Below are 57,671 nucleotides of genomic sequence, written 5' to 3' on the forward strand. Positions count from 1 at the left end.
CATTTTCGGATGGTACGAGCTTCGACCGCCACCTGAATAATAGGCAAATAATTGCTCATCGGGGATCGCCTCGATCATTTCATCAATCACCCGTGCGATATGATGTTCAGGAATCCAAGTTTCAATGTCTAGGATTGCTTGGCTTTGAGAGGGATCATACGGTTTAAATGTGGGAGAAAACGTTCGCTTAGAAACGGAAGTTTCTTCTTTTACCTCTAGAGGAAGGCTCATTTGCGTGCTATAATGGGCAGTAGTAATCTTTGGATTGCTCATAAAAAATCGCTCCTTTTTGAGATGTTGTGTGGTAACTTCATTTTACTATAAAGGGCGATTTTTTTGTGCGATTTTTTCCATAAATGAAGAAGGGCTGTCACAGAAAGTCAGTTTTCACTGACTTTCTGGACAGCCCCAGCCCCTTCTATCATAATTTTCAAAATCACACTGTTAAAGCGGATAATAGATCGTCATACTTAATCGAGCTAATGTCTCTCCAGAATTATAGTATGCGTGAGGTCGATCCGCCTTAAATCTGATGGAATCACCGCTTTTCAGTTTATATTTGCAGTCATTCACATCAATCGTTACTTCTCCATCAAAAACTGTGATAAATTCCTCGGTTCCTTCTCTATGAGAATCAGAGTTTACTATTCCTTCTTTTTCAATCTCAATCGAGTAAATCTCAAAGCGTCTATCTTCTTGGAAGGGAAAGTAGGGATATACTCGATATCTTCCATTGTCCTCGGATAATACTTGAATTTCATTTTTTAAAATGACGGTCGTATCTGGTTGCGGGTTATTGATTAAAGACGTAAAAGAAACCTTTAACCCATTAGCTATTTTCCAAATGGTTGTAAGAGTTGGACTAGATTCTCCTCTTTCAATTTGCCCGATCATCGTTTTGCTGACCCCGCTTAATTGAGAGACCTTTTCCAAACTTAATTTCTCTTTCTCTCGAATCGCTTTTAAATTTTTTGCTAGAATCAGATGAATTTCCTCCATCCAATCACCTCTCCATTGTTTACAATATAACGACCATGTTATACAATAAAAAGAACAAACGTTATATCGTTCATTTCGGACATTATAACACACGAACCATAAAGGGGGTCAAAAAATGCCTTTCTCTTCATTTTTGTTGTTTGTTTTTATTACTAGCTTTACCCCAGGTCCTAATAACATCATGGCCATGGCATTGGCGAATAAACATGGATTGAAAAAAACACTTCCCTTTTCTTTAGGAGTAAGTATCGGATTTTTTGTGATCACATTATTATGCAGCGTTTTTAACGTTTTACTTACAAGTGTCATGCCCATCATTGAACTGCCCTTAACCATCTTCGGTGTAGCTTATATGTTATATTTAGCTTTCAAAATTCTTACTAGTAAAGGTATAGATAATAGCCGTGATGAAGGCAACAAAAACTTTTTCTTCATAGGTATCTTGTTACAGTTCGTTAACCCAAAAGGCATTCTTTTTGGGATTACAGTTGTCGCAACCTTCATTCTTCCTTATTACACCTCTTATTTCAATTATCTGCTCTTCTCATTATTTTTAGGAATAGTCGGTTTCATGAGTACATTTAGCTGGAGTCTATTCGGTTCGATGTTTCAAAAGTTCTTATTACAATACAGAAAGCCGTTTAATCTAATAATGGCCGTTTTATTGGTCTATAGTGCTGTATCCATTTTGGTCAAATAGACAGCAAGACAAGAAAAAAGATGACTCCGTTTGGTCGATTGAGTCACCTTTTTGTTGAACAAGAACTTAATTCACATCCCCTAAATAAACCGGAGACTTTTCATTATTAATATACTTAATAATATGTTTTCTTATCTCTTTCGGATAAATTCTGTATTGAAGCAAATCATGAATAGGTACCCATTCGATTCCTACTTGATGGCTATCTGGATTAGTGGGCTTATTATCATCACCGACATCACCTACTAAGTGACAAACAAAATAATATTCCACTTGATGCGCATGAAAATCGAATGAAGCATGCTCGTGATTTTTTCCTATGTACTCGCGAATATGAAGCAGTTCTCCGATGTCTACTTCTTTCCCCACTTCTTCTATACACTCTCTTACTAATGCTTGATGAATCGTTTCCCCGTGTTCTTGTCCACCGCCCGGAAACAGATAAAAATACCCGTCATCATCTTGATTTTTTGTTAATAAAACCTTATCTCCTTCAATAATAATCGCTTTTGCTGAGTTTCTAATATTCATTCATATCCCTCCTAACAAACCTCCTGCATTTTACCATAAAGTGAAACTTCAATCAGTGGGGGGCTTCATCCCCACTGATTGTTAGTTGAACCAATCGGGCGTTTACGGGCTGTTGATCCCCCCGCCTGCGCTTCTTCTGCCATGTTGAGTTAGGGGTCTTACAGCCCGTTAATGCGGGATAAAAAATAGGGCGATCCCCAAAACGGTTTTCATCCGCTCTTGAGATCGCCCTATATAACCATCGATTAGGATGGGTTCGCCGTTGCAGCAGCTTCTGTCATCCACTCTTCTCCAAGTTCTTCATCCAAGATAATATTATAAATCTTCCACTTGCCATCTGCACCTTTTTTCAAATATGCATTTCCTGAAGCATCCATGTTCACTGTGAAGGACATGTCTGGCGATGTAAATGAAACTTTATAATTTAAGTTATCAATTCTCACTTCCGCCACCCGTTTTCTAACAGTCACGATATCCAGAGAGTGAGTGCCAATTGGTTCGATGGAAATGGTTTCTTCCGCTCCTTCAACATCGCCCAACAATCCCATACTTTCCAATGAGTAAGACAAGTAGTAACCCGTTGCTGTCTCACGATAAAGCGCTTCAAGTGCCGATAAATTTTGTTCCTTCGTCAATTCGTATCCTTCATTGATGTTACGATCGACAACCTCTGTGATAACAGCTGTAGCCGCTGTATCACCGCTTTCCTTATGCAATGCTCGGTCCATGATCGCAATCGCCTGACCACGCGTAGCCTGACTATGCGGCTTAAATGTATCACCATATCCTTGAACAATTCCATTAACCGCTAACTTCCCAACTGCTTCATAAGCAAAGCTAGTGGATGGAACATCTTTGAATCTCTTGGCTGTTGCTGGGAATGTGATTGTATGACTAAACGCACGGTAAATCATAGCCGCCATTTGATCACGTGTAATATTTGCACCGGGATGAAAATTCCCATCAGAGTATCCTGAAATAATCCCTTGACTGCTCGCAATACGAACGTAGTCATAATACCATTTCGATGCTTTCACATCCGAAAACTCTTTTGTCTTTGCACCCGCCTTAAGAGACAAGGCATTCACTAAAATTTTCGTAAACTGCGCTCGCGTAATTTTTTCATCTGGGCGAACGTCTACATATGAGTACTCATAGATCTCACCATCTTCTTCATATGAATCCGATTGCAAATATCCATCAATGATATCCGTATATACAAAGCGTTCAATAGCTCCATAAAAGCGGTGCTCCGGACTGATATCCCCAATATCATAATGGTCAGTCGACTTTACAGCAGCCGAAGCCGGTGTAGCAGAAAGCAAACCGCCTAATAACAATAAAGACATGAAAATTCGAAGTGCTTTCAAACTGTGTTCCTCTCTTCCAGTAGATTAATATAAATTGAACTTCAGTATAGCTTGTTAATAAACTATAAAACAGGTTGTTTATACCTATTTCCAACGATGAAGTGTTAGTAAATATATTAAAATCTACCTCTAATCGGAAAATGTTTTTTTAAACACAACTGCTATACAAACGAACAAGAAAAAACAGAACACGCCTATCTAATGACGGGCGTGTTCTGTTTTCGATACTGTTTCACTTTATAGCTTAACAATCGTTCTTCCGCGAATTTTTCCTTCTAAAATATTAGCCAATACGCTCTGAAGCTCTTGCAATGATACTTCATTGACGATTTCATCAAATAGCGTTGGTTTCAAATCATCCGCAAGGCGATTCCACACTTGTAATCGTTTATCCATTGGGCATTCAACAGAATCAATACCGATCCAATTGACACCTCTTAAAATGTGGGGCATTACGGTTGTAGAAACTTCTAACCCACCAGTAAAGCCACTTGTAGCAACAGATCCTCCATATTTCAAGGAACTCAATATATACTGAAGCGTTTCCCCACCTACAGGATCGATAGCGCCTGCCCATTTTTCTTCACGCATTGGGGTAGGCTCTGTATCCATTACTTCGTGACGATCGATAATTTGTTTCGCTCCTAATTGTTTTAAGTAAGCTGTTTCCTTGGCTTTTCCTGTGCTAGCCACAACCTCATAACCTCTATTTGCTAACATATTAACAGCGATACTTCCCACGCCGCCTGTAGCACCAGCTACTAACACAGGTCCTTGATTAGGCTCTAATCCATTATCTTCAAGGCGTTGAACAGATAATGCCGCAGTAAATCCGGCTGTACCAAGAATCATAGCCTCCTTTAATGATAAGCCTTTCGGAAGAGGGACAACCCAATCGGCAGGCACACGAGCCACTTCACTAAATCCTCCAAAACGCCCCGTACCTAACTCATAGCTAGTCACAATGACCTCATCACCTGTTTTAAAACGATCATCTGTTGAATCCATAATCGTTCCAGCTAAATCTATTCCAGGTACTAAAGGATAAGATTTTACAAGACTGTTTTCAAATGCCACAAAACCGTCCTTAAAATTCACGCTCGAATAAGCCACTCGAATCGTTACTTCCCCTTCTGGAAGATCAGCCATTGTCAATTCCTTCACTTCTAATTCCGTTTGATCATTTACTTTATCTAATACTAGCGCTTGGAAAGTATTCATTTTCTTCATCATATCCTTTCATTCACATAAAAATCATAGCAACTTATTTTATTTGTATATACAAATGATAAGTGAAAAAAAAGAGTGTTTATTCCTCTTTTTTTAAGATTTCACTCGATTCATAAAGTGCTTTTGCTAGATCATGACTTCTTTCTTCTCCCAAAATAGATGTATACTTCTTGTTAAATTCATAAAAGTACTTGTCAATTTCTTCACAAAGACCCACACCATTTTCTGTTAAATGTATGTGCGTCTCTTTCCCTTTGGCACGTCGATGCACTAAACTTTCCTTTTCTAATTTATTGATAAATCTTGTACTTGTCGAGGGAGCAATTGACAATTTTTCACATAATTCTTTTTGAGTAATCCCTGGATACTGATTCACAATAACAAGTATATACATATACGTCGGAGACAGCCCCGTCTTTGCAAACACTTCCTCGGCTATTTTTGTCATAGAACGAGCAAAACGATTCGCTGTGAAATATAAACACATAGATAAAATAGATTCATCCATTTTCATATAGTTCCACCTCTCATTTGCACATACAAATTAACATGTAAATGATGCCGTGTCAAGAAAAGAGTCATATGTTAAACCTAAAAAAGAGTTCACCATCTACTATGTATAGGTAATGAACTCTTTTTTATTAAAAATGTACATTCTTTCTATCGTTTCACACTAGCTATCGCTGTTTGAGCTAATTTGCTAATGGTCATGTCATCCATCGGAGGATTGTGTAAGCCCGCTCGCACATCACGATAATAACGGCTCAGCGGATTGCTGTTTTGCAAGCTTTTTGCTCCTACAATACGCATCGCTAAATCTACAATTTCAATAGCATGATTCACAACGATATACTTGGCAGCTCCTAATTCATTTGTAATCGACGCATGTGTTGCAGGATTCTCAAATTGACTAGCCGCACTGTATAAAAAATGACGGGCATTCATTAACTTTAGTTCGATTTGGCCTAATTTTTCTTGGACGTGAGGAAGTTCTGCAACAGGACCTGGCAGACTATTCGGTGAATAGGTACTAGCAAAATGCAGGGCATAATCGCGAGCCGCCTGGGCGATTCCTAAATATACAGCCGGAATATGGAGAGCCCAGCCATTAATTTTATTACTACGAGGTCCGTCATTCACTTCCACTAAAACATCTTCCGGAACGATAATCTGATCTAAAACAAGGTCATGACTAGCTGTTCCACGCATCGCCATCACATCCCAAGTTTCTTCAATGGACACCCCTTCTGTTTCTTTAGGAATTAAAAAGAAGCCAACTGCTTGCTTTTCTTCAATCCACGCAGAAGTTAAATAATGTGTAAGGGCATATGAAAGTGTCATAAAGCTTTTTCTACCGGAAATATGCCATTTTCCATCGATGAATTCCGCATTGGTTCCCGGGCGCCCACCACGTGTAGGACTACCTGTAATGACCTCACTGACAGCACGGTTAACAAGCGCACCGTTATGCACGATTTCGTCCGCAAACTGTTGTAGTTGATTTTCAGACCACGCTTGTTTTTCATAAATTTCACCAACAACTCCAAGCTGCCAACCAATTGCTAGAGCGGTTGGTCCATCAAAGCTAGCAAGTGTTTCTTGAAACAACAACATGTCATAAATCCCAAAACCTTTTCCACCATATTCTTTAGGTACTGTCAGCTGATTGTAGCCAATCGACAATAAATCTTGAAAACTATTAAAAGGGAAACTATTTTCTTTATCTGCTTGAATACCTCTTTCGATAATGTGTTTTTTCAATCTATGTAATTGATCAATGATTTGTTGCTGATCCGTAGTTCGTACGAAGTCTTGAACGGAATTCATAGGTCATATCCTCCATTTCACAGTTAACTTATAAGGTTTTATTTATTTAATGATACATAAGACTACTTAAAAAATCCAGATATGAAAAAAAATAAAACATACTTTACAGGTAAGAATTGTTGTGATAGATTACCGATATATTCAAAAGATTAAAAAAACTGGACAGTAGGTGAGACCATGATCAAGTTAACAGGCATACATAAACGATTTAAAGACAATGAAGTACTAAAAGGAATCGACCTAGAAGTGAAAAAAGGCGATGTCATGACTATTATAGGTCCTTCAGGTTCTGGAAAAACGACCTTACTTCGCTGTATTAATTACTTAGAAAATCCTGATCAAGGAATGATACAAATTGGCAAAGATTTAACGATCAATGCCGAGAAGCCTTCCAAAAAACAAATTTTACATTTGCGCCGTAAAACAGCGATGGTTTTTCAAAACTATAATCTATTCCAAAATAAAACGGTGATCGAAAATATTACAGAAGGCTTGATCGTTGCTCAAAAGAAATCGAAAGAGGAGGCCAATAAAATGGCCAAATCATTGTTAGAAAAAGTAGGGCTTATTGAAAAGATGAATGATTATCCATCGAGCCTCTCAGGAGGACAGCAACAACGTGTAGGTATTGCTAGAGCTTTAGCATTAAATCCAGAAGTCATTTTATTCGATGAACCAACTTCAGCACTAGACCCGGAAATGGTGGGCGAAGTGCTGCAATTGATGAAAACTATTGCCCGTGAAGGCATTACGATGATTGTTGTTACACATGAAATAGAGTTCGCACGTGAGGTTGCCAATCATGTTGTCTTTATGGATGGTGGACATATTATCGAAGAAGGCACACCCGAAGAAGTCATTGTGCACCCTTCAAAGGAGCGAACGAAACAGTTTTTACGAAGATTAATTAGAGAACCAGAATATATCATTTAAAGGAGCGATCATGATGAAATTAAAGAAAATTGGTGCATTCATATTAGGAATAAGCTTAGTGGGCGGCGCGCTTACTGCATGCAGCTCATCGGAGGAAAGTGAAAAGACAAAGGACGGGAAAGAAATCATTAAAGTCGCCTTAAGTGATGAGGTAAATCCGCCATTTTTGTATACAGATGATAAAAATAATCCGATTGGCTATGATATCGATTATTTAGAGGCAGTAGAGAAAAAATTAGACGATAAATATCAATTTGATTATCAGTTTGGTGAAGAAGAAGGAAACTTAATTGGTGTGAGTACTAAGAAATTTGATTTTGCGATCAATTGGTTTTTTAAAAATCCAGAGCGCGAAGCAAAATTTTTATATGGAAACCCTGAATATGGGTACTCGATGACCGCACTGATTACACGAAATGATACAAATGATATTAAAAGTTTTAAAGATTTAAAAGGGAAAAAGCTCGCACCGATGGCTCCAAGCGGCGGCTTACGTACCATTCTAAATAGCTATAATGAACAAAATCCAAATGATGCGGTGGAAATTGAAACGATAGAACACCCATCGAACGCAGATAACTTAAAGGGATTAGCCAATGGCAAATACGATGCCGTCTTTTTAAATGTTTCTACATTTGATGCGATTCAAAAGGAATTGAATTTAGATCTTAAAGTTGGTGGAGTCGTTTCAAAAGAACCTGTGTTCATTGTATACAACAAGCAAAATGAAGAGCTTCAACAAGCGATTAATACAGCAACAGAAGAGCTTCAAAAAGATGGGACACTATCCGAATTAGCTGAAAAATGGTTCGAAGTCGATTTCTTTGAGGATTTAGATTATATCAATCAAGAACAATATAAATTTGACAATGAAAATAAATAGAGAGCGATCAAAGCTCTCTATTTTTAGGAAGGTGAAATGCGATGGATACTTCCATTCATCAGTGGAGCGACCTTTTTCAACAGGTGTTAGCTAGACTCCCTATTACCATTTGGATGCTCGTTGCATCGCTTATTTTAGGATTAGCTTTCGGGACACTAATGGCTATCATACGAATTCGTAAAGTGCCGATCTTACATCAGCTAGTAACGATTTTCATTTCATTTACACGATGCACCCCATTGCTTGTCCAACTATTTTTAATGTATTTTGGATTGCCGCAATTACTCATGGCTTTCGGTATTTATATTAATGATTTAGCCCCTTTAATATTTGCGATTGCGACATTCTCACTGCATATTTCAGCGTATTTATCAGAAACGATTCGTTCAGCTTATATTGCGGTAGGCGATGATCAATTAGAAGCTTGTTATAGCGTTGGGATGACCTATTCCCAAGCGCTACGCAGAGTGATCTTGCCGCAAGCATTCGTGATCTCGTTGCCAAACATGGGAAATACAATTATCGAATTGTTAAAAGATACGGCCCTCGCCTTCACTATCGGTGTCGTTGACATTATGGGGCAGGTTCGTCTGATCATTGGAAATAATTATGGTTTAGGCATGTTTCAAGTATATGTTGTGATTTCGATCGTTTATTGGGGAACGTGTGCATTCATAGAAATAAGTATTTATCAATTAGAACAACGATTGATAAAAGGACGCACGACCGTAGCGAGATCTTAGGAGGAAGATGTTAATGGAAGTATTCGATATACAGTTTGCGATTGAGCATTTTCCTGAAGTATTAAAAGGTGTACCGATTACCTTGCTTATAGCTCTTGTATCTATTATCATCGGCTCCCTTGCTGGACTAGGATTAGCGCTTCTTCGTGTCTATAAAATTCCCGTACTCAATCAGATAACAGCCATTTATATTTCTTTTATACGAGGAACCCCCTTACTTGTGCAATTATATGTATTCTTTTATGGAATGCCCGAACTAATGAACTGGATCAATCAAACATGGGCTACCACTTGGAATGCAGATGACATTTCACCGTTATGGTATGCATTTATCGTCTATTCGATGAATGCCTCTGCTTATACAGCCGAAATTTTCCGCGCCTCCTTAAACTCAGTTGCGAGGGGTCAAATGGAAGCTTGCTATAGTGTAGGAATGACAACGTGGCAAGGATTATGTCGAGTTGTCTTTCCTCAAATGATTGTGATGGCATTACCAAACATGGGAAATATCTTTATTAACCTGATTAAATCCACCTCACTGGCATTTGCCGTTAAAGTAGTAGAAATTATCGCGATCTCTAAAATTATCGCTAACCAAGGATATAATTTCTTAGAAATGTACTTAGTCGCCTCGATTATTTATTGGGTGATCTGCTTATTACTTGAAATAGCATTCCATTACTCAGAGAAATATGTGAGCACATATAAACGAAAAACAACTGCTGCTGTACAATAAAAGAAAGACGAGGGCTGTCCGCTTAGAGACATGCCCTTCTTATCTATAACTAAACGTTTCATATTGATCTGGTGCAAACCTCAATGCCAGAATACATCTAAAACGGATTACCTAAATTCACTCCTAAGCAAAATTGCTCAACGGTTCTTTTCCTTGATCCACTCTTTGTATTCTGGCTCGGTATATTCGTCTGTTTTTACAACGATCCACTCATTATTTTTACGCTTTAGGGTGATTTCTATTAAAAGCTCCCCTCCTGACTCCTCGAAATCATCTCTCAAATAACCAATGCCGCCATGAACAAGAACAATGACCTCATCATTATTTATTGTCTTTACATTCATTCGATCACGACTTTCAATACTGTAGTTGGCATCAATCAATTGAAAATTTTCATTTAACGATGCAACCTCATCTTTCTCTACATTAATGCCTTTTTTAAAATCAGAATTACTCTTTAAATCTGGATAATGACTCCACAGAAGATGGATATCATTGTTGACTACTGCTTGTGTTCGATAATACATATACTTCGTCACAGCCTTATTATATTTCACCCAATCAGATGATTCTGGCTTAATAAAACCTGCTGCATTCTCTGTGTTCTTCTCATTTTCTATTTTAGTCGCGTTTTGTTGACACCCCAATAATGATAATATGAGCACAACTAGTAAACTTGGAAAAAGGTAGTTCTTCATACTTCATCCCCTTAGTTAATATGAATATATTTACCAATTAACATTACAGGAGAATCCAATTACCTTCAATTCTCTTGCACAGCTAGTCTAAAAAAACCATTGCGTTGGCAGTAAAAATGTCCACGGTATAGTAATAATGGCAATCGTTAATGCCACCTTTCTCCTTGCCTTTTTATCTGTAATAATATTTTTAAATGTATATTTATAATTAAAAAAGAAAATGCAAATAGTTGATATTAACATCGCGATAGAAATAATAAATACAGCTAGAGGATGGCTAAACGGGTCATAGGAAATCGCCGAAGTTAGTTCATAAGATAATCCAAAATTCTCCCCTTCTAGCCCGCATATCATCATTAAAATAACCGCCCCAATGATATCTGCTAAAAATCCAAACAACCAAACTTTCATTATACTTTTTTGATAAAATGCTTTTAGATTAGGTTGACTTTTGGATAATTTGAACAGATAAAAACAAATGATAATGACGAGGGAATCAATTAAGAAATTCCCCAATAATGTAATGAATACGACAGGCGGAAAAAATATTAAAAGCCATATAGGAAAGATAAGATTATATACTTTAACATCTTTCATATTAATTACCCCTTCCAATTAAAGATTTTCCGAATACTAGTTATCTATTTCTCCATAATGAAATTCTGTTCTACTCAACCTCCCCCACTATTTTTATGAATCCTACCTCTGTTACGGCTTCTCTAATCAACCATATATAACCAAAACACTTTAGTGTAATTTTACACTAAAGTGGATAATTTGCAATAAATATTAAAAAAAACACTCCTCTAGACAAATTTATCTAAAGGGGTGTTGCCGTACAGCTTTGCTATTCATTTATTACTTTTCGTTTGTTGATGAGAGAAATAATTTTTTCAATTAGTGCAACAACGACTAATGAAATCCCGAACAGTGGCATAATGATTCCCAATACAATCATTATAGCTATAAAGCCGATCGACACACTGTTTGAAACTTTAGGCGGCGCCGAAAACTCGCCTGATTTTTTACGAGATAACCACGTTTTAAATCCCCAAAAAATAACAAATAGAAAAGCAAGACATACAGCTAAATTAATAAGTTTGTTTGGCCATCCGAATAAATGCCCTTCATGCAATGGGATCCCCCATGTAAACCATTTCGCTAAGATTCCATAATCATCGTAGCTAACTTTTGAAATGAGCTCGCCGCTATATTGATCAAAATACGTAGTCATTTCATCATATGGGCTGACATCTAAACCTGTGACACCTGTATTGCTACTTTTCGCCACCGTATATACGCCATCTTCACTCATTGGATACACGATAGAATATGGCTTGGAAATCTGCTCTTCATCAACCTGTTGCATCAGTTTTTCTACACTTATCATATGGCTGTTAGTCGGCATCTCATGCATATGGGCCATGCCCCCATGATGAGCGTGAGCATCGCTTGATGAAGGTGCTTCATTTTTCCGAGTAGCCCAAGGAATTTCACTCATATCCGAAGTAGGCGGCTGTTGTTGTAGCATAGGAATTCCAATCGAAGGGTGATCCTGAGCGGCAGAATAAATGAAATTACCCATAAATGCGGACCAGGGTAAACCGGTAAAGATAATCACAATCATCGGAATGGTAATAATCACTCCAATTAATGCGTGCCATCTTTTATTTTTTTGTCTTTGCGTTGGATTTTGCTTTTTCTTCAACGCCTTCCCTTTAAATGTCATGTAAACACCCGAGAATAGTAGGAATATAGCCCAACAAGAGGCTAATTCTACTAAATAATTGACGAATGTCCCACCTACAAATAAAGTACTATGAACGCTACGCATAACATTTGAGAACGTATATTTAGCATTTTGATCACCAACAATTTGATAGTTGTCATCTAAAAATACGTATTTCTGATCACCATTTCCATCCGTCATTGTTAAACGCGTATTATACGGATCATCTAATACAATCACTTTCGATACAGAATATCCTTGATACTGATCTTCAGCATTAGAAATCCCTTGGTCGATTGTTAATTGTTCTGTTTTATCACTTTTATCAAAGAAAAGATGATCGTACATATTATTTTCAACATTAGTATAGAACAAATACCCAATACCGCTAAGTGTTAATGTAATTAATAGCGGCGCAATAAACAATGCAGCATAAAAATGCCATCGCCAAAAACGATTATAATTGTTTTTTTTCACTTTTATCTTATCCCCCTATACTGTATTTCAAGATAGCTGTACTATTTTATAGGATAAAAGTGAAATTTGAATGAAGTATGAGAAAAAATATATTCATATTTGAGTTTTTTTGGAAAAAAATATTTAATCATTTTATTTTCGTGCTAATTAAAGGTGGTCGCTTTTCAAAATACTAGAAATGAATGATACTTTTTAATATTCTGCAGCCATTGCGTCTGCTTTCGTTTTATGAACCGTCCCAAACGGATGTTCAGGCGGTGCATAGATTGTATAAAGTTTAAGCGGCTTATTTCCCGTATTGATGACATTATGCCATGTTCCAGCAGGCACCATGATGGCATAATCATCATAAACTCGTTCTTCAAAAGATAAATGATCCTTCGTATCCCCCATTCGAACGATTCCTTGCCCCTCTTCAATGCGTAAAAATTGGTCCACTGTAGGATGCACTTCTAAACCGATGTCTTCTCCAACATTGATACTCATCACAGTCACTTGCAAATGATTTCCCGTCCATAAAGCTGTACGAAATGTACGATTTTGCTTAGTCGCCTCGTCAATATTCACAACAAATGGCTTTGTACCGTAATCTTTCAATACAATATTGCCTCCATTGTTTAAAAAGTGTAGAGAATCCAATCGGTTGACAGGCTGTACCTCATGAGGAATCGTCCAATAAACAGACTGCCTTCCATAGTGATCTACAGTTAAGTGGACATAATACGGATGTGGATACATATAAGGAATATAGTACATGATTCACATTCCTTTCATAGATATATAACATCATCCTATGCACCATGTTTAGGGGATGTACTTAAATGTAGGGAAATTGATTTAAAGAAGTCGATATTGCCTCAAATGTTTCCACTTGGATCATATACCTATAATTAACATTCCTCTTAATTTTATATTGACAAAAACAACCTAGCGTTTTATTCTTAAACGGAAGTTAGCAAACACTAACACCCATTATTAAAGGAGCTATTTAGATGAGTTCTAGCCCTACTAAAGATAAAATTTTAGAAGCTTCCCTACACTTATTTTCGACTAAAGGGTATAAAGGGACAACGACTAAGCTGATAGCGAAAGAAGCTGGCACAAGTGAGATGGCTGTTTTTCGTAACTTTGGAACGAAAAAGAACATCTTAAAAGAAATCGTTGAGTCAAAGAAACCTCAAACGCTTGAAAGAGTGCAGACATTTATTCAAAACAAGGAAACATGGGATTTAAAAGAAGATTTAACGGTCATCGCCAATATGCATATGGACTTTTTAAGAAACAACTTCTCGTTTATTTTAATCGTTATGTTTCACGAATTAGATGATGAAATTACTGAGATGTTGACGGATTTACCGTTTGGCCTAAAGAAAGAACTGAAAAATTACTTACAACGTATGCATGCTATGGGTAAATTAAAAGAGATAGACATTGACATTGCAGCCAGCCAGTTTTTAGCGATGAATATCGGATATCTCTTGTTAAAAAATCGATTTAAGGATACTTTTCTATCCATTGATGATGACAGCTATGTCAAACAATCTGTTGCAACATTTGCCGAAGGAATGATTCCGTAGGCAATTTTCTTTTACCTATAACGTTAGTTAGTACTAACTAACGAACTTCAAAGGAGATGATTTATGATGCATCGTTTAACTAATCAAACTGAATTAGCCGTCTCATTACAAAACATTGAAATGACGTTTCAATCAAAAGGAAAAGAACCTTTTAAAGTACTTCAAAACCTTTCATTTCAAATTTCGAAAGGTCAGGTGTTTTGTTTACTAGGGCCAAATGGTTCTGGTAAAACGACAACGATTAATCTCATCAATGGACTACTGCGTCCTACTAAGGGCCAGGTTAGCGTGTTAGGTTTGAGCCCTTCTCAAAGCCGAAGAAAAGTTCTTAGTCAAATTGCTCTCGTGCCACAAGAAACAGCATTATATACCGACTTAACAGCATATGAGAATCTATCATTCCATGGGCGCTATTACGGTGTGTCCAAACAAACCCTTCCGAACAAAATAGAAGAAATGCTTCACCTTGTGCAATTAAAAGGACGAGAACATGATAAAGTCCACACGTTTTCAGGTGGTATGCAGCGGCGTCTCGCTCTTGCTCGTGCATTGCTAACAGAGCCTGAACTACTGCTATTGGATGAACCTACCCTCGGTGTAGACGTTCAGTCACGTAATGCGATATGGGAGCAAATCCGCAGTTTAACTGCATCAGGAAAATCCGTTTTGCTAACAACTAATTACATGGAGGAAGCAGAAGCACTTGGTGATCAAATTCTTATTATGGATCATGGTGTACCTCTTATTTCTGGAACCCTTCAAGAGTTAAAACAACAACTCAACCAAAAAACATTAACATTTCGCTTTGATAATAAAGAAATCGCAGAAAAAATCGCTCGGCAAGTTGGTTCAAACTATAAAGTTGACATCAATGAAAATGAACTAAAGATCCACTTATCTGATGTCAAACAGGCGATGAACATCGTGAAGTCCATTTCTACTCAAGAAGGAAATACACATGATCTAGTTAACGGATTTGAACTGAAAGAGCCTAACCTTCAAGACGTTTTCTTGCACTTTACGGGAAGAGCACTTCGAGATTAAAGGAGGATGAACCATGTTATCTGCATTATTATCTCTTACTAAAAAGGATGCCCTGCAAAGCTTTCGAAATCCATTATTTTTCATCATCAGTATTTTGGTGCCTCTTATTTTTGTCTCGTTGTATGCATTTATGGTTCATGTTTCGACGACAAATCCAATTGTGGTGGCAAACCATTCGGAAGGAAAATATAGTGATCGACTTCTTGAAATCATGGAAACGATGGGTGTCGCTGATGGCAAATATTACGATATAAAAACCGTTGAACCAGAGAAAGCTTACCATTTATATAAGACCAATCAAGCGGTTGCCTTACTCGATATTCCAGCTAACTTTGATGAGAACTTAGCTAATGGCAAACACGGGACGCTCGATTTACAAGTTATGAATATTAATTCTGATGATGTGAAAAACTTTCAAATTAGACTGGATCATGCGATTTATCTCTATCAACAGAAATATCACCCTAATGAGTCTATTCATATGATTGAATATCAAGCTTTTGAAGAAGACATTCCAATCAAACATTACCTTGCTGCTGCTTTATTAATGTTTACTGTTCTTTATTCTGGCATGGTGAACACTGGCGTACTTCTAACGAAAGAATGGGAGGAACGAACGGCAAAGCCGCTCGTGTTATCTCCACTGGGCTACGCACCTCTTATAGCAAGTAAATGGATAACAGCGTTCATTCAAACGATTGTTAGTACCGGGATTACCTTATGGGTATTAAACTTACTTCTTGGATTCCCAATATCTCAGTTGAATGGACTTGTCTGGTTGAATTTATTACTACTGTTCATCTATAGTGCCGCAATAGGTACGTTATTGGGAGTCTCGTTTCAACAATCCCTCCCGCTCATACCTATATCGGTCATCATTGCTGTTGGTCACTTCTTTGTGAATGGATATGAGTCTTATATAAGAGGCTTTGCTCATAATAACGCCGTCGAATGGTTATGGAAGGCAGTTGGCTGGTTCCCAATTTCCTCCCTCACAGATTATATTCGATTCACTGCTGAGAGCATTAATTCTCCATATCCATGGATATCATTTGCAGCAATGTGTATCATCATTTTTTTCTTACTGCTATTCGCAGCCTATCAATTACATCGAAATCTATCCTTTACTCAAGGGCAATAGGAGGGAAAAGAAATGCTACGTGCGATACTTAGTGTCATTCAAAGAAATAGCAAACTATTAGTTCGAAAAAAAGGGTTGATGATACAGCCAACCGTCGTACCAATCGTAATGCTACTCCTATCTGCCATTATTTTTGGAGGCGGGGGTGACGCATGGCCGATTGGACTCGTCAACCATTCCGATAGCGAAGAAGCGGCTTCCTTAGTAGAAAGCATTAAAGAGAGTCACTCCAACATCTCTCCATATTTTCAGCTTATTTCTACTGATGAAGCTGAAGCTAGTCAGCTAGTCGATCAGGGAAGAATCCAGCTTTTGATTGATATACCGGAAAATTATGCACAAACGAAGACCATTAATATTGAGACGTTTAACATTAATAGCGATGCGATGAAAAATGCACGTCTACGACTAGAGCACGCCATTAATAACAGGTTAGCTGAAACGAAATCTTTAGAAATCGATTACACGTTACAAACAGAAAAAGAACAGGATGTGTGGAGATCTGCTTATCTTGGAGGAAGCTGTGTGTTGCTAGCATTATTTTTCGGGTCCATCATGCTTGGAGCTAACTTATACGCATTTGAATATGAAAACCGCACTCGAAAAGAAATACTCTTAACCCCTTTAGGACCTGTTTTAGCCGGAATAGGAAATATGCTAACCGCGATTCTATTCGCCTTTGTGACAACGATACCAACTTTACTCGTTGCCATGCTTTTTTTCCGCCTTTCATTTAGTGGATGGAATGCAATGAAGGTATTACTAGGAATGCTTCCGATCATGCTAGCTTGTGCGGGGATTGGCATTCTGCTAGGAAGATTGTTTAAAAAGTATCGTATCATCCAGCCAATTCTTGTCATTGTTGCGATTGGAACGGTAGTCATTGGCGGCGGATTTGTTGGCGTCCCTCTCCTACCTGAATTTGCCCAAACATTTACGGATTTCTGGGTTTTCTCTAGAATCTTCACATGGTTTAACCCGCTGCTCCACGGTTTTGTCGATTACTTATCATGGAGTCAATGGATAGGGATTATTACAGCCGTAATCTTAGGGGTATGTCTGATGATTTGGAGCTACACATCAGAGACAAAGCACTATATGAGCGGCGGTCAATAGAACGGTAAAGAAAAGCCTAAACTCTCTTATATAAATAGAGGATTTAGGCTTTTCTATTGTCAGTGTAGAGGGGCGGGTTTTTTCTTAATCATTCTAATTCTCCATGTGTACAAGATTAAAAATCATGTACCGTTACACAAAGCTGTATAACGATTCCAAACGGATCTCGTATAATCGCATAACCGGGACTAAATGAATTTTCTTCAAATGGTACTAGAACAGTAACCTGCTCGTGTTGAACAAGAGATTCATAGAGCTTACTAATTACATGCTTATCTTTAGATTGAATACATAATGAAGAGCTATTACCTAATTGCCAAGGTTGTGAAGTGTCCATTTCTTCCTCCGCAATCATTAGTTTGTTAGCGCCGATTTCCAAAACAGAGTGGGTAATATATTCATCTTGGCCCTCTTCATAATGAAAATTAGGACTCATTTCCTTCATTTCTTTGTAATTTTTCTTAAAGAGAACGTTAGCACCTAAATATTTTTGATAAAATGCAATGGCTGCCGCAGCGTTTCCATTCAAAGATAAAAACGGGATAACTTCAAAGTTCATTTTGTTGCCTCCTTCATCCGTATTGATTACACTTTCAAGTATAGTCAACAAAGGTGACAAATTAAGGCACCATTAAGAGAGGTTTTTTATGAAAAAATCAGAACGTATCCATCAAATGTTACGCTTCATCAACCAGAAACAACATTTTACACTTCAAGATTTAATGCATGAGTTCCAAATCTCAAAAAGAACGGCCTTAAGAGACATCGCTTCATTAGAAGAAATAGGTGCACCGATTTATGCAGAGTATGGCCGAAATGGAGGTTATCACTTACTTAATCCCATGCAGCTTCCTCCTATTTCTTTTAATAGCCAAGAAATTTATGCGCTTTACTTTGCCATGCAAGCCCTTCGAAGTTTTTCAAATTTACCGTTTCAAGTATCTTTTCATTCCATTCATGAAAAATTTATCAACGAATTATCGGAAAATCAAAGACAAGATATAGAGAGAATGCAAAATCGAGTATCCTTTCGACATACAGAACAAATCAAAAATAGTGCACATTTAGAAATTTTACTAACGGCTGCTGTGAAAAATAGCGTATTAAAAATAGATTATCAACAGAGCACTCGTACCATTCAACCAATCGCTATTTACTCGATGAAAGGTTATTGGTATTGTCAAGCTTACGATATGAATAAAGAGGCTTACCGTGTTTTCCGTTGTGATCGTATAACATCAGCTGAAACAACGAATATCCAGCCCTTAGTGGATTTAAATGAAATTAATATCCAAAATGCTCATTCACTTTGGCAACCATCTGAACAAGCAGTTCCCTTTAAATGTCTAATTAATCAAGCTGGCGTAGAGCAATTTCAACAGGAACATTACCCTTCAATGAAGTTAATCTATGAGACAGAAAATACATATATTGTCGGTTCGTATGAGCCAACCGAAGTTAATTTCATCATTAACTATCTTGCTCGCTTTGGAAAATCGCTAAAAATAATGGAACCTATCATTTTGAAAGAAAAATTAAGACAATATTATCGAGATTTAATGGATACTATTTAAATGAAACTTCAAAGAAGAACAAAGACTCATGTCGCAACACCTTTGTAACTTGCACCGTGCACTCTCACCTACGTCTTACGCTTCTTCTATCATGTTAATGCGGGATAAAAAATAGCGCCGACTTCTTTTTAATAGAAATCGGCACTTCGTTTAGCGTGACGCTTTTGGTGGTTGGCATACGTCACATTTACGTTGGTTATTTTTTTTGAATTTCGTAAATGTTTTTTCAAAATTGCTGCCACATGCACATTTAAATAATAACTTTTGAGAAAAACCGTGATATTCCGTCGTTAGTAACTTACTTTCCGAATTGTTCTCAACAAATTCTTTAATCTTTCCGATCGTCCATCTTTTATTCATTCTCTTACACCATTATTCCCCTCTATATTTTATCGCTGAATGAAAAATTCGTCCTAGAATTCAGCTTCCTGTGTACCGTTTAGACCCTTAGCGAGCCGCGAAAACCTCTAGCGGCATAGTAGGAGTCTGCTCCATTATGATACACGAAAACATGCCCGAAGCGATAATCGCAAAAAATGGCACCGCCGAGTTCTCTAATATCAGAAGGTGTTTGCACCCAACTCGACGTTTTCTTATCAAAACCTTCAAGCGCCTGCAACGCTCGATATTGTTCTTCCGTTAATAGTTCAATACCCATAGCAGCTGCCATATCCATCGCGTTATTCTCTGGTTTATGCTTCTTTCTTGACTCCAGCGCTTCACGATCATAACAAACACTTCTTCGACCTTTAGGACTTTCCGCTGAACAATCATAAAAAATGTATTCGTCCTTCTTTTCATCATAATCAACAACGTCCGGTTCTCCAGCGGTCATTTCCATCTCATTAAGCGACCACAGCTTTTCAGTATTAACCTCTAGCTTTTTTTGGATTTTAGCCCATTCCAGCCCTTGATGGCGATGCATATTTTTCTCAAACCGGGCTTGCAATGTTTTGAGTAATTCCTCACATTGTTCTAGTGACAATTCTTTTTTATTACTCTTCGTCATATTATCCCCTCCTTGTTGCCGTGCAATTTGATATCACCCGACTACTTTGTTCCTGCTTTTTTCGTCTCCATCATTTAAAATAACCGCTTCTAACAAGGCTGTCCACCCAAGTTAATTGATATGATTAACATTGTTCATTAGTCCAATCTTTTCAATGAATACTTAACATCAATGCTAAATACACGGAAATAACAAAGCACAAGCTCATGCCAAATGCTAAGATCGCTGGTGCTTTCTTAATAAATGACCATAAGAGTAATACTAAGAAAGCGGTAGCTAAAGAAAACAAAAGTCCACTCATCGCATTTAGTCCAAACTCAACAGCTACAGGAGTTGGTAACGTACCACCATAGACATATTGAAAAAGAGGAGCCACCCCGTTACTTTTTAAAGTTGCATCAATCCCATAAGCCGGGGGCTGTTGACCAAGAATGGCAGTAGCCGTGAAGACGAGCAACAATACTACACTTTCCGCTTTTACCCATGGAATCGGCTGAAAGGAAAGATCCTTTTGGAGTTGTTTCTTCGCCCAAAAACCATTGATGAAGGCAAAAAAGAAGATCGGAATAATAATTAAGTGTTTGAGCAACAGTGATTGTCCGTAATTCAACACCCAAGAATTTGCGTAATCTTTCACCTCTATCACTAATGTCATCATCATAAATCCCGTTAAGATCGTCAGAAGAAAACTAATGATCGCTACAGGTGAAAACCATTTCAAAAATGACAACCAGTTTTCTTTGTTTTTTGAGAACCAGCTAACCACCAACAAAATGCCCACCCAAACACTAACAGAAAGAAAATGAATAGCGTGATAAATAGAGCCCACTATTTTGTCTAAAGACGCAGAATGCCCAGCCCAACTCAATATAAAGATGAGAGAAACAGTAAAGACAAGAGCAATAAGCGAATAGCGTTTATTCTCGAAAACTGGAAAAATAGAAACAAACATATAAAGGAAAAACGAAACAATGAATGTTAGAATCCAAGCTTGCCCCACTTCAAAACTGGAGAATACATTTTGAATCGTTAACGATAAGCCCATGTTTTCTTGAAGCATGGAAATTAAATAGACAACGGGCATTAAAGAGAAAAAGACAACCCCTAATATAGATAATTGAATCCCTCTTTTAGGAAGATTGATCATCGGTTTTTCATCAACTGGAATCAATTGGATAATAAAAGACCCCATTAAAAAAGAAAAGCAAACGTACAATAACAATTCGGTTAGATAGAGAACATAGATCATTTTTTCCCTCTTCTAATCAACCAGACAGCTGTTTGAACGGCCGCAAAAAGTAAAAAGCCGGTTATAATCGAGATAACAATACTCGGATTTGTCTTGCTTTGCTCTTCTTTATCCGCAACTGATGATTGATTGACTTCTTTCTCTGCTTTATCAATAGTAGCTACTTCCTCTTTTGCCTCATCTACGACACTGGATTGCCCTTCAGCTTTATTGCCCAGTTTCTGCGCAACAGTAAATGTGTATTCGCCTTTAATGAGATGTCCATCTTCTCCGACAATGCTCCAGTTTACCGTATAGAGTCCTTCTGTCAACGACTCACTTGTCGTTCCAATCAGTTTGTTTTTATCGATTTGAATATCTTCAAGCGCAATTTCTGTGCCTTTTTCGTCAAATAGCGTGAACAAGCTCCCCTTTTCAATGGATGTATTAAACTCCATTGTAATTTCTTTTACTTCTCCTTCGACCATCTCTCCCTCTGTCGGATAAGAACTTTGCAATCCAGTATGAGCAGAGACTGTTGTTGAAAATGCCATCCACAAACATAGTAATAAACACATAGATTTCCTCAAAACATTTCACTTCCCTATATATAACAATTTTTTAACTCTTAGTCATTTATTGATACAACGATCATGTATCACCCTCACGACAAACCCTATAAAGTTCGTAAGCTAGGCTGTTACTATAATGCAAAAATTATTAATGCCCAATGTATTTTAGTATCTTTTTCTTGATAACTCAATACATTTTACAAACTAGATTATTTCACGATAAAATGTGATTTTAGGGAAAATTTCAATTAAAAAGCTCCCTTCGACCTTTATTTAACAGCAACTAAAAAACTCCATTTTGAATAAAAATTGATCAAAATGGAGTTAACCTATATGAACCTCCCCCACCTATCGCTTCGCACTTTGAGGTAGGGGTTTCTTGTCGATTCCCTAGAAATCGGAAGCTGAACGATGTCCATGGGTGCACACGACACCCTCGTCTTTCTTGGGGACTGACGCTCCCATACGGAAGCAGTGGTCTTGACGCAAGAAGTCTCCCGACAGCTTGCTGCCACCGTAAGCAACAGAGAGAAAATCGAAGACACGGCCATCTCCCTCTGGGGCGGTTCTACCCATCTACTACGCCTGTACAGGACGTAGATAAGTGATACTGGTCAGCATCACTTCTCGAAACTTCCCATGCACATACTGGGATAAGATGTTCGCTGCACCGTGGACATCCCGATGCTGTTCATATCCGCAAGAGCATTGGTAATTTCGCGAACGGACTTTGTTCCGTTTTCCACAAGCAGGACATGCTTGCGTCGTGTAGGCTTCATTTTCTTTCGATAATGAGACGCCAGCCGCTTCTAATTTATAGGCCAACTGTTTGGTGAGTTTTCCAAAGCTCCAGTTGCTGAGTTTTTGGTTGATTTGTTTGGAACGGATGCGTTTTCGTTTTTTGTTTCGCTTGCTTGTGTGTCGCTGAACGCCTTCTACATCGCCGAGAGCAACATGCCCGACTTTTTGCTCCACACACCAGTTCACAAAAGCACGAGTCGTCTTATGTAGGAGATCTCCTAGCTGCCGTTCGCTTTTGGAGAGAATGTACTTTTTTGCTCGATGATATTGGCGCCATTTCCTGGACCCTTTTTGACACCGACTCATGAGCATTTGCAGTTCTCTCACTTTTTTGTTTCGCAATCGGTGAACGCTGCGCATCTTCCTGCCCGAAATCACAAGCGCTTGTCCATTTGTACTGACGGCAGCAATCGTATGAATCTCACCTGGATCAATCGCGGCTGTATGACCATCTTGAATCGGTACAGGATCGATGCCGTCTTCATACGACAAACAGGCATGCCATCGACCGTCATAGACGAGTTCCACTTCTTTGACCGTGCCAGTTGGGACTAAGGCAAGCGTCAACACGAGCGGTTTCTGCTGTTTCCCCTGCCATCTTCCTAAGCTGAGTGTTAGCTTGCGCCCTTTTAGTGCGAAAGATTTGTCCACCCATTTAGGATGAAACACGAATTTTTCTTTGTATGGATATCGGATGGACTTGTTCGTTTTACGAGCTTGACGAACTCCTTCCCGGGCACGCAAAAACTTGTGGCACACCGCTTGGATCGTCTGACTGTGAAGAGGATACAAGCCTTTGAGTTCAGCTTGAAGGTCACTTTTGTTAATCCACTTGCCGTGAATCCGGTAATAATACCGAGCTAGCTGCACACAGTCATTCCAAATCGTTCCGCAGATCCGACGTATATGAAACAATTGTTGAAGCGTGGACTGTGGCGCTGAAAAGCCCGTTTTCAACGTTCGATACATGAGATCCCCTCCCTTGTCATCATTATAAACAGAATGTATGTTCCTATCAAGAATAAATGGAAAATTCCATCCTTTTTTCTTCCGACAAAGTTCGGGATATCCTCTACCAAACGCTTTTCAGCTATGCCGAACCGAGATTCATCCCCTCCTTACTCGCTGGGCTATGCCCTTCACGCTCCTTGAGGAAGAGGACTTCTTTCGGATTATGTTAAAAAATATCACTCCGAACAAAGCAAAATAATTAATTCTTTCCATAAATATCACCTCCAATTTCCGAAAAACTGCTCATTGTAAAAATTTTCTTTCTCTCTCGCTTTTTATCATTTCCTGACCAGAAGACTCCATCTGATTTGTGTTACGGGTGCAAGTCCAACAATTCAGGTGGAGATGAATGGTCAGTTGGCACTAACCAAAACATATGTTTGTATGGTAAAATGCCCCTGAAAGTGTTCTTTGAAAACTGGATATATGAGGTTGTGACAGGAAAAAGCTCTGTCACGTAAAATAGCCAAGCACCAATAAAAAACACGTAAAACCGTTGCCTAGCGCATGGTATAGTGGGTGCGTCAACCATCCGTGTGTACTTGACACGTTTGTGTCAGGGCTTGTACAGCTCCTTTCGGGGTGGTGCAAGTGGTACATCAGTACCGACCAAAAACAGTGGTTTGAGGATGCCGTTCAGAGCGTCACTCGTCTCCATAGAGAACGAAAAGACCAGATTGGCTAACTCAAGCCCCTACTGAAATGTTTTATCTCAGTGGGGGTTCGTTGATTATAATCAAATTTTTTCCGTTAAAATCAGACTCTAGACCGATTTCACATTCTTATTTTTAGATAAGTGACTTGCTCCATCAATGTTCTCTTTATATTTCTCTTATCAAATTAAACACTAAAAAGCACAGGATGCGGTTATTCAAGCATACTGTGCTTTAGTGAAAGGACTATTACTGGTTATTATTTTTTCTTGCTTTTGCCCTTTGATCTGCCGCTTTTGAACGTTCTTGAGCAACTAGGTCATCATGATCAGCAAGCTCTTGTGAGAATTCAACATCTCGACCATCTGATTGAAAAGCCCCAGCTGTATTCGTCACTTGATCATTATCCTCATTTTTTATGCTTTGCAACATATTAAAAAACCTCCCATTGTAATGTAGTACTCATATAGAATGTGTTATTTTCATTCACTTCATTCATTTTTTGCTTAGGGTTTATTCCGAACTGTTATCTCTTCTGATGAAACAGCTACTAACCTGCCCTATTAGTCCGATAAGAATTACACCGCTTTATCCTTCAAATTCAAAACATTCGACTCGTTCTTCTCCAGAATCCATATTTTTTATTTTAATTTGGTTATTTCTGACTTCATTCTCTCCAATTATAATAACGTTTGGGATGTTTTCCTTGTTTGCTTTATCAAGAGCCTTTCCTAATTTTTTATTACTCAACTCATGTTCAACTTTATAGCCTTGATTTCTTAAATAACTGGCAACAAGCAATGATTCTTTCTGGGTGTTTAACGGGATTATGTAGTAATCCACATTCGAGGCTTCTGTACTATTCGCAACAGATTTACTTAGAGCGGTATAAATTACGTCTAAACCAAAGGAAATTCCAACTGTTGAAAAGTTCTCATTTGTTCCAATTAGGCCACCGATTGCATTGTCGTATCTTCCACCACTCCCAATGCTTGACTGAATGGTTTTATCAGATAAAAAGATTTCATAAATCGTACCCGTATAGATCTCCAATCCTCTTGCTAAAAATGGATTAAACACACATTGTTGCTTATTGATACCCAAATAGGATTCAAGTTCTTTTAATTCATTTAATCCTTGCTTAACTTGTTCATTTTGCATAGAGAAAGGCTCAAAATAGCTATAATTTGTATTATTTTTATCAGTCAAAAACTGTTTAATTAATTGGACATTTGAAGGCGGCAGCCCTTGTTCTGTAAGCTCTGAAACAACAGCTTCTAATCCGATTTTTTCAAGTTTATCAAGCGTTAATACAACCTTATTAATTTTTTCCTCTGCTGTTTCAAACACTTCAAGCATTCCAGTTAATAATTTTCGATTGTTATATTGAATCGTTACCTTTAAATCAAGTTTGTGGAATGCATCTAATGCCATAATCATTAATTCGGCTTCAGCAATTTGAGATTCAACTCCTACAATATCTACATCACACTGTGTAAATTCACGAAATCTTCCAGTTTTTATTGGACCATCCCTAAATACTTTCCCTATTTCATATCTTTTAAAAGGCATTCTTATAGTTGGGTTCATTGCAACTACTTTTGCAAATGGGATAGTAAGGTCGTAACGCAAGGCCAAATCTCTTTCTCCTCTGTCCGTTAATGTATACATTTCCTCTAATATTTCAGCACCTCCACCATACTTTGAAGCTAGTAGTTCTTTGTAATTTAAAATAGGCGTCTCCAGAGGTTTACAACCATACTGGATAAAAACATCTTCCAATGTTCTTCTAATATTTCTTCGTACAATTTCTGCATTCGGTAAGTAATCTTGTGTTCCCTTTACATTTTGATAGTCCATTTTTTTCATCTTTTTTTCCCTCCAATGGTTTGTTAAAAAATAAAAAACCGCATTAGATTAAAGTTCTAAAACTTAATCCATGCGGTTTAATGATAAATAGCCTTCCTATATACGATTTTTTAAAATCGAATAGCAAGACTACTTGATATGATGATGTAATTGTGAACAGTAAAAATTATTCTTAACAGATAGCATGTTGTTCACCTCTAATTTCTATTTAATGTAACACACTAAAAAATGTATTTCAATTATTTTTTAGTGTGTTACCTCTTGCCGTTGTTTCATCAACGATCTGGTCCTTTAGAGGAAGACGAATCGTAAAAATCGTTCCTTCCACTTTCAACATCGATGCTTCCTTGATGTTTGGTTATAATGCTATGAACAATATTCAAACCTAGTCCCGAACTTGTCTTCTCTAATCAAAAAGCAATTTGATCACTTTCTAGCATGTTTAATTTCGTTCATTCATTCAAGTAACTTTACTTTAAATACATCAACTTTTTCATATTGATCATCAGAAACAGTTTCAAGATAGGTCCATCCTCTATTTCTATAATAGTCAGATGCCTCTTCCGTTCTTAAATAAAGTTCATTAAACCCTAATTCTTTGACTACCTTTATCGTTTTGGCTACTAACTCCTGTCCTACACCTTTGCCACGATACTCAGGTTTCGTATATAGAGAGGCAAGCCAAGGTTTATACATATCTCTTATCTTTAAATCATTTTCAAAGATTGATACAGTTCCTAAACATTCTCCGTTCTCCAAAGCAACGAGTGCTATCGGAAATTCATTGTCCTTTGTATTTGAAAAATGTTTAAAAACATCTTCAAATTTCATGCCGCTACCCGTTTTTACTACAAATTCCTTAAAAATCATTTCAGCAACTTCTTTTATTTTATCGGGATGGTTTGATAAAAAATCAACATTCATACTAATCCCCCTTTGTATTGATATGTTACCCATTGTTACTCACCTCGATTTCTCCCCCTTACAAAAAGCCAATCCCCAAGCATTTGTGAAGTACAAACCTTCATATTAAAAACCATGGAATCATCTAGTTTAAGATGCTCCATGGTTTTGATGAAGTGTGTTTGAACTTTATACTTTAGCCGCCCATATTTCTATTTCAATTTTTATCTCAGGTAAACCTAACTCAGCAATATATGCAATCGTCATTGCTGGATAATCATTGCCAAATAATTGTTCCCACTCTGAATCAAAAAAGTCCCAATCAATTTGCTCAGTAGCCCATATGTTCACTTTAATAATGTTTTCAGCGCTTAAATCCTCAGAATCTATCACTGTTTTTATATTGATAAACGTATTACTTACTTGTTCATTCATAGTTTGTGGAAATTGTCCATTTCGATCTGCACCGATTTGACCTGATGTCACGTATAACTCTGCATTCCTTGGAATTTTTGTAATATGTGTGTAATCGCCAACTGGTGCAGGCACATTTGTTGGGTTTTTTCTTGTGATTTTTTCGTTTTCCATTTATTTACCTCGCCATTTAAAAGATTTTTCTGCAGTTTTGCCTAGAAAGTCAAATTTGGACACACTTCACCCTTGAAAAGACTTCTAGAAAAAAACAGCAGTGGAGTATCCATATCCGCAAGATAAAAACTTAAGTGATTTTTTCTTCATAGGTGAACACTCCTCTCTTAAAATGACAAGATTTTTGATAATTACTATTTTATAGGAAATAGGTTCTTTATGCAAATCTTCCAACGGTAGTAAAGGAAATTGCTCTCTAATATCAAGAACAAAACCAGAATATTCAGTTATATAAAAGCAATTTCGTTCCAAATCTGATAAAAATTCATGTTGTCTGCTCGTTTTAATCCCTTTCAAGCGTGTTAATCGACCCACCTTGAATCTTCAACCAAGGCTTATAATCTCCCCCGATGCCGGACCCACGACCTTGCTTAATCCACTTTTCAATTTCAGATGTTCTTCTTCTTTTAGACATAAAAACACCCCTTTAGACAAAAAATCCAAAGGAGCAAAAAGGCGCAACTTCTTTATAAACGATATAACTTTATTTTAAAACCACAAGAGGTATAGCTTTAAAATAAAGTTTGATCAAAAGCATGCTGTAAACGTTGATTTTATAATAGAAGAAATCCACGCGCCTTGAACAAAGATTGATTAAATTACTCTATGAGAATCAAATTTAATCATTTCTAATTTGTTAGAACTAATGTAAGGACTTTTTAAATTATAAATAATAATATCATTTTTTCTGTGCTCATTTTTCTTTATAAATAATTTTAAGAAATTAAAATCATGTGTAGAAATTATGAGTTGCTTTTCTATATTATTTAAAACATCACACATAGTGTATTGATTAACATCATCCATATTTTGGATTGGATCATCTATACCTACAAAATTTAGTGAATGTAGTTGTTGTTCTTTATTAATTGCTAAAAATATAGATATGGCTAATACATTTAATTGCCCTGAACTTAAAATATTTTTAGCATTACTTTTTCCACCAGGTTTATCATGTAATTCTTTATTATACGCTACCTTTATATTTATTTGTTCTTCGCTTCCCTCAAATACTAAATCACAATCACTTGGAATCGGATCTAAATATCTAAAATACCTTTGTACAGTAGAATGGCTTCGATTAAGAAAATCCGAAATCCCACTTCCTATAAAACTTTGTTGTTCTTGCTTATATCTTTCTAATAAACCTATATAAGAATTTAATTTACTCACTCTAGAGTTTAAATCATTTTTATTTTTTTGGATATTGGAGATTTGTTTTAGAACCGTATTATTAATTTCCTGTTTTACCACCCAGTTTTTAATAAGATTTATTTCATCAATCTCAAAGTCAATTTTTTGAATTGATTCTAAAGCAAAATCATGTATTTCTATAAACCTTTGATTATATTGATTCTCATTCAACAAACTTTGTAAATTGAAAATAATTAATTTAACGCTTGAAATATTATTTTTTATTTCTTCCAGTAAAGAGATAATACTTTGACATTTTGCATTTACAAAATATTTTCTCGAATTATTCTTATGAATACTTTTTTCTAGATCTTTAGCAGACTTTATTTTATAAGTAACTTTAGAAGTTTTTTCATAACCTAATATATCACTTGATATTTTTTCTGTTTTTAAAATTATTTCAACAGCTTCTTTTCTTTGATTTATTTCTTGCGAATTTTTTACTAAATGCTCTTCTAGAATAGATTGCTTTTCTGAAAATAACACTTCATCAAATAAGTCTGATGATTTATAATTAGCTGTTTCATTTTCAAAGCTTTTTATTTTAGTTTCATTTTCCTCTTGATTTCTTTTTAGCCCTCTAATTTCTTCATTTAACTTTTTCTTTCTATTTTCAAGGTATTTTGATAATCTTATAATTTTCTCATAATAACTACTTTCTTCATTGAGTTGATTCAAATAATAATTTAAATTTTGAGCTATATCACTATTTAAATTATTATTTTGCGAAGAACAAACAGGACAATAATTTAAATCATATTTGTTCGTGTATACTTGGACATCTCTAATACCTGATATTAACTTAGCTAAAACCTGATCTTTATTCTCCTCAATACTCCTCTCTATTTTTTCCAATACACTATTATTTTTTTCAAGACGATTACTTATTCGCTCTAATTTTACCATTATAAAAGCACTCGATTTTTTTGCATTTTCAATCAGAGGAATATTTATACTTTGAAATTTCACAACTGCTAAATTGTATTCTAATTTTAATTTCTCACTTCTTAGTAATTCAAGTCTTTTATTTAATTCATCGATATTACTTTCTTCAACATTTAACTCTTTCAATAAAATCTGTAGACCACTAAGCTCCCTTTTTAATCCGTTAACTTTTCCTAAATTCTCTTCTAAATTTGACAAACTCAATATTTTATCATTTAAATTCTCTAATAGCTTTTCAGCTTTTTTCTTTTTACCTAAAAGAAGTTCTTCTCTAGATTCATAATCATTCAAAAGATTCTTCAATTCATTAAAGTTACTATTTTTTTGCTCATCTTCTATTTCACTATAAAATTCTATATATTTCTCCAAATGGTTTTTGGTATTTAGTCTTTTAACTATTTCATTTTCCACACGTTTTTTTGTATTGCCATCCGATGATAAAATTCCATATGTACTTGATAATTCATCTAATTTCTCTCTTTCAAAATAATGCATTGTTTCTTTCTTGTTTATTATAGCCTTATCTAACTCACTAACTTGTTCAAAAAAATTATCTTTATTTTTTTCTAAACCTTTTAACACTCTTTTAAAATTATCAAATTCGAGAAGCATTGATTTTAAACCCATTATATTAGCCAAAGCTTTATAACGTTCTTTAGCATCTTCACTTGTAATAAAATCTGTGACTTGATCTTGAGATAGAATATACGCTTGCTTTAATAATTGACTAAAACCTCCTCTCTCATATGTAATAAAATTCGCAGTGTGCATTTTTAGAAAATTTTCTATTTGTTCTTGACCAATATGAACCTTATCATCCTTTGATATAATTCTTACTTGCAAATTTCCAACATTACCATTTGTTACATTAAAATATCTAATTAAAGTATTTCCATCGAATTCTAAAGTAACTGCTACTTCAAAGCTCTCTTCATTATGAATCCTTTTATTAGCAATATCATATTTAAGCTCATTTTCTGAACCATCAAATCTGTTTATTTTTCCTGTTAAACACCATTCAATAGCATCAAAGAAAGAACTTTTACCAAATCCATTGGCACCGTATAGAAGTATAACTTCCTTAGATAAATCAAATACAACCTCGCCCATGTAGTTTTTAAAATTCTTAATTATCAACTTTTTAATGTTCATAATCCATTTCCATCCCTTGCATTAGAGTATTTACTATTTCCCCAACTTGAGAATCTTTCAGTTTAATATTTTCACTATCATATTGTTTTAAAAGAGAAAATAGCACTTTCACTTCCTCGTTATATTCAGTTTCCTTTAAATTAGCTGGATTTTTTCCGTTTTTATCTACTGTATTATCTAAAAATGGAATTCGATTTAAATCCTTCTCATCCCTAACAACATACTTTCTTAAAGCTATATTATTACGTTCTATCATGAAAAACTTTTCATAACTTATTTCTTCATCTGTACAAAGGATTAAATAACTATTATAAATATTTTGACTTTGCTCTAGCAGCAGTATCCTTATTTGATTAGAATAGATATTTATCTTTTCAAGTTCTAGTTCCATGTGTAATCGCTTAAGAAAAACTCTAATTGTTTCATTTTCATATAAAGAAAAGCCTATCTTCTCCACTTCTTCATTTTCTAATGCTTTAAAATTCTGTTGAATAAGTCTATTATGTACTACATTAAAATTATTCAAAGAATACCCTCCTCTAATTCTTCTAACATTTCCTCTAAATATTTTTCTATATCTTCTTCTTCCAAAGCATCATAAAAATCAGCTTTCATAATATTACCTGGTAACAATTTAGCTGTGACTGGAACCTCATTTAGTTTTTGGTCATCTTTTAATTCTTCAATATCTATTGATTCCTTAACGTATATTTTGAGAGGTTCTATTTTGTCAAACTTTCTATCATTATAATTTTGTACAATGACATTTAAGTCTATTCCCGTTAAATAAAGCTGTTCTTTTAAGCTTACATTTTTTATAATACCGTTTAATCTTTCAATAACCTCGGGTTTCTTTTTTGCAACTTCTAATCTTAAAAATGCATAAACTATGTCTATACCTTCAAATTTTTTCGCTACCAATGATTCATTTCCATCGAATCTTACCTTTTTATTTTTACTCACTATGAGCATTATTATTAAAGTAAATAAATCCAATAAACTATTTTCTTTCGTACTATTACTTAATCTTGAATAAATTGAGGTTTTATTGGTACCATCAAATAGACGTTCAAATAATTTTTTTATATCTCCACTCTCATTTAATATCCAATCCTCTAGATACTCCTTATATTCATATATTAAACTATTAACGATTTTTGAATTTCTAAAGTCTTTAACACTATTTAATAATTCATCTATAACTCTATTAATAATTGTAATGCTTTCATGTTGGTTTACTATTAAGCTGGCTTGGGATAATGCTTTCTTTCTAACAATATCTAATAAATTTACGACCTTTTCCTTTGTAATAATTAATCGTTCTATATTGGTTTTATCAGTACATTCTTCAAATAAATACCCTATAATAAAATTTAAATCTGAAACCCCAATAGATATATTTTCCCCATACCCACTAAAAATAATTCTATTAAGTTTCATACATAAATAATCTTGAAACTTATCTATTTCTTGCAAGGATGATCCCGTATGTAAATAAAAACGTTTTAATAATGACTCTATATTTTCTCCACATAAACTTAAATAAGTAAATTCTGTTCCTTCATCGTCAAACACTCGCTCCGATAATACTTTGAGCAAACCATCATCTGAAGAAACCTCTTTATTAAATAACTTATTATCTGTATAATAATCAAAATTATATTTTTGGGTACGAATGAAATGATAACTTGAATATAATTGAAATTCAGTTTCATATTCTTCGGATTTTTTAGCTAGAGTTGCATTTAATAACAATTTATCTACCCAGGAATTAGCTTGAAGAAATTGTTCCTTGTTTATTTCTTTCTTGCTCCTTCTATATAAACTTGAAGCAGGAGATTCTGTAACTTCCAACTTGATTTTCTGACTAGTTTTTACTTGTATAAAGCGAATTTTATTGCCTTTACCTACTACAATATCATCATGGTACTCCATAATAACAAAATCCCATTTACCTTCTAACATCTCCACAATATATTCAATTGTAACTAAAAATTGATAATAAAATCCCGATAAAGCTGTCAACCCACCAGTTTCACTAACACTGGCATTTATTAAATACTTTGCGATTTCTTCTCCTTTTCTATTTCGAAAATATTGATTAATAATTTCTTCCCTCTTTGGATCAATAGGACCCATATTATCTCTTGTTAAAATATATTCATCTACAACATTTCTTACCGTGTTTGTCATACTATCTCCTTCTCTAAACCTGCGTTTTTAAGTGTGTTAATAACAAAAAATACACCAATTTCTAATTTTAATGTTAGAGTTCAATAATTTTAAAAATTAACTTCTCGGTTCTATGCTTAATACCCGCCTTTCTATGGCATAATGTTGAGAAGTTTATATTTTGAAGTTGTAATTCATTTTTATTCCAAGTTCCACTTGATTTTATTACCCCTTTAAAAATCCGTTAATAAATAGAAAATTTATATTGATGATTATTTAATATATATTAAAGTAGATATAGTCCTATCTTCACGCTCTAATTAAATTAAATTACATTAATTCACTTATTAAGAAAATATTGTTTTCAATAATAACATACTTCCTTTTAGTAACACCATCACTCAAATAAACAAACCCTTTTGTATCAAAAAAACTCCTTCAAACTCCCTTGAATCACATTTATCGAATGTACTTTGGAATATTTTTCTAATACCTTCAATCCCTTAATAAATTCTCCTTGTACCTGAATGTCGTATATAGATTTATTCTCTAAGCCTCTTGCAACCATACTCCCACCTATGTCTGAAGTAGCTCTTCTTCCATACTCATAGACTTGATTATCCATTTCAATCAAATCGAAGTTGTTCGTTGCACCTTCAACTTCTTCATCAAGCGTTAATTCATTTTGCTAGCTGCCATTATTGCTTTTGCTATGCAGAGTATACTTTTTCGCTTCTCCTGATTTCTCAGTTTGTACGATTTCGGGGTATGTAAATGAAATTTCACTATAAGGTATTTGTTTTTTTAACATTGGTGATTCTAAGGTTTGTGCCACCATTTAAACTCAGTTTAACAATCGCTTTAATTGTTATTGGCTTTGTAAATAACCAATCAAATTTTACCGACCCCGTATTGATAAATGTGTAGGCCACATTTTCAAATACTCTTCTTAAATCTTGATTGGAAAGTAACCAAACTAATTGATATAGAAAATTGTCTTTAGTGTATTTTCAATGGTACAGTGATGAAAAATCTAGATGAATTTTATTCGCTTCGTATTGCTCAATAAAATATTGTGGAAAGGAATTTGTTTCAAACAGTCGATAAAGTAAAAAGCGATTCGGTGCTAAAATACTTCGTACAACTTCAATCAACGGAAGAATATAGTTTTTGTTATTAGAAGAAACGGTAAAGCTGCGTGAGATATCTTTATCGCTTATTCCAAAGATATGTCATTCTCTTTCAGAAATCGTAACAGAATCCGGATAAGTTTTAAGCTCACTTTCTTCAGTCCTATTAGTAGATACTTTTACTATTTATATAGTGATGTTGAGTCCCTAAGGTAGGAAATGTCGCCAATCGACTAGTAATCTTTCAGTTCACTCCTTAGCCCTAAAACACGCATAAATTACCATTTTCTTATCTTGCAAAAAAGAAAAGCTAATCTAAATCAATTGTGCTTACTCTTTCTCTTTAAAAAGCCTGTTATTCAATTTAACCTATCGTTTGTTCATTATTTTTTATTTCATTTGTCTAAACTGCAAACTACTACCTTTTTCATAGTCCCCTAATTCAAAAGTACTGAAAATAAAAAACAACCTCTTAAGGAAATATTATCCTAAGAGGTTGTTTTTATCAAATCTCTCTCTTACTCCACCGTAACACTCTTCGCCAAGTTTCTCGGTTTATCGACATCACAGTTACGATGCAAGGCTGCGTAGTAAGCAATCAGCTGCAGCGGAATGATCGAAACGAGTGGTGTGAGTAGCTCATGCACTTCTGGGATGACGAAGCGGTCGTCTTCGGCTTCTAGGCCTTTCATTGAGATGATGCATGGGTTGGCACCACGCGCGGCTACTTCTTTGACGTTTCCGCGAATGCTTAGGTTGACGTTTTCTTGTGTCGCTAAAGCGATGACTGGTGTGCCGTCTTCGATTAGGGCGATGGTGCCGTGTTTTAGTTCTCCACCAGCGAATCCTTCTGCTTGGATGTAAGAGATTTCTTTTAGTTTTAGTGCGCCTTCAAGGCCGACGAAGAAGTCGATGGAGCGGCCGATGAAGAAGCAGTTGCGTGTTGTTGCTAAGTAGTCACGCGTAATTTGTTCGAATTCGTCTTTGGCGTCGCAAAGTACTTCCATCGCGTTAGCTGCGATGCCTATTTCTTTGGCGAGGTTGAATGGTACGTTTTCGCCGCGTGATTGAGCCGCTGCGTTCGCTAGGATCGCAAGGACAGCGATTTGGGCTGTATAGGCCTTTGTAGAGGCAACAGCGATTTCTGGGCCGGCATGAAGCAATAGCGTGTAGTCTGCTTCACGAGATAGTGTAGATCCAGGTACGTTTGTGATCGTTAATGCTTTGTAGCCCAGTTCTTTCGTTTTGACTAATACGGCACGGCTATCTGCTGTTTCACCGCTTTGAGAGATGAAGATGAATAATGGGTTCTCAGATAGTAATGGCATATTGTAAACAAATTCGCTCGCTACGTGTACCTCTGTTGGGATCTTCGCCAATTTTTCAATATATTGCTTTCCGAGAAGACCAGCATGATAACTTGTTCCGCAAGCAATAATATAAAGGCGATCCGCTTCGTTTAACGCCGTAAGGATCTCTTCATCGACTGTCAATTTGTCTTGATCGTTTCGATACGCTTGAATGATTTTTCGCATCACAAGTGGCTGCTCATCGATTTCTTTCATCATGTAGTGAGCATACGTGCCTTTTTCGATGTCGCTCGCATCTAGTTCCGCTGTGTAAGGTGCGCGCTCTACAACTTCACCGTCAAGCTTCTTAATTGTTACTTTCTCTTTTGTTACGATGACCATTTCTTTATCCATTAACTCTACGAATTGATCCGTCACTTGAATCATCGCCATCGCATCTGAAGCAACGACATTGAAGTCTTCCCCAAGTCCGACAAGTAGTGGGCTTTTATTCTTTGCGACAAAGATCGTTTCTTCCGTTTCACTATCTAAAAGAGCTAGAGCGTACGAGCCTTTTAATAGATTTAATGTTTTGCGGAAAGCTTCTTCTGTGTCTAAGCCTTCGCTTGCGAAGATTTCCACTAGCTGCACGATCACTTCTGTATCCGTATCACTTTGTAAAGCCACATCTAGCAAATATTCCTTTGTCAATTGTTCATAGTTTTCGATGACACCGTTATGAACAAGAGTAAAGCGACCAGATACGCTTTGATGAGGATGGGCGTTGTGCTGGCTTGGCGCTCCGTGCGTTGCCCAGCGAGTATGTCCAATTCCTGTTGTAGATTCAACATTTAGGTCGACGACTTTTCTTAAATCCGCAATGCGACCTTTTTCTTTAAACACATGAATGCCCTCTTCGTTTCTTACAGCAATTCCTGCTGAGTCGTAGCCTCGGTACTCAAGTTTTTCCAAACCTTTTAATAAAATTTCCTTCGTATCGTTTAATCCGATATATCCAACGATTCCGCACATGGATTGTTTCCTCCTTGAAGGAAAGCAGGCAATCAAGCAGAGCGCTCCGTTGCCGCTCTCCTCTTCTCTCTTTTTTCTTGGTTGTCGTTCCATTCCCTTTGTCCATAAGGTTACCCTTATGTTTTAAGGAAGGACTAACGATTGTACAACCTTCAACCGGGAGGCATCCGCCGAACGTTCGATAAACCTCCTCCTCGTCAACTAGCTAGGCTCTCTCCCGCTAGTTCAGGCGCTTTTCTTAAATTTTTTCCTTCGTCGTTTCACCCCTTTCAAAAAAATAGAAGTAAAACAGGATAATCATACACTACTCAAATTCCTCTAGTCAACTAACTTGTTGTAAATTGACCCATGCTATTAATAGCATATGAAAAAGAGACGCGCTTGGCGTCTCTTTTCATCTCATAAAATTACTCGTTTAATCCCATTTCTTCTCTTACAACAGCAGCAATTCGTTCAACATATGCTGTGCAGTGCTCTTCTGTGACCGCCTCTACCATCACACGAACGAGTGGCTCTGTTCCTGATGGGCGAACTAAGACGCGGCCATTGCCGTTCATTTCGGCTTCTACCGCTTCGATCGTTGCTTTGACTCTTTCGTTTTCTGTTACTTTATGTTTATCTGATACACGCACGTTCACTAAGATTTGCGGATACTTTTTCATTTCTGCCGCTAGCTCAGATAACGGCTTTTTCGTCATGTTCATAATGTTAACTAGCTGAAGACCTGTTAATAAGCCATCACCTGTTGTGTTGTAATCAAGGAAAATAATATGGCCAGATTGCTCTCCGCCAAGATTATAATTATGCTTTCTCATTGCTTCGACGACATAACGGTCACCGACAGCTGTTTGCACACTATTAATGCCTAGCTCTTCAAGACCTTTATAGAAGCCAAGGTTGCTCATCACTGTTGATACAACGACAGAGTCCTTTAGTTGGCCTTCTTTGTTTAAGTATTTCGCACAAATGAACATAATTTGGTCGCCATCTACGACATTTCCTTTTTCGTCGATTGCAATTAAACGATCGCCGTCACCGTCAAAGGATAAACCGATGTTTGCCCCTTTTTCTTTTAGGAAAGCAGCTAATGCTTCTGGATGCGTAGAGCCGACACCATCATTAATGTTAAGTCCATTTGGAGACGTTCCCATTGTCGAGATATCCGCTTCAAGATCCGCAAACAAATGAGTTGCTAAAGAAGAAGTAGCTCCGTGTGCGCAATCTAAGGCAATATGAATGTTAGAGAAATCTTCATCCACTGTTTGCTTCAAGTATTGAATATACTTTTGACCACCTTCAAAGTAGTCGTTCAGCTGGCCGAGATCTCCACCTGTTGGTCGCGGCAATGTATCTTCTTCTTTATCAAGTAGTGCTTCAATTTCTGCTTCTTGTTCATCCGTCAGCTTAAAGCCGTCGCCTCCAAAAAACTTAATGCCGTTATCTGCCACCGGATTATGAGAAGCCGAGATCATCACTCCTGCCTGTGCATCCATCGCTTTTGTTAAATAAGCTACACCTGGAGTAGAAATGACGCCCAGTCGCATCACCTCTGCTCCGATGGATAAAAGACCAGCAACAAGGGCTCCTTCAAGCATATGTCCAGAAATACGAGTATCTCTTCCTACCAAAACCTTTGGACGTTCTGCGTTCTTTGTTAATACGTAGCCACCAAATCTTCCTAACTTAAACGCCAACTCTGGAGTTAGTTCGGTATTCGCTACTCCTCTGACTCCATCTGTGCCAAAATACTTACCCATTGATTGATTCTCTCCTTTATTTCATCAAATAAAAAACTTATTCATCAGCTTTCTCTTCCGGCTTCGTTTCCGGACTTCCTTCAACTGAGACTTTCACTTTCACTAATTGTGGCGAGACAAAGTTTAAACCTTCGCCTAATTCAATCGGCACCTTAATGGTCGTATCCTTTGTTACATCAGATACATCAATCGGTACCATTAATTCTTCCATGTCATTAAGAATAGACTCTTGCCCATAAATCGTTAATTCGTCTGTTTCTGGTTCGATGGATGTAACCGTTACACCTTTTGGTGGAGTTCCTTTTGGAAATACATTCAGTTTGATTTTCTTACTTGGGTTCTTAACAGCGATCGAAACTTGTACAGTTTCTGGTTCTACTTTGACATCGAGCTTATTCAGTTCATTGTCGAGCACCCTAATTTTAGCTGTCCCTGTTGTTTCTTTATCCACCTTTTCCTTCACATCAAGCGTTGCTTTCACATAAACAATTTTACTAATCGCTTCTTTTGAACCCGTTATTTTAACGCGACGCGGATCAACGGATAGATCCTCTACTTGATACCCTTCCGCTAGCATATTGTCATTAAACTCAGGATCAACAATAAAGTAATTAGATACCTTTTCTTCAATCGTTATCTTCACTTTTTCAGGCTGAATCGTCACATCTAGCTTATCTGACAAGTTCTTATGCTTAATTCGCACAACGTGTTCTCCGATACTTAAATCCGTTAAATCGATAAACAACTCAAAATCCTTATTTTGCTTCGTCGATTGAACGATGCTTTTTGGACCAACGATTTCAACTTGGACTGCTTTAGGTATACCAGATACGAATAAATTTTCATTATCATAATAAGCCTGAACAGGTACCTCCGTAATAGTCTCCGTGTTCCCCTGTGCAGATTCATCCACTTTCTTCTTTAATTCAAAATCATCAAAGTTGACAGATGTATATAATAGAATCGCCAGCAAGAAAGCAACTACACGCATAAACCACGGGCTATCGATAAAATTATCCATTGCTCTTTCTCCCCCTCCAGCTCCACCGGTTCGAGAAGTCGCTTTTTTCAACAGTTAATAGGTCATGTTGCAACAGCTTCTTAAAATCTTCAGCTGATAAGTCACGATATAGATCCCCATTTTTAGCGATAGATACCGCTCCCGTTTCCTCTGAGACGACAATCGTGATGCTATCTGTTACCTCACTGATACCTAAAGCGGCTCTATGGCGAGTCCCCAATTCTTTCGAAATAAAAGGATTTTCTGAAAGCGGCAAGTAGCAGCCCGCTGCGGCAATCTGGTTCTTCTGGATAATAACTGCTCCATCATGAAGCGGCGTATTCGGAATAAATATATTGATTAACAACTCCGATGATATTGTTGAATTCATCTCAATCCCTGTTTCAATATAGTCGTTCATACCGGTTTCCCTTTCAATAGAAATGAGAGCCCCGATCCGTCGCTTCGCCATGTAACCAACCGATTTCACAAGTGCGTCTATCATATTCAGCTGATCTTCATCCTCTTGCGAAATCGTTCGAGAGAAAAATCTCCCTCGCCCAAGCTGCTCAAGAGCTCGCCTTACTTCTGGCTGGAAAATGATAATCACCGCTAGAAATCCCCATGTTAACGCTTGTTGCATGATCCAGCTTAATGTATCAAGCCCTAGCAACCCACTCACGCTTCTGATGATCACAATGACGAAGATTCCCTTTAATAATTGAACCGCTTTTGTACCTCTTATAATCATTAACAATTTATAAACAACAAACCATACAAGCAATATATCTAATATGTTAGATAAAGAATCTAACAATGAAAAGTTATCAAAGTAAGTTAAAAACGGCATATTACATCCTCCAATAATGTAATTACTATAGCCGTATAAGGGCTGTATGTTTCTCTTAGCCAATATATTATAGCATAATCTACCCTAAAACGAAAAAAGAAGCGAAACCGCTCCTTACATTGAGATATGTTTATTCCTTAATTAAATATCACAGCTACAGTTTTCTTCATTTTGTACCATACCCACCCAAACACTTCATCTATCTCTTCTATTTCTCCTGAAACCTTTCCAGCGGATGCCATGTATTTATCACCATTAATCACCGTGACGTTTCCTTCAACTTCTCCTTCTATTCGAATATCCCCATTTTCCACAACGAGATCTCCTTTGATCGTCTCTCCTTCTGGAACAATGACCGTATGATTTTCTACCTTTAACTGATCATGCTTTGTAAAGGCGAAATTGTCTGCTTCCTGTTGCCATAGGGAGAAAAATCCCCCCGTCATTAACGCAAGGAACAGAGACGCTGCTGTAAAAAACGGGTGCTGTTGAAACCAGCGCTTCACTCCAACCGATTTGCCTTCTTTCGGTAGAGCGAAAAGCACTTTTTCCGTGAATCCTTCTGGTGCCTTAATATGCGAAGCACTTTGAACGAGGGCTATCGTTTTTTTCAGCTCCATAAAGTGCTGGTTGCAGTCTGGACAATCATCTAAATACTTCTTTAATTCTCTCTGCTGTTCGGCATCAAGCTCTCCATCTAGGTATCTATGCATAAATTGTACAATCTGTTTTGGACAAGAAGTCATTATCGCACACATCCCTTCGATTACAAATTCCTTAAATATTTTCGGAGCGTTTCTCTGCCTCGATGCACTCTTGTTTTCACAGTGCCTAAAGGCAGATCCAAAATATCTGCAATTTCCTGTAGCTGCAATTCTTCAATATACTTTAATACGATCACTGAACGATACTTTTCTGGGAGCTTTAAAATTGCTTCTTGAATCGTCCCTTGCAGCTCTAAATTTTCGACTTCTTCTTCAGGAAGATTCTCTGCTGAGGAAATTTGAGAATACATATTGAGCCCTTCTGTTCCAGCAATCTCTGCATCTAAATGATAATCCGGCTTTTTTTTACGAATGCGATCGATACACAGATTCGTCGCGATTCTATAAAGCCAAGTGACGAATTTCTTCTTAGGATCATAGGAGTGAATGTTAATAAAAGCTTTAATAAAAGCCTCCTGAGCCGCGTCCTCCGCCTCATGACGGTCCCACAACATTCGAAAACAGATTTGATACACTTGATCTTTATAGAGCTCTACAATCTCTCCAAAGGCATTTTGATCGCCTTTTAATACTTGCTTTATTCTTCTTTGGACAATTAACTCCATTACTTTTTACCTCCGCCCTGGCAGGTACCATTATATACGATTATGTACTTAAAAAGGTTTCAAAAAAAAAGCATATTTTTTATATGGAACTTTCTGAAACGAGTTTACATTTTTTTGAATACTGGTAAAATATACACGGAAGACTGTTAATGATGGGAGTTGAGATAAGGATGATCCTACTAGATAAGGATATTTTAACCGAAATTGAACATTGGCGAAATGAAATGATCTTATTAGCTATGGAAACATCTTTTTCAAATACAAAAGTACTTGAGATCAGCACAAAGCTAGATCAATTATTAAATCAGTATGAGCTAAATAAAGAACCGGAAGTCCGGCTTGATTAGCCAGAGCTTCCGGTTTTAATTATAATAACTTTTCTCCAAATAGTGAACCCATTAAAGCAACTGCTACAGCAGCTGTTTTATTTTTTTCGTCTAGGATTGGATTAACTTCAACAAATTCAGCTGAAGTAATGATTCCACTCTCCTCTAACAATTCCATCGCTAAGTGACTCTCGCGATAGCTAATTCCACCGATTACTGGCGTACCCACACCTGGTGCATCATTAGGATCTAGTCCATCAAGATCTAAAGACAGATGAACGCCGTCCGTTTTGTCCTTCAAGTACGCGATCGTCTCTTCAATCACTGCTGTCATTCCAAGGCGATCTACTTCATGCATCGTGTAAACTTTGATGCCTTGTTCTTTAATCAGCTCCTTCTCCCCTTCATCCAGAGAACGAGCACCGATAATAACGATGTTTTCTGGCTTCACTTTTGGTGCGTAGCCGTATAAGTTAGTTAAATCTTGATGTCCAAGGCCTAAGCTTGCTGCTAATGGCATACCATGAATATTTCCAGACGGAGATGTTTCCGCTGTATTTAAATCGCCGTGAGCATCATACCAAATGACGCCGAGGTTTTTATAATGTTTAGCAATACCAGCAAGCGACCCAATCGCAATACTATGGTCACCACCGAGCATAAGAGGGAAGCTACCTGAATCGATCACTTCATCTACTTTTTGAGCTAATCTTTCGCTTGCTTCTGTAACCGCTTTCAAGTTCTTTAAATTTGTATTTTCATCTTCAGTCGCATAATCCCTGCTAATTTCGATATCTCCACAATCTTCTACTTCAATACTTAAACTTTGTAGTCGTTCACAGATGCCTGCATAACGAATGGCGCTTGGTCCCATGTCTACTCCTCTACGAAGCTGACCAAGATCCATAGGAACCCCAATGATTGATACTTTTTTCTCCATGTATACCACTCCTCTATAGTTGCTGTTGTTATTTTACTAAAAAAAATTATATGACTCAACTCGACATTTTTCTGAATATTTATTCGTATCAAACAGTAAAAAAAGCTGTGTCATTAGATCGTTTAAACGATCTAATGACACAGCTTTTTTAGAGAGTGAGCCATGAAGGACTCGAACCTTCGACCCTCTGATTAAAAGTCAGATGCTCTACCAACTGAGCTAATGGCTCGAAATGGCTGGGCTAGAAGGATTCGAACCTTCGCGTGACGGAATCAAAATCCGCTGCCTTACCGCTTGGCTATAGCCCAATATTATGTAAAAAGAAAAAAAGACACGCATGATACATATGTCGATTTATATTATATAAAAACTGGTGGAGGGGGACGGATTCGAACCGCCGAACCCGGAGGGAGCGGATTTACAGTCCGCCGCGTTTAGCCACTTCGCTACCCCTCCACATATTTGAAACTGGTGCCGGCAAGAGGACTTGAACCCCCAACCTACTGATTACAAGTCAGTTGCTCTACCAGTTGAGCTACACCGGCTTATTAAATATTTATGGTGGAGGATGACGGGATCGAACCGCCGACCCCCTGCTTGTAAGGCAGGTGCTCTCCCAGCTGAGCTAATCCTCCAAATGGTGACCCGTACGGGATTCGAACCCGTGTTACCGCCGTGAAAGGGCGGTGTCTTAACCGCTTGACCAACGGGCCAGAAACTGACAAATAATAAGCTTCCAACCGGGCTCGAACCGGTGACCTCTTCCTTACCATGGAAGCACTCTACCTGCTGAGCTATGGAAGCAATGGCTCCGCAGGCAAGATTCGAACTTGCGACCGATCGGTTAACAGCCGATAGCTCTACCACTGAGCTACTGCGGAATGCTTGCCTGGCAACGTCCTACTCTCACAGGGGGAAACCCCCAACTACCATCGGCGCTGAAGAGCTTAACTTCCGTGTTCGGGATGGGAACGGGTGTGACCTCTTCGCTATCGCCACCAGACTATGAAGTTTGAAAGAGTTGTTCTTTCAAAACTGGATAATAAGTATTGTAACCTTGCAAATCGCCTAGGAAAAGTCCTCGATCGATTAGTATTCGTCAGCTCCACGTGTCGCCACGCTTCCACCTCGAACCTATCTACCTGATCATCTTTCAGGGATCTTACTAGCTTGCGCTATGGGAAATCTCATCTTGAGGGGGGCTTCATGCTTAGATGCTTTCAGCACTTATCCCGTCCGCACATAGCTACCCAGCGATGCCTTTGGCAAGACAACTGGTACACCAGCGGTGCGTCCATCCCGGTCCTCTCGTACTAAGGACAGCTCCTCTCAAATTTCCTGCGCCCGCGACGGATAGGGACCGAACTGTCTCACGACGTTCTGAACCCAGCTCGCGTACCGCTTTAATGGGCGAACAGCCCAACCCTTGGGACCGACTACAGCCCCAGGATGCGATGAGCCGACATCGAGGTGCCAAACCTCCCCGTCGATGTGGACTCTTGGGGGAGATAAGCCTGTTATCCCCGGGGTAGCTTTTATCCGTTGAGCGATGGCCCTTCCATGCGGAACCACCGGATCACTAAGCCCGACTTTCGTCCCTGCTCGACTTGTAGGTCTCGCAGTCAAGCTCCCTTGTGCCTTTACACTCTGCGAATGATTTCCAACCATTCTGAGGGAACCTTTGGGCGCCTCCGTTACTTTTTAGGAGGCGACCGCCCCAGTCAAACTGCCCGCCTGACACTGTCTCCCACCCCGATCAGGGGTGCGGGTTAGAAGTTCAACACAGCCAGGGTAGTATCCCACCAACGCCTCCACGTAAGCTGGCGCTCACGCTTCAAAGGCTCCTACCTATCCTGTACAAGCTGTGCCAAAATTCAATATCAGGCTACAGTAAAGCTCCACGGGGTCTTTCCGTCCTGTCGCGGGTAACCTGCATCTTCACAGGTACTATAATTTCACCGAGTCTCTCGTTGAGACAGTGCCCAGATCGTTACGCCTTTCGTGCGGGTCGGAACTTACCCGACAAGGAATTTCGCTACCTTAGGACCGTTATAGTTACGGCCGCCGTTTACTGGGGCTTCGGTTCACACCTTCGCTTACGCTAAGCGCTCCCCTTAACCTTCCAGCACCGGGCAGGCGTCAGCCCCTATACTTCGCCTTGCGGCTTCGCAGAGACCTGTGTTTTTGCTAAACAGTCGCCTGGGCCTATTCACTGCGGCTCCTCGGGGCTATTCACCCCAAAGAGCACCCCTTCTCCCGAAGTTACGGGGTCATTTTGCCGAGTTCCTTAACGAGAGTTCACTCGCTCACCTTAGGATTCTCTCCTCGCCTACCTGTGTCGGTTTGCGGTACGGGCACCTTTTACCTCGCTAGAGGCTTTTCTTGGCAGTGTGGAATCAGGAACTTCGGTACTATATTTCCCTCGCCGTCACAGCTCCGCCTTGATGATGACGGGATTTGCCTCGTCATCGGCCTAACTGCTTGGACGCGCATTTCCATTCGCGCGCTTACCCTATCCTCCTGCGTCCCCCCATTGCTCAAATGGTAAATAGGTGGTACAGGAATATCAACCTGTTGTCCATCGCCTACGCCTATCGGCCTCGGCTTAGGTCCCGACTAACCCTGAGAGGACGAGCCTTCCTCAGGAAACCTTAGGCATTCGGTGGAAGGGATTCTCACCCTTCTTTCGCTACTCATACCGGCATTCTCACTTCTAAGCGCTCCACCAGTCCTTACGGTCTAGCTTCACAGCCCTTAGAACGCTCTCCTACCACTGACATCTAAGATGTCAATCCACAGCTTCGGTGATACGTTTAGCCCCGGTACATTTTCGGCGCAGAGTCACTCGACCAGTGAGCTATTACGCACTCTTTAAATGGTGGCTGCTTCTAAGCCAACATCCTGGTTGTCTAAGCAACTCCACATCCTTTTCCACTTAACGTATACTTTGGGACCTTAGCTGGTGGTCTGGGCTGTTTCCCTCTTGACTACGGATCTTATCACTCGCAGTCTGACTCCCAAGGATAAGTTTTTGGCATTCGGAGTTTGTCTGAATTCGGTAACCCGATGGGGGCCCCTAGTCCAAACAGTGCTCTACCTCCAAAACTCTTCCCTTGAGGCTAGCCCTAAAGCTATTTCGGAGAGAACCAGCTATCTCCAGGTTCGATTGGAATTTCACCGCTACCCACACCTCATCCCCGCACTTTTCAACGTGCGTGGGTTCGGGCCTCCAGTAAGTGTTACCTTACCTTCACCCTGGACATGGGTAGATCACCTGGTTTCGGGTCTACGACCTCATACTCATTCGCCCTATTCAGACTCGCTTTCGCTGCGGCTCCGTCTTTCTGACTTAACCTTGCATGAAATCGTAACTCGCCGGTTCATTCTACAAAAGGCACGCTATCACCCATTAACGGGCTCTAACTACTTGTAGGCACACGGTTTCAGGATCTATTTCACTCCCCTTCCGGGGTGCTTTTCACCTTTCCCTCACGGTACTGGTTCACTATCGGTCACTAGGGAGTATTTAGCCTTGGGAGATGGTCCTCCCGGATTCCGACGGAATTTCACGTGTTCCGCCGTACTCAGGATCCACTCTGGAGAGAACGAAATTTCGGTTACAGGATTGTTACCTTCTCTGATGGGCCTTTCCAGACCTCTTCGCCTATCCCGTTCTTTTGTAACTCCGTGTAGAGTGTCCTACAACCCCAGAAGGCAAGCCTTCTGGTTTGGGCTGTTCCCGTTTCGCTCGCCGCTACTCAGGGAATCGCATTTGCTTTCTCTTCCTCCAGGTACTTAGATGTTTCAGTTCCCCGGGTGTGCCTTCAACTATCCTATGTATTCAGATAGAGATACTGTTCCATTACGAACAGTGGGTTTCCCCATTCGGAAATCTCCGGATCAAAGCTTACTTACAGCTCCCCGGAGCATATCGGAGTTAGTCCCGTCCTTCATCGGCTCCTAGTGCCAAGGCATCCACCGTGCGCCCTTTCTAACTTAACCTAAAATGGCGATTACTCGGTTATTGCTTGGTTACTTTATACAATATTATCCAGTTTTCAAAGAACAAGTAATAGTTATAGAAGGAATTCATCCTTCAAAACTGAACAAAATAAAACGCATCGTTAATTTGAGTAAGAACAACGTTCTTACTTTCCGTTCTATCCTTAGAAAGGAGGTGATCCAGCCGCACCTTCCGATACGGCTACCTTGTTACGACTTCACCCCAATCATCTGTCCCACCTTAGGCGGCTGGCTCCCGTAAGGGTTACCCCACCGACTTCGGGTGTTACAAACTCTCGTGGTGTGACGGGCGGTGTGTACAAGGCCCGGGAACGTATTCACCGCGGCATGCTGATCCGCGATTACTAGCGATTCCGGCTTCATGTAGGCGAGTTGCAGCCTACAATCCGAACTGAGAATGGTTTTATGGGATTGGCTAAACCTCGCGGTCTTGCAGCCCTTTGTACCATCCATTGTAGCACGTGTGTAGCCCAGGTCATAAGGGGCATGATGATTTGACGTCATCCCCACCTTCCTCCGGTTTGTCACCGGCAGTCACCTTAGAGTGCCCAACTAAATGCTGGCAACTAAGATCAAGGGTTGCGCTCGTTGCGGGACTTAACCCAACATCTCACGACACGAGCTGACGACAACCATGCACCACCTGTCACTCTGTCCCCCGAAGGGGAACGCTCTGTCTCCAGAGTTGTCAGAGGATGTCAAGACCTGGTAAGGTTCTTCGCGTTGCTTCGAATTAAACCACATGCTCCACCGCTTGTGCGGGCCCCCGTCAATTCCTTTGAGTTTCAGTCTTGCGACCGTACTCCCCAGGCGGAGTGCTTAATGCGTTAGCTGCAGCACTGAAGGGCGGAAACCCTCCAACACTTAGCACTCATCGTTTACGGCGTGGACTACCAGGGTATCTAATCCTGTTTGCTCCCCACGCTTTCGCGCCTCAGCGTCAGTTACAGACCAAAGAGCCGCCTTCGCCACTGGTGTTCCTCCACATCTCTACGCATTTCACCGCTACACGTGGAATTCCGCTCTTCTCTTCTGCACTCAAGTCTTCCAGTTTCCAATGACCCTCCACGGTTGAGCCGTGGGCTTTCACATCAGACTTAAAAGACCGCCTGCGCGCGCTTTACGCCCAATAATTCCGGACAACGCTTGCCACCTACGTATTACCGCGGCTGCTGGCACGTAGTTAGCCGTGGCTTTCTGGTTAGGTACCGTCAAGGTACCGGCAGTTACTCCGATACTTGTTCTTCCCTAACAACAGAGCTTTACGATCCGAAAACCTTCTTCACTCACGCGGCGTTGCTCCGTCAGACTTTCGTCCATTGCGGAAGATTCCCTACTGCTGCCTCCCGTAGGAGTCTGGGCCGTGTCTCAGTCCCAGTGTGGCCGATCACCCTCTCAGGTCGGCTACGCATCGTTGCCTTGGTGAGCCGTTACCTCACCAACTAGCTAATGCGCCGCGGGTCCATCTGTAAGTGATAGCCGAAACCATCTTTCAATCCTTCTCCATGCGGAGAAAGAAGTTATCCGGTATTAGCCCCGGTTTCCCGGAGTTATCCCAGTCTTACAGGCAGGTTACCCACGTGTTACTCACCCGTCCGCCGCTAACTTGAATAGAAGCAAGCTCCTATCAAGTCCGCTCGACTTGCATGTATTAGGCACGCCGCCAGCGTTCGTCCTGAGCCAGGATCAAACTCTCCGATAAAGTGTTTGATTGCTCATAAATTGTTTCACTTAGATCAACTAAGTTTTTTTAGAATTAACGTTGACGTTTATTTTGTTCAGTTTTCAAAGATCAATTTCAATCAATTGTCGTTTTCAGCGACTTTTCAATCATAACATAATGACTTTATAAAAATCAATATGTTTTTCAAAAATTATTTTTTGTTATCGTCACCATCGCGGCGACAAGTAATAATTTATCACGGAACAACTAATAAAGTCAACGCTAATTTAAAACTTTTTCAAAAAAGTTTTTTGATAAGCTAAATACTGCATACATTCTCCTTCGGGGGCCACTCGTTTAAACAACTCAAACAATCGTTCATACTTTGCTTTCATGGAGCATTTTACAGCTTCGGCGATTCTCGTATCACCCAAGTCAAATAAGATTTCATCCATTTCCCTTTTAAGCAAATAATAAATTTCTCTTTTCTCTTCCTCATTAATTAAAAGTGCTAGCATTTCATCACCCGTTATTTTTTATTCTTCTCATACTTCTATGCTATTCAGCGATTTGATTTGTTTGTCATAATATTTATGTACATGCTCATAAAATTCACTAAGACTACATGACCGGGGGGAGAGCATGATTTACTTTTATACATTGAACACGAAAAAAACAAAGCAGTTTTTGCTTTTAGTAGCTGTTTCATTCTTTACTGCTCTTTTATTGTTTTCAAAAAATTCCATTAGTATGCCTGTCTTTTCTTCAAAGGAGACACCTAAAGCAGTGTATAAAGGTGAGAAAGGAATCGCTTTAACATTCGATATCGGCTGGGGAGATGAAAAAGCGAGCAAAATTGTTCAAACTCTCATTCGGCATAAAACAAAGGCGACCTTCTTTTTATCAGGATCGTGGGCCGAGCGACATCCCGACTTAGTCAAAAAAATGAAAGAGCATCATTTTGAAATTGGGTTACTAGGATATCGGTATGTGGATTACACAACTTTAACGAACGAAGAAATAAAAAAGGATTTATTAAAAGCACAAGAGGTATTTAAAAAGCTGCAAATAGAAGATATCGAGCTACTTCGAGCACCAACTGGGCATTTTAACAAAGAAGTCATCAGTGTTGCGGAAGAAATGAATTTAACATATGTGCATTGGAGCATTAATACAGACGACTGGAAAAATCCTGGTTCAAAGCATATTATGTCGAAAATAAAAGAGGTAGAATCAGGGGATATTATTCTTATGCACGCTTCAGATTCAGCCAAACAAACAAACACACTGTTGCCAGAAGTGATTCAGCACGTGTCAAAGGCCGATCGAATGGTGACCGTTTCACAATTAATTGATAATGGAGTTGCTGAAACAAAATTAGTGAATTAAAAAAGCAGAGTTCTTCACACTCTGCTTTTTTCTGCCGGACGTTGATTATATTTAGGTAAAGCTAATAATTGAAACGCATTGCATGGTAATAATGTGAGCAACATAATGTATAGCCACTTTTTATCATTCACCTGCAACACCGGTAACCATTCTAACACCGTAAGCACAATCATAAAGAATAAAGCGGAAATGAACACGCTTTTATTCGTTAATTTCGCTTTCGCTATCGCTGTACCAACTCCTACTAGTAGCAAAAAACCTGCCAATACGAGATACGGCCATAACGACTCGCCTTGATCGCCAAACGCTTGAAAGCGGAAATACACAAGATCGAAAAGAACAAACGCAATCAGCAGTACCTGAACACTATTCCAAAATGAACGGAACATTCCTGCTCCAAATTGGTGAACGGTTAAATAAGCGAAAAAGCCCATTTGACTAATCACACTAAATGTAAAACCAACAGCAACATGCCAAGTAACGATGGAAAATACATCTTTCCAATCCCCTTGAACCATCAGCGGAGATAATTCATCCCAACGAATAAATAATCCGATAATACCTGCTGCCGCTCCGCCAATCATTAATGTATGTACAAAAAACCTTACCCAATTCCGGATCGTCACTGTCCTACCCCCAACAATATATTTATGCTCTTTTGATTGTATCAACGGGAGTAAAAAAAATCTAGGTAAAGCTAAGCCTCGTATATTTTCCACCGCTCTGCTCATATTAATGATAAAGCCAAGCATTGAAAGGAGCTTCCCCATGTTAAAAATGACTTTGCCGCTCCTCTTACTCGTATGTTTGTTATCAGCTTGCGGAGGAGGCACGCCACCTACTGGAAATGCCCAAATGGATTACGAAGCGACGAAGAAAATGGTCGTTGATATATTGAAAACAGATGATGGTAAGAAAGCATTACAAGAAATGATGAAGGATGAAAAGGTGAAACAGCAGCTAGTGATGGATCAGAAGGTTGTCTCTCAATCGATTGAACAAACAATCTTATCTGATAAAGGAGAAAAATTTTGGAAAGAAGCCTTTAAAGACCCTGCCTTCGCTGCAGCCGTCGCCAAAAGTATGAAAAAAGAACACGAAGCATTATTGAAGTCTTTAATGAAAGACCCACAATACCAAGCGATGATGCTCGATATTTTAAAGGACCCCGAATACGAAAAAAATGTGACGAAGCTGCTAAAAAGCAAAGAATACCGGAAACATCTACAAACCGTCATGAATGAAACATTTGAAAGCCCATTGTATCAAGCAAAAATCCAAGAGATATTATTAAAAGCTGCAGAAGAACAAGCAAAAGACAAAGAAAAAGAAAGTGGGAAATAAAAAAAGATGGACGCGGCTCCCCACCGTTGTCCATCTTTTTTTGAAGAAAATTAACCTAATTTGTTAATCACCTTATCAGCTATTTCTTTATAAATTAAACCTAATTTATGATCCTCGGCATAAACAGACGGAGCAAAATCTTCTTCATCCCAATCCGGCTGTTGTAGCGGTAAGCGACCTAACACTTCTGTTCGAAGCTCTTCTGCCAACTTATCTCCGCCTCCGCGACCGAAGACATATTCCTTCTCACTAGTTACTTTACTTTCAAAATAAGCCATGTTCTCCACGACACCAATCACTTCATGATCCGTTTGTAGCGCCATCGCTCCTGCACGAGCCGCAACAAACGCCGCCGTCGGATGTGGAGTAGAGACGATAATTTCTTTAGAATGCGGAAGCATCGAGTGAATATCTAATGCGACATCTCCTGTTCCTGGTGGTAAATCAAGTAGCAAGTAGTCTAAATCTCCCCACTCTACTTCTTGGAAGAAGCTCGTTAGCATCTTTCCAAGCATTGGACCACGCCAAATGACAGGTGCGTTATCGTCCACGAAAAAGCCCATCGAAATTACCTTGACTCCGAAGCGTTCTACTGGAATGATTTTATCTCCACGAACGACTGGACGTTGCATAATTCCCATCATATCCGGCACGCTAAAGCCGTAAATATCGGCATCAACAAGCCCTACTTTTTTGCCAAGGCGAGCTAGTGCTACAGCTAGGTTTACGGATACCGTTGATTTACCAACACCACCCTTTCCACTAGCAATTGCGACAAACGTCGTCTTGCTATTTGGAGAAAGCAGACCTTCCTCTTGGTCACCCTCCGCACCACGGTACTTCGCTAACTCTTCTTCTGGAAGATCAGCAAAACGAATACCGACTGTTTGTGCGCCCGCTTCTTTCAATGCATCGACAATCTGCATTTGCAGCTGCAGCTGTTCTGCTGTGCCCGTTTGCGCAATTGCCACTTTCACACTAACATGCTGTTTCTCTTCCTTCACACTAATATCGATAATACCGTTTGTTTCTGCTAACGTTTTATGTAAAAAAGGATCTTCCATTTTCGCTAAAATTTCTTGAACTTGTTCTATTGTTACCAACACATACACCATCCTTCTTCTGTCATCGTTTCATATCTCGTTTAGTATACCACATTCTCACGATGCAAAAGAAGGATCGGGCATGCTTTCACTTCTGCTCTTCATCTAAATATTTCATAACCCCCTTATAAATCGAAGCGGCCACCTTTTCTTGGTATTCCTCCGTCATCAAATCCTGCTTCTCATCCGGATTCGACAAAAAACCAATTTCTACGAGCGCTCCCGGCTTATTCGCATATTTCATTAAATACACATGATTAATTGCCTTGGCCATTCTCGTTGTATTTTCCAAATTTAATACCATCTCATCCTGAATCGCTTTCGCTAATTGGGTGTTCTCTGGCAAGGTCGGCATAAAAAATGTTTGTGCGCCCCGCCATCTCGGAGAAGGGATCGCATTCAAATGAATACTGACAAACAAATCCGCTTTAGACTCATTAATTAACCGTAGCCGCTCTTTTAAATCCTCCGTTTTTCTCGTGCGGTATCTTTTTGTATCTGGGTCGGCCAAGTCCTTGTCACTTTCCCTCGTCATCAGCACAATCGCTCCCTGCCCCTGCAAATAATCACGAACCTTTTCCGCCACCGCAAGAGCGACATCCTTCTCCAGCACTTCGTCATCTCCCGCTCCCCCATCAGGCCCACCATGACCTGGATCTAAATAAATCGTTTTCCCGGAAAGCGGCAGATTCCACGGCTTCCACGAATTCCGGTCCGCGATAAAATGTTGAAAGAGAAAAATACAAACGGCAACTGTCAAACAAAAGACGACAAGCTTCTTCCACCTCTTCATCTCATCCCCACCTTTATGATCCTCCTGTAGCTAACTTATGGGACAAGAATCAAGAATATGAAGAAAACTTGTGCGGATTAGGTCCACACAAGTTTTTTCACATTACTAGTTTTGCACCACTTCTGTTGTAGCCACTTCACCCTGGTGAATTTTCACTTCATTTCTTCTCACCGCATACCATGAATAAAATTTATCTGCCACTTCAGCAGGTACATCAGCCAGTTCCTCATAATGAACAGGTTGAGCACGATTCACCGTTTTAATCGTTGCCAAACCGAAAGATTTCTGAAGCTTCGACTGCGTTGCTTCTATTTCAATCACTTTACTTCGCTTCGTAATGAACAAAGACGAGGAAAATGCTCCTGTCTTCATTTGAATAAATTCCTCGGTTATTCGATATCGACTATTTTTATAATTAAAGACCTTAATCAAATAGGCAAAAGCAGTAGGTGCGACAGGAATATACCAGAAGGATGGTTTGAAATAGAGAACCGCAGCTGTTACGACCAACCAGAAGACACTATGTCTAATCATTCGTACCCAAAACGCTTCTTTCGGCAGCCGCTCCATCTGCCTCTCTACACGATAACTTGGCAAAATCTCCTCAAGAAACGGATACAACGAATTCGTCTCCGTTTCTTCAAAGTCCGTTCGTCCCGCACTAATTAGCTCCACTTCCGCAAGACCTAATAGTCGTTTCATAAAAGACTGGGTAATAACGATTGCTTGCACCTTCTCTTTTTGAATCATAAACGAGGACTCATCTAACACACCTTTTTTAATGTAAACACTTTGACTGTCAGAAGATATTTCGTATTTACCATATTTCATAAACGTCCGTACGATACCAATGCCAATAGATAACACGATCAACACTACACTCACAAGTGAAATAATCCACCATGATTTAGATATAACCTCAAAAAAATCTTTCGCAAACGTTTCTATTTGAAAAATATCATCCAATTTGAAGACAATAGGGAACAAGATAAAAAAGCTGAGCGAAATAAAAGACGCCTTCAATAAATCTTTTCTAGTCGGAGTAAAGTGTACGGTCTTTTCTTCCGTAGCAGGTGCCACAAATGTCGTTTCTGCTTGTCGGTCTAACCCCTCTTCATTTGCCAACGGCTCTCTAGCACGAACCCTATTGATTTGCTGTTCTAACTGATCGGCTTCTTTCCTTAGAAGAATATCAAACGTAACAGAACTCTCATCCCCTGCTGTTGCCGTTTCTACTGTCATACAGGTCACACGAAAAAGTTTATGGAAAATCGTTGTCCGACATTGAATATTTTGTACTTTACTAAAAGGAGCCGTACGATATGATTTCGAAAAAACACCTGACTGAACGTAAATGTTATTCTCTTTAATTTCATATTTGTATGTAAACCAATCGAGCAACGTCCATATTAAACGCGCTGCAATATAGACGATAAAAATAATTTGCAAAACCTCTATGTAGGTCTTGTCAGAATTGAAATTGAGAATAAATAAGAGGATGAAAAAGAAAGCATTTTCTTTGATCAACTTCCATATATCTAAAACCATTTTTAGCGGATGTAGCCTCTTTAATGGCTGTCCCATCATTCCACTCCCTTAATCTTTGCATAGTGGGCAATTTGATCGCGTAGCTCATGAGCTTCCGCCTGTGGAACTGCCGGAATTTCATGCGTCGTTCCCATCGTCCCAACACTAATTGAATACAGCCCATATTTCCGTAAAAAAGGACCTTGATTTAACTCAACAGACTGCACCTTCGTCACCGGAACTAAGACATGTACTTCATTCCATACACCATACCTTAACTGAATAAACTCTTCGCTTACATCATAACGCCAATATTTCTGCTTCAGCTCCGGTGCAAAGATGATACCCCAAATAGCTGCCATAACTGTTACAATAGCTAAACCAATTAAAACCCAACTAATCCATTCCCTCCAATCAAAATAGCTATAAAGACCGTAAAGCCCGCCTAATACCGCAAGAATAATGACATCGGATATGATTTCTGTCATCCGCCAAACCTTTACAGCATCCGGTGAAATGACTCTCTGCGGAGGCCTGATTGTTGAATACATACGAATCCTCCCTAAACATTAGTGACAATTATCTATACGGTTTATTCCGAAAAAAATTTCGCTGTAATTCACCCTATAAGCCTGGAATCAAACGCTTCAAAGTCTTTTTAAGGCATAAAAAAAGAACTTGAAATGAAAACATTCCAAATCCCTTTTATCGATACTTTCAATTAAATTTTATTCTAAAAACTCGTTATTTCACAAAAAGTCCACTGACTTGATTAGACTTGTTTATGGTCACCGTAAAAATACGCTGATCATTAGCATGCTTCGCGACTAACACAACAATATAATGGCCGTCTTTTTCCTCAACTGAAGATTTCTCAAATTTTTCAAATGCACCCGATTCCTCAAAAATCGGCTCAAGTTCCTTTAGCCTTTCTTCCGTCAACTCTTTCTTCAACGTACTATCAAAAGTTTCCCTTAACTCTTCGTATTGTTGATCATTCAGAAACTGGACAACATCTTCCGCTTGCTGAATCATTTTCTCTGATGTTTCCTCATCCACTTTATCCCCTCCACAGGCGCTTAAAAGTAGCAAAAGCATACACGCACTTACGATCGACACGATGTACTTTTTCATTTTACAACACTCCAGTTTTTTCTTAGTTTCATACAATAAGCAAAGAGAAAAATGCTCGTAATCATTAATAGCCCTTCGATCACAATGATGGAAGTTGAACTCGTGATAAGCAGTGGGACAATGCCTACGAATGAGTCGATCATGCCATGAATAACGATTGCATAAAGCAAATACTTGATTTGTCCACTAGCCACTCCCTTCAACACAAGGATAGACAGCCCAACATGAAGTAAAATAGCAAATAGCCGCTCTATGCCACCTATAAAATAATCCGTACCATGCATGAGCCACATGGTGGGGGAGAACAAGCTCGTTAAAGCACTCATGCCCAAAAATAACACCGCTTCAATTCCACCATGTCCAATGCCGAAAACGATACCATCATCCCAAGCGCGGTGATTTTTCATAAAGTATTTCATGGCGATATAACGAGCAATCCCTTCAAAAATGCCAGCTGAAAAGCCAAGCCCCAAAGCGAAAAAGAAAGGCTGTGTTGCTCGAAACATATCATACGCTATCACATTCCCGCTTAACCATTGAAGCAGAGGAAGCCTAAGTAACATTTGCGAAATGATAAAAGCCAATACACCTAAAAGATAAGGCCTGAAATAGCGCTTGTTAATAAGACAATAAAATAGAGCAGCTAACGGAAACATCATCCCTATCAACAATCCAAAAACGACTCCTGCCACCGCTTACATCTCCTCACTCGTTATGCATTGAGTATAAAGAGAAACGACCGCATTTGTATGTATTTATTTCAAAACTGGTCCGTTTTCATTCTTAAGCGGTCTATATTTCACGGATAAAATTTGAGTGAAATAAGGATACTCAAACACCGTTTCTAAACTAATGATCGGTGTACTATCAACGATTCGTTTCAATGAGAATAAACCGTAGCCTCTATCGCCTGTATCGTTTAATTTGCTTGAGACATTTTTTTGATAAATTTCTGAGAGCTTAATGCTTTTCTGGCGACAACTATTTTTTACGATAAATTTCTGCTCACCGTCCATTTCAAAAAAGGCAATCGTCAACTCTCGTTTCTCTGATAAACTCGCTTCTTCCACCGCATTATCTACGATGATCGAAATCGCACGAATGAAATCAACAAGCTCTATATAGATGCGGTCAATATCATGCGGTGTATCAATGATCACAGATACATTTTTTTGATGAGCTGCAATCACTTTGACACTGATGATGCTTTTGATTTCTGGCACTTTAATTCGAGCAAGCTTCACAAGCTCTAGCTCTTTATGATTCATAATAGTAGAAGTAGGCTTGATGATATCATTGTATACTTGTTCTACGAGATCAATATTTCTAGCGCGAACCCCCTCATCTAACGATAGCAGTAAGTTCAAATAATCATGGCGGAAACTGGCTAACTCTTCATGCATCACTTCCAATTTTTCCGTATAAGAAAGCAATTCTTGTTCGGCTGTTTCTTTGCGAGCTTGAATCACTTTTTCCTTGAATAAATGAGAGCTTAAAAAGAAAAAGAATAAGAGGACTAAAAATAGTAACAAAGAAATCACATAGCTTAAATCACTATATTTCTGATTGAAGGTAT

The 57,671-nt window shown here is 38.6% G+C and carries 52 protein-coding genes, 8 tRNA genes, 3 rRNA genes and 2 pseudogenes (1 of these 65 running past the window's edge); 13 read left to right on the forward strand and 52 right to left on the reverse strand.

Features of this window, described 5'->3' with window-relative positions:
• Window positions 1–273 (reverse strand): annotated as a pseudogene (locus CEF22_RS18765) (hypothetical protein); the annotation flags it as partial.
• Between the two features lie 171 nt (window positions 274–444).
• Entirely contained in the window at window positions 445–999 is a 555-nt protein-coding gene (locus CEF22_RS17685) for a helix-turn-helix domain-containing protein (RefSeq protein WP_094836657.1), read from the reverse strand.
• 115 nt (window positions 1,000–1,114) lie between these two features.
• Here CEF22_RS17685 and CEF22_RS17690 point away from each other — a divergent pair, with 115 nt between their 5' ends.
• Entirely contained in the window at window positions 1,115–1,699 is a 585-nt protein-coding gene (locus tag CEF22_RS17690) for a LysE family transporter (RefSeq protein WP_100404097.1), read from the forward strand.
• Between the two features lie 66 nt (window positions 1,700–1,765).
• Here CEF22_RS17690 and CEF22_RS17695 read toward each other — a convergent pair whose 3' ends face one another.
• From CEF22_RS17695 to CEF22_RS17715, 5 genes are all read right to left on the reverse strand, one after another.
• Window positions 1,766–2,230, reverse strand: coding sequence for an NUDIX domain-containing protein (locus tag CEF22_RS17695; RefSeq protein ID WP_100404098.1), 465 nt, complete (start codon window positions 2,228–2,230; stop codon window positions 1,766–1,768).
• A gap of 245 nt (window positions 2,231–2,475) precedes the next feature.
• Window positions 2,476–3,600: an S-layer homology domain-containing protein gene (locus tag CEF22_RS17700; RefSeq protein ID WP_100404099.1), complete on the reverse strand. Its 1,125-nt coding sequence runs from the start codon at window positions 3,598–3,600 to the stop codon at window positions 2,476–2,478.
• Between the two features lie 237 nt (window positions 3,601–3,837).
• Entirely contained in the window at window positions 3,838–4,821 is a 984-nt protein-coding gene (locus tag CEF22_RS17705; protein WP_198508120.1) for an acrylyl-CoA reductase family protein, read from the reverse strand.
• Window positions 4,822–4,909: 88 nt separating this feature from the next.
• Window positions 4,910–5,344 (reverse strand): MarR family winged helix-turn-helix transcriptional regulator, encoded by a 435-nt coding sequence (locus CEF22_RS17710; RefSeq protein ID WP_100404100.1) that lies wholly within the window; start codon window positions 5,342–5,344, stop codon window positions 4,910–4,912.
• A 146-nt stretch (window positions 5,345–5,490) separates the two neighbouring features.
• Entirely contained in the window at window positions 5,491–6,657 is a 1,167-nt protein-coding gene (locus CEF22_RS17715) for an acyl-CoA dehydrogenase family protein (protein ID WP_100404101.1), read from the reverse strand.
• Between the two features lie 177 nt (window positions 6,658–6,834).
• Here CEF22_RS17715 and CEF22_RS17720 point away from each other — a divergent pair, with 177 nt between their 5' ends.
• From CEF22_RS17720 to CEF22_RS17735, 4 genes are read left to right on the forward strand one after another with little or no spacing between them, the layout of a single operon-like run.
• Complete coding sequence (locus CEF22_RS17720; RefSeq protein ID WP_100404102.1) at window positions 6,835–7,590, forward strand: amino acid ABC transporter ATP-binding protein; 756 nt, start codon at window positions 6,835–6,837, stop codon at window positions 7,588–7,590.
• A 10-nt stretch (window positions 7,591–7,600) separates the two neighbouring features.
• Window positions 7,601–8,473: a transporter substrate-binding domain-containing protein gene (locus CEF22_RS17725; RefSeq protein ID WP_100404103.1), complete on the forward strand. Its 873-nt coding sequence runs from the start codon at window positions 7,601–7,603 to the stop codon at window positions 8,471–8,473.
• Window positions 8,474–8,514: 41 nt separating this feature from the next.
• Window positions 8,515–9,216 (forward strand): amino acid ABC transporter permease, encoded by a 702-nt coding sequence (locus CEF22_RS17730; protein ID WP_100404104.1) that lies wholly within the window; start codon window positions 8,515–8,517, stop codon window positions 9,214–9,216.
• A gap of 13 nt (window positions 9,217–9,229) precedes the next feature.
• On the forward strand, window positions 9,230–9,952 hold the full coding sequence (locus CEF22_RS17735; protein WP_100404105.1) for an amino acid ABC transporter permease: 723 nt from the start codon (window positions 9,230–9,232) through the stop codon (window positions 9,950–9,952).
• A gap of 137 nt (window positions 9,953–10,089) precedes the next feature.
• Here CEF22_RS17735 and CEF22_RS17740 read toward each other — a convergent pair whose 3' ends face one another.
• The 4 genes from CEF22_RS17740 to CEF22_RS17755 form a co-directional block, all read right to left on the reverse strand.
• Window positions 10,090–10,650: a hypothetical protein gene (locus tag CEF22_RS17740; protein ID WP_100404106.1), complete on the reverse strand. Its 561-nt coding sequence runs from the start codon at window positions 10,648–10,650 to the stop codon at window positions 10,090–10,092.
• Window positions 10,651–10,737: 87 nt separating this feature from the next.
• The gene (locus tag CEF22_RS17745) at window positions 10,738–11,247 is read right to left on the reverse strand and encodes a hypothetical protein (RefSeq protein ID WP_095478812.1); all 510 of its coding nucleotides are present in this window, start codon (window positions 11,245–11,247) and stop codon (window positions 10,738–10,740) included.
• 250 nt (window positions 11,248–11,497) lie between these two features.
• Window positions 11,498–12,856 carry a PepSY-associated TM helix domain-containing protein gene (locus CEF22_RS17750; RefSeq protein ID WP_100404107.1) on the reverse strand — a complete coding sequence of 453 codons (1,359 nt, stop codon included), beginning with the start codon at window positions 12,854–12,856 and terminating at the stop codon, window positions 11,498–11,500.
• A 192-nt stretch (window positions 12,857–13,048) separates the two neighbouring features.
• Window positions 13,049–13,612 (reverse strand): cupin domain-containing protein, encoded by a 564-nt coding sequence (locus CEF22_RS17755; protein ID WP_100404108.1) that lies wholly within the window; start codon window positions 13,610–13,612, stop codon window positions 13,049–13,051.
• 236 nt (window positions 13,613–13,848) lie between these two features.
• On the opposite strand from CEF22_RS17755, the gene CEF22_RS17760 reads away from it, so the two are divergent.
• The 4 genes from CEF22_RS17760 (at window position 13,849) to CEF22_RS17775 (ending at window position 17,734) form a co-directional block, all read left to right on the forward strand.
• Entirely contained in the window at window positions 13,849–14,433 is a 585-nt protein-coding gene (locus CEF22_RS17760; protein ID WP_100404109.1) for a TetR/AcrR family transcriptional regulator, read from the forward strand.
• 63 nt (window positions 14,434–14,496) lie between these two features.
• Window positions 14,497–15,477 carry an ABC transporter ATP-binding protein gene (locus CEF22_RS17765; protein WP_100404110.1) on the forward strand — a complete coding sequence of 327 codons (981 nt, stop codon included), beginning with the start codon at window positions 14,497–14,499 and terminating at the stop codon, window positions 15,475–15,477.
• A gap of 13 nt (window positions 15,478–15,490) precedes the next feature.
• Window positions 15,491–16,618, forward strand: coding sequence for an ABC transporter permease (locus CEF22_RS17770; protein ID WP_100404111.1), 1,128 nt, complete (start codon window positions 15,491–15,493; stop codon window positions 16,616–16,618).
• A gap of 12 nt (window positions 16,619–16,630) precedes the next feature.
• A complete protein-coding gene (locus tag CEF22_RS17775) occupies window positions 16,631–17,734 on the forward strand; it encodes an ABC transporter permease (protein WP_100404112.1) in 1,104 nt (367 codons plus the stop codon).
• A gap of 115 nt (window positions 17,735–17,849) precedes the next feature.
• Here the strand turns inward: CEF22_RS17775 and CEF22_RS17780 are convergent, their stop codons facing one another.
• Window positions 17,850–18,293, reverse strand: a complete 444-nt coding sequence (locus CEF22_RS17780) for a VOC family protein (RefSeq protein ID WP_100404113.1) — start codon at window positions 18,291–18,293, stop codon at window positions 17,850–17,852.
• 88 nt (window positions 18,294–18,381) lie between these two features.
• Here CEF22_RS17780 and CEF22_RS17785 point away from each other — a divergent pair, with 88 nt between their 5' ends.
• Entirely contained in the window at window positions 18,382–19,308 is a 927-nt protein-coding gene (locus CEF22_RS17785) for a helix-turn-helix transcriptional regulator (RefSeq protein ID WP_100404114.1), read from the forward strand.
• A gap of 150 nt (window positions 19,309–19,458) precedes the next feature.
• Here the strand turns inward: CEF22_RS17785 and CEF22_RS18885 are convergent, their stop codons facing one another.
• The 19 genes and pseudogenes from CEF22_RS18885 to sigW form a co-directional block, all read right to left on the reverse strand.
• On the reverse strand, window positions 19,459–19,668 hold the full coding sequence (locus CEF22_RS18885; RefSeq protein WP_094836187.1) for a hypothetical protein: 210 nt from the start codon (window positions 19,666–19,668) through the stop codon (window positions 19,459–19,461).
• 79 nt (window positions 19,669–19,747) lie between these two features.
• Window positions 19,748–20,317 (reverse strand): DUF4256 domain-containing protein, encoded by a 570-nt coding sequence (locus CEF22_RS17795; protein ID WP_100404115.1) that lies wholly within the window; start codon window positions 20,315–20,317, stop codon window positions 19,748–19,750.
• Window positions 20,318–20,468: 151 nt separating this feature from the next.
• A complete protein-coding gene (locus CEF22_RS17800) occupies window positions 20,469–21,566 on the reverse strand; it encodes a copper resistance D family protein (RefSeq protein WP_100404116.1) in 1,098 nt (365 codons plus the stop codon).
• The gene (locus tag CEF22_RS17805; RefSeq protein WP_100404117.1) at window positions 21,563–22,123 is read right to left on the reverse strand and encodes a copper resistance CopC family protein; all 561 of its coding nucleotides are present in this window, start codon (window positions 22,121–22,123) and stop codon (window positions 21,563–21,565) included. The genes CEF22_RS17800 and CEF22_RS17805 overlap by 4 nt, the downstream gene beginning before the upstream one ends.
• 573 nt (window positions 22,124–22,696) lie before the next feature.
• Window positions 22,697–23,887 carry an RNA-guided endonuclease InsQ/TnpB family protein gene (locus CEF22_RS17810; protein WP_100404118.1) on the reverse strand — a complete coding sequence of 397 codons (1,191 nt, stop codon included), beginning with the start codon at window positions 23,885–23,887 and terminating at the stop codon, window positions 22,697–22,699.
• A 944-nt stretch (window positions 23,888–24,831) separates the two neighbouring features.
• The gene (locus CEF22_RS17815; RefSeq protein ID WP_100404119.1) at window positions 24,832–25,014 is read right to left on the reverse strand and encodes a YfhD family protein; all 183 of its coding nucleotides are present in this window, start codon (window positions 25,012–25,014) and stop codon (window positions 24,832–24,834) included.
• Window positions 25,015–25,170: 156 nt separating this feature from the next.
• Window positions 25,171–26,451, reverse strand: coding sequence for a histidine--tRNA ligase (locus CEF22_RS17820; protein ID WP_100404120.1), 1,281 nt, complete (start codon window positions 26,449–26,451; stop codon window positions 25,171–25,173).
• Window positions 26,452–26,907: 456 nt separating this feature from the next.
• Entirely contained in the window at window positions 26,908–27,375 is a 468-nt protein-coding gene (locus tag CEF22_RS17825; protein WP_100404121.1) for a GNAT family N-acetyltransferase, read from the reverse strand.
• Window positions 27,376–27,543: 168 nt separating this feature from the next.
• A complete protein-coding gene (locus tag CEF22_RS17830; protein ID WP_100404122.1) occupies window positions 27,544–27,942 on the reverse strand; it encodes a RidA family protein in 399 nt (132 codons plus the stop codon).
• Between the two features lie 225 nt (window positions 27,943–28,167).
• Window positions 28,168–28,417 (reverse strand): annotated as a pseudogene (locus CEF22_RS18890) (heteromeric transposase endonuclease subunit TnsA); the annotation flags it as partial.
• Window positions 28,418–28,596: 179 nt separating this feature from the next.
• Entirely contained in the window at window positions 28,597–31,293 is a 2,697-nt protein-coding gene (locus tag CEF22_RS17840) for an AAA family ATPase (RefSeq protein ID WP_100404123.1), read from the reverse strand.
• Window positions 31,283–31,819 carry an ABC-three component system middle component 1 gene (locus CEF22_RS17845; RefSeq protein WP_100404124.1) on the reverse strand — a complete coding sequence of 179 codons (537 nt, stop codon included), beginning with the start codon at window positions 31,817–31,819 and terminating at the stop codon, window positions 31,283–31,285. The genes CEF22_RS17840 and CEF22_RS17845 overlap by 11 nt, the downstream gene beginning before the upstream one ends.
• Window positions 31,816–33,486, reverse strand: coding sequence for a dsDNA nuclease domain-containing protein (locus tag CEF22_RS17850; RefSeq protein ID WP_100404125.1), 1,671 nt, complete (start codon window positions 33,484–33,486; stop codon window positions 31,816–31,818). The genes CEF22_RS17845 and CEF22_RS17850 overlap by 4 nt, the downstream gene beginning before the upstream one ends.
• Window positions 33,487–35,113: 1,627 nt before the next feature.
• On the reverse strand, window positions 35,114–36,916 hold the full coding sequence (glmS, locus tag CEF22_RS17860; RefSeq protein WP_100404126.1) for a glutamine--fructose-6-phosphate transaminase (isomerizing): 1,803 nt from the start codon (window positions 36,914–36,916) through the stop codon (window positions 35,114–35,116).
• A gap of 407 nt (window positions 36,917–37,323) precedes the next feature.
• Window positions 37,324–38,673, reverse strand: coding sequence for a phosphoglucosamine mutase (gene glmM / locus CEF22_RS17865; protein ID WP_100404127.1), 1,350 nt, complete (start codon window positions 38,671–38,673; stop codon window positions 37,324–37,326).
• A 37-nt stretch (window positions 38,674–38,710) separates the two neighbouring features.
• The gene (locus tag CEF22_RS17870; protein ID WP_100404128.1) at window positions 38,711–39,694 is read right to left on the reverse strand and encodes a CdaR family protein; all 984 of its coding nucleotides are present in this window, start codon (window positions 39,692–39,694) and stop codon (window positions 38,711–38,713) included.
• Window positions 39,687–40,523 carry a diadenylate cyclase CdaA gene (gene cdaA, locus CEF22_RS17875; protein ID WP_095478784.1) on the reverse strand — a complete coding sequence of 279 codons (837 nt, stop codon included), beginning with the start codon at window positions 40,521–40,523 and terminating at the stop codon, window positions 39,687–39,689. Before cdaA ends, CEF22_RS17870 begins: the two co-directional genes overlap by 8 nt.
• A 137-nt stretch (window positions 40,524–40,660) precedes the next feature.
• Window positions 40,661–41,269 carry an anti-sigma factor family protein gene (locus tag CEF22_RS17880; protein ID WP_100404129.1) on the reverse strand — a complete coding sequence of 203 codons (609 nt, stop codon included), beginning with the start codon at window positions 41,267–41,269 and terminating at the stop codon, window positions 40,661–40,663.
• Between the two features lie 20 nt (window positions 41,270–41,289).
• On the reverse strand, window positions 41,290–41,853 hold the full coding sequence (gene sigW / locus CEF22_RS17885) for an RNA polymerase sigma factor SigW (protein WP_095478782.1): 564 nt from the start codon (window positions 41,851–41,853) through the stop codon (window positions 41,290–41,292).
• Between the two features lie 170 nt (window positions 41,854–42,023).
• Here sigW and CEF22_RS17890 point away from each other — a divergent pair, with 170 nt between their 5' ends.
• Window positions 42,024–42,200, forward strand: coding sequence for an aspartyl-phosphate phosphatase Spo0E family protein (locus CEF22_RS17890; protein WP_100404130.1), 177 nt, complete (start codon window positions 42,024–42,026; stop codon window positions 42,198–42,200).
• Between the two features lie 19 nt (window positions 42,201–42,219).
• On the opposite strand, the gene rocF is transcribed toward CEF22_RS17890, so the two are convergent.
• The 13 genes from rocF to CEF22_RS17955 form a co-directional block, all read right to left on the reverse strand.
• Window positions 42,220–43,119 carry an arginase gene (gene rocF / locus CEF22_RS17895; RefSeq protein ID WP_100404131.1) on the reverse strand — a complete coding sequence of 300 codons (900 nt, stop codon included), beginning with the start codon at window positions 43,117–43,119 and terminating at the stop codon, window positions 42,220–42,222.
• Window positions 43,120–43,275: 156 nt separating this feature from the next.
• Window positions 43,276–43,348, reverse strand: a tRNA-Lys gene (locus CEF22_RS17900).
• 4 nt (window positions 43,349–43,352) lie between these two features.
• Window positions 43,353–43,427: transfer RNA gene (locus CEF22_RS17905), tRNA-Gln, on the reverse strand.
• Between the two features lie 63 nt (window positions 43,428–43,490).
• Window positions 43,491–43,575: transfer RNA gene (locus CEF22_RS17910), tRNA-Tyr, on the reverse strand.
• 13 nt (window positions 43,576–43,588) lie between these two features.
• Window positions 43,589–43,664: transfer RNA gene (locus CEF22_RS17915), tRNA-Thr, on the reverse strand.
• A 14-nt stretch (window positions 43,665–43,678) separates the two neighbouring features.
• Window positions 43,679–43,754: transfer RNA gene (locus CEF22_RS17920), tRNA-Val, on the reverse strand.
• A gap of 3 nt (window positions 43,755–43,757) precedes the next feature.
• Window positions 43,758–43,832: transfer RNA gene (locus CEF22_RS17925), tRNA-Glu, on the reverse strand.
• A gap of 18 nt (window positions 43,833–43,850) precedes the next feature.
• Window positions 43,851–43,923, reverse strand: a tRNA-Thr gene (locus CEF22_RS17930).
• Between the two features lie 2 nt (window positions 43,924–43,925).
• A tRNA-Asn gene (locus tag CEF22_RS17935) sits at window positions 43,926–44,000 on the reverse strand.
• Window positions 44,001–44,006: 6 nt separating this feature from the next.
• Window positions 44,007–44,122, reverse strand: a 5S ribosomal RNA gene (gene rrf / locus CEF22_RS17940).
• A 66-nt stretch (window positions 44,123–44,188) separates the two neighbouring features.
• Window positions 44,189–47,121 (reverse strand): 23S ribosomal RNA (locus CEF22_RS17945).
• A gap of 168 nt (window positions 47,122–47,289) precedes the next feature.
• Window positions 47,290–48,844 (reverse strand): 16S ribosomal RNA (locus tag CEF22_RS17950).
• The 16S, 23S and 5S rRNA genes sit together here with 8 tRNA genes alongside, the layout of an rRNA operon.
• Window positions 48,845–49,092: 248 nt before the next feature.
• A complete protein-coding gene (locus tag CEF22_RS17955; RefSeq protein WP_094836936.1) occupies window positions 49,093–49,323 on the reverse strand; it encodes a hypothetical protein in 231 nt (76 codons plus the stop codon).
• A 124-nt stretch (window positions 49,324–49,447) separates the two neighbouring features.
• On the opposite strand from CEF22_RS17955, the gene CEF22_RS17960 reads away from it, so the two are divergent.
• Entirely contained in the window at window positions 49,448–50,194 is a 747-nt protein-coding gene (locus CEF22_RS17960) for a polysaccharide deacetylase family protein (RefSeq protein WP_100404132.1), read from the forward strand.
• Window positions 50,195–50,208: 14 nt separating this feature from the next.
• Here CEF22_RS17960 and CEF22_RS17965 read toward each other — a convergent pair whose 3' ends face one another.
• Window positions 50,209–50,820 (reverse strand): KinB-signaling pathway activation protein, encoded by a 612-nt coding sequence (locus CEF22_RS17965; protein WP_100404176.1) that lies wholly within the window; start codon window positions 50,818–50,820, stop codon window positions 50,209–50,211.
• 142 nt (window positions 50,821–50,962) lie between these two features.
• Between CEF22_RS17965 and gerD the strand changes: the two genes are divergently transcribed.
• The gene (gene gerD, locus CEF22_RS17970; protein ID WP_100404133.1) at window positions 50,963–51,538 is read left to right on the forward strand and encodes a spore germination lipoprotein GerD; all 576 of its coding nucleotides are present in this window, start codon (window positions 50,963–50,965) and stop codon (window positions 51,536–51,538) included.
• Window positions 51,539–51,588: 50 nt separating this feature from the next.
• On the opposite strand, the gene CEF22_RS17975 is transcribed toward gerD, so the two are convergent.
• The 7 genes from CEF22_RS17975 to CEF22_RS18005 form a co-directional block, all read right to left on the reverse strand.
• Complete coding sequence (locus CEF22_RS17975; RefSeq protein ID WP_100404177.1) at window positions 51,589–52,641, reverse strand: Mrp/NBP35 family ATP-binding protein; 1,053 nt, start codon at window positions 52,639–52,641, stop codon at window positions 51,589–51,591.
• An 88-nt stretch (window positions 52,642–52,729) separates the two neighbouring features.
• On the reverse strand, window positions 52,730–53,434 hold the full coding sequence (cwlD, locus tag CEF22_RS17980; RefSeq protein WP_095479246.1) for an N-acetylmuramoyl-L-alanine amidase CwlD: 705 nt from the start codon (window positions 53,432–53,434) through the stop codon (window positions 52,730–52,732).
• Window positions 53,435–53,539: 105 nt separating this feature from the next.
• A complete protein-coding gene (locus tag CEF22_RS17985) occupies window positions 53,540–55,021 on the reverse strand; it encodes a PH domain-containing protein (protein ID WP_100404134.1) in 1,482 nt (493 codons plus the stop codon).
• Window positions 55,018–55,512, reverse strand: coding sequence for a PH domain-containing protein (locus CEF22_RS17990; RefSeq protein WP_100404135.1), 495 nt, complete (start codon window positions 55,510–55,512; stop codon window positions 55,018–55,020). The genes CEF22_RS17985 and CEF22_RS17990 overlap by 4 nt, the downstream gene beginning before the upstream one ends.
• A gap of 193 nt (window positions 55,513–55,705) precedes the next feature.
• Entirely contained in the window at window positions 55,706–56,095 is a 390-nt protein-coding gene (locus tag CEF22_RS17995; protein ID WP_232726222.1) for a DUF3887 domain-containing protein, read from the reverse strand.
• Window positions 56,092–56,787 (reverse strand): YhfC family glutamic-type intramembrane protease, encoded by a 696-nt coding sequence (locus tag CEF22_RS18000; protein ID WP_100404136.1) that lies wholly within the window; start codon window positions 56,785–56,787, stop codon window positions 56,092–56,094. Before CEF22_RS18000 ends, CEF22_RS17995 begins: the two co-directional genes overlap by 4 nt.
• A 63-nt stretch (window positions 56,788–56,850) precedes the next feature.
• Window positions 56,851–57,671: the 3' portion of a GHKL domain-containing protein gene (locus tag CEF22_RS18005; RefSeq protein WP_100404137.1), read on the reverse strand. It continues 538 nt past the right edge of the window; the window shows 821 of its 1,359 coding nt (coding positions 539–1,359); its start codon lies off the right edge, out of view — the gene reads right to left on this strand; its stop codon occupies window positions 56,851–56,853.

Origin of the sequence: Bacillus sp. FJAT-42315 (assembly GCF_002797375.1) — a bacterium.
In the GTDB taxonomy this organism is placed as follows: domain Bacteria; phylum Bacillota; class Bacilli; order Bacillales; family Domibacillaceae; genus Bacillus_CE.

Excerpts from the sequence above, each read along its gene's own strand:
- CEF22_RS17685 (WP_094836657.1), bottom strand. The coding sequence starts at position 999 with ATGGAGGAAATTCATCTGATTCTAGCAAAAAATTTAAAAGCGATTCGA.
- CEF22_RS17690 (WP_100404097.1), top strand. The coding sequence starts at position 1,115 with ATGCCTTTCTCTTCATTTTTGTTGTTTGTTTTTATTACTAGCTTTACC.
- CEF22_RS17695 (WP_100404098.1), bottom strand. The coding sequence starts at position 2,230 with ATGAATATTAGAAACTCAGCAAAAGCGATTATTATTGAAGGAGATAAG.
- CEF22_RS17705 (WP_198508120.1), bottom strand. The coding sequence starts at position 4,821 with ATGAATACTTTCCAAGCGCTAGTATTAGATAAAGTAAATGATCAAACG.
- CEF22_RS17710 (WP_100404100.1), bottom strand. The coding sequence starts at position 5,344 with ATGAAAATGGATGAATCTATTTTATCTATGTGTTTATATTTCACAGCG.
- CEF22_RS17715 (WP_100404101.1), bottom strand. The coding sequence starts at position 6,657 with ATGAATTCCGTTCAAGACTTCGTACGAACTACGGATCAGCAACAAATC.
- CEF22_RS17720 (WP_100404102.1), top strand. The coding sequence starts at position 6,835 with ATGATCAAGTTAACAGGCATACATAAACGATTTAAAGACAATGAAGTA.
- CEF22_RS17725 (WP_100404103.1), top strand. The coding sequence starts at position 7,601 with ATGATGAAATTAAAGAAAATTGGTGCATTCATATTAGGAATAAGCTTA.
- CEF22_RS17730 (WP_100404104.1), top strand. The coding sequence starts at position 8,515 with ATGGATACTTCCATTCATCAGTGGAGCGACCTTTTTCAACAGGTGTTA.
- CEF22_RS17735 (WP_100404105.1), top strand. The coding sequence starts at position 9,230 with ATGGAAGTATTCGATATACAGTTTGCGATTGAGCATTTTCCTGAAGTA.
- CEF22_RS17740 (WP_100404106.1), bottom strand. The coding sequence starts at position 10,650 with ATGAAGAACTACCTTTTTCCAAGTTTACTAGTTGTGCTCATATTATCA.
- CEF22_RS17745 (WP_095478812.1), bottom strand. The coding sequence starts at position 11,247 with ATGAAAGATGTTAAAGTATATAATCTTATCTTTCCTATATGGCTTTTA.
- CEF22_RS17755 (WP_100404108.1), bottom strand. The coding sequence starts at position 13,612 with ATGTACTATATTCCTTATATGTATCCACATCCGTATTATGTCCACTTA.
- CEF22_RS17760 (WP_100404109.1), top strand. The coding sequence starts at position 13,849 with ATGAGTTCTAGCCCTACTAAAGATAAAATTTTAGAAGCTTCCCTACAC.
- CEF22_RS17765 (WP_100404110.1), top strand. The coding sequence starts at position 14,497 with ATGATGCATCGTTTAACTAATCAAACTGAATTAGCCGTCTCATTACAA.
- CEF22_RS17770 (WP_100404111.1), top strand. The coding sequence starts at position 15,491 with ATGTTATCTGCATTATTATCTCTTACTAAAAAGGATGCCCTGCAAAGC.
- CEF22_RS17775 (WP_100404112.1), top strand. The coding sequence starts at position 16,631 with ATGCTACGTGCGATACTTAGTGTCATTCAAAGAAATAGCAAACTATTA.
- CEF22_RS17780 (WP_100404113.1), bottom strand. The coding sequence starts at position 18,293 with ATGAACTTTGAAGTTATCCCGTTTTTATCTTTGAATGGAAACGCTGCG.
- CEF22_RS17785 (WP_100404114.1), top strand. The coding sequence starts at position 18,382 with ATGAAAAAATCAGAACGTATCCATCAAATGTTACGCTTCATCAACCAG.
- CEF22_RS18885 (WP_094836187.1), bottom strand. The coding sequence starts at position 19,668 with ATGAATAAAAGATGGACGATCGGAAAGATTAAAGAATTTGTTGAGAAC.
- CEF22_RS17795 (WP_100404115.1), bottom strand. The coding sequence starts at position 20,317 with ATGACGAAGAGTAATAAAAAAGAATTGTCACTAGAACAATGTGAGGAA.
- CEF22_RS17800 (WP_100404116.1), bottom strand. The coding sequence starts at position 21,566 with ATGATCTATGTTCTCTATCTAACCGAATTGTTATTGTACGTTTGCTTT.
- CEF22_RS17805 (WP_100404117.1), bottom strand. The coding sequence starts at position 22,123 with ATGTGTTTATTACTATGTTTGTGGATGGCATTTTCAACAACAGTCTCT.
- CEF22_RS17810 (WP_100404118.1), bottom strand. The coding sequence starts at position 23,887 with ATGTATCGAACGTTGAAAACGGGCTTTTCAGCGCCACAGTCCACGCTT.
- CEF22_RS17815 (WP_100404119.1), bottom strand. The coding sequence starts at position 25,014 with ATGTTGCAAAGCATAAAAAATGAGGATAATGATCAAGTGACGAATACA.
- CEF22_RS17820 (WP_100404120.1), bottom strand. The coding sequence starts at position 26,451 with ATGAAAAAAATGGACTATCAAAATGTAAAGGGAACACAAGATTACTTA.
- CEF22_RS17825 (WP_100404121.1), bottom strand. The coding sequence starts at position 27,375 with ATGAATGTTGATTTTTTATCAAACCATCCCGATAAAATAAAAGAAGTT.
- CEF22_RS17830 (WP_100404122.1), bottom strand. The coding sequence starts at position 27,942 with ATGGAAAACGAAAAAATCACAAGAAAAAACCCAACAAATGTGCCTGCA.
- CEF22_RS17840 (WP_100404123.1), bottom strand. The coding sequence starts at position 31,293 with ATGAACATTAAAAAGTTGATAATTAAGAATTTTAAAAACTACATGGGC.
- CEF22_RS17850 (WP_100404125.1), bottom strand. The coding sequence starts at position 33,486 with ATGACAAACACGGTAAGAAATGTTGTAGATGAATATATTTTAACAAGA.
- glmS (WP_100404126.1), bottom strand. The coding sequence starts at position 36,916 with ATGTGCGGAATCGTTGGATATATCGGATTAAACGATACGAAGGAAATT.
- glmM (WP_100404127.1), bottom strand. The coding sequence starts at position 38,673 with ATGGGTAAGTATTTTGGCACAGATGGAGTCAGAGGAGTAGCGAATACC.
- CEF22_RS17870 (WP_100404128.1), bottom strand. The coding sequence starts at position 39,694 with ATGGATAATTTTATCGATAGCCCGTGGTTTATGCGTGTAGTTGCTTTC.
- cdaA (WP_095478784.1), bottom strand. The coding sequence starts at position 40,523 with ATGCCGTTTTTAACTTACTTTGATAACTTTTCATTGTTAGATTCTTTA.
- CEF22_RS17880 (WP_100404129.1), bottom strand. The coding sequence starts at position 41,269 with ATGACTTCTTGTCCAAAACAGATTGTACAATTTATGCATAGATACCTA.
- sigW (WP_095478782.1), bottom strand. The coding sequence starts at position 41,853 with ATGGAGTTAATTGTCCAAAGAAGAATAAAGCAAGTATTAAAAGGCGAT.
- CEF22_RS17890 (WP_100404130.1), top strand. The coding sequence starts at position 42,024 with ATGATCCTACTAGATAAGGATATTTTAACCGAAATTGAACATTGGCGA.
- rocF (WP_100404131.1), bottom strand. The coding sequence starts at position 43,119 with ATGGAGAAAAAAGTATCAATCATTGGGGTTCCTATGGATCTTGGTCAG.
- CEF22_RS17955 (WP_094836936.1), bottom strand. The coding sequence starts at position 49,323 with ATGCTAGCACTTTTAATTAATGAGGAAGAGAAAAGAGAAATTTATTAT.
- CEF22_RS17960 (WP_100404132.1), top strand. The coding sequence starts at position 49,448 with ATGATTTACTTTTATACATTGAACACGAAAAAAACAAAGCAGTTTTTG.
- gerD (WP_100404133.1), top strand. The coding sequence starts at position 50,963 with ATGTTAAAAATGACTTTGCCGCTCCTCTTACTCGTATGTTTGTTATCA.
- cwlD (WP_095479246.1), bottom strand. The coding sequence starts at position 53,434 with ATGAAGAGGTGGAAGAAGCTTGTCGTCTTTTGTTTGACAGTTGCCGTT.
- CEF22_RS17985 (WP_100404134.1), bottom strand. The coding sequence starts at position 55,021 with ATGATGGGACAGCCATTAAAGAGGCTACATCCGCTAAAAATGGTTTTA.
- CEF22_RS17990 (WP_100404135.1), bottom strand. The coding sequence starts at position 55,512 with ATGTATTCAACAATCAGGCCTCCGCAGAGAGTCATTTCACCGGATGCT.
- CEF22_RS17995 (WP_232726222.1), bottom strand. The coding sequence starts at position 56,095 with ATGAAAAAGTACATCGTGTCGATCGTAAGTGCGTGTATGCTTTTGCTA.